The following is a 56,751-nucleotide window of genomic DNA, read 5'->3' as shown; positions in this document are numbered from 1 at the left end:
GAGCAGGCCCATAGTGTCGTCGAGCCGGGCGAGAACTTGTTCGGGCGTGAACATGCGAAACCGCAACGCGGCCAATTCCAGCGCGAGCGGAATACCGTCGAGCCTGCGGCAGATCGCGGCCAGTGCGCCGCGGTTCGCGGGCGTGGCGGCGAAGCGCGGATCGGCGGCACCCGCTCGCTCGGCGAGCAGCCGCATCGCATCGCTGTCTGCGGTCTCGTCCTCCGGTAGCGGCAGGGGCGCGAGGGGCATGACCTGTTCCCCCTGCACGCCCAACACCTCCCGGCTGGTCGCCAGCACCCGCACGTCGGCGGTGGTGGCCACTAGCCTGCCTGCCAGTTCCGCGCAGGCCTCGATCAGGTGCTCGCAGTTGTCCAGGATCAACAGCAATCGTTTGTCGGCGAGGAACCCGGTCAGCCGCGGCAGCGGCGCCGCCGTGTCGTCCCGCAGCGCCAGCGCCTCCGCGACCGTCACCGTCACCAGATCGGGGTCGTGCACGTCGGCCAGTTCGACCAGCCAGACCCCGTCGGGGAACGCGCGCGCGACCGCGGCGCCGACTTGGCGGGACAGCCGTGTCTTGCCGACGCCCCCCGGCCCGAGCAGCGTCAGCAGCCGTGTCGTGGGCAGCAGTCTCTTCGCGGCGGCGAGTTCTTCCCGGCGCCCGACGAAACTGGTGACCTCGGCAGGGAGATTGCCGATCGGACGCCGCGCCATGGGTGTCAACCCTAGGTATCCCGTCTCGCGTGCACGAGCGTTCTGGGCAAATTCCACTGTGCCGGGCGTGCCCGGCGCTCGCGCCGATGTGCGGAGACGGGCAGAGCCGCCGGCGCGGGAGGGACCGGATCGCCGCCGTTCACCGGATGGCGACAGCGGCGTCGACCTCGGTCAACTGATGGCGCATACGGTCACGTTTGGCGCGAAGATAACGCACATTGTGCTCGGTCGCCCTGATCTGCAGTGGAATGCGCCGTTCGACGACGATGCCGTACGTGGTCAAGTCGGCCTGTTTGGCGGGATTGTTGCTGAGCAATCGGACCGACCGCACGCCCAGGTCGGCCAGCATCCGCGCCGCGGCGCCGTAGCGGCGGGCGTCGACGGGCAGCCCGAGCCGCAGGTTCGCCTCGACCGTGTCGGCGCCCTCGTCCTGCAGCTCGTAGGCGCGCAGCTTGTTCAGCAGTCCGACGCCGCGTCCCTCCTGTCCGCGCAGGTACACCACGACGCCGCGGCCCTCCTCGGCGACGGCTCGCAGCGCGTCGTCCAACTGCTCACCGCAGTCGCAGCGCAGCGATCCGAACGCGTCACCGGTGAGACATTCGGAGTGCACGCGCGTGAGCACGTCGTGTTCGCCGGGCTCGCCGAACACCAGCGCGAGATGTTCGGCGCCGTCGGCTGTGTCCCGGTAACCGATCACCCGGAACTCGCCGAAACGGGTGGGCAGCCGGGTTTCGACGACCCGGACAACGCCCGACTCGAGCCGGTGGCGGCAGGCGATCAGGTCGGCGATCGAGATGATCGGGATTCCGTGCACCCGGGCCATGGTCGACAGTTCGGGAAGCCGCGCCATCGACCCGTCGTCGCCTACCACCTCCGCGATGACGGCGGCGGGGCGCAGACCCGCCATTCGTACCAGGTCGACGGCGGCCTCGGTATGCCCCTGTCGGCCCAGCACGCCGAGCGGGTGGGCCCGCAACGGGAACACGTGCCCGGGGCGGGTGAGATCCCGGGGTGTGGTGGCGGGATCGGCGAGCAGGCGCATCGTGTGCGCGCGGTCGGCGGCCGAAATGCCGGTGCCGACACCCGCCGCGGCGTCCACCGAGACCGTGTACGCGGTGCCCTTCGGGTCCTGGTTGACCGCCGTCATCGGCGGCAGTTCGAGCCGGTCCAGGTCGTCTCCTGTCATGGGCACGCACAACACGCCGCTGGTGTGCCGTACCAGGAATCCGATGTTCGCCGCGGTCGCCTTCGCCGCGGCGAGCACCAGGTCCCCTTCGTTCTCGCGGTCCTCGTCGTCCACGACGAGCGCCATGCCTCCGCTCGCGATCGCCGCTACTGCGGCAGGCACCGAGTCCAGTTCACCGGTCATCGTCCGCCACCTCCATATGCCTGATCGAAATATGCCGGGGCGACAACAACCAGTCGGCGTCTCACTCAGTGAGGCGATCGATGTCCGCGAGCAGCTCCTCGGCGAAATCGCGCTCGGCCTCGTAGTGCCGCACGCACCAGCGCAGCACCAGTTGCGGGTAGACCCAGTCTGGGTTCGCCTCCGCGCCGTGGGCGTCGGCCTCGGCGCGCTGCCGCATCTTCTCGGCGTAGGCCGCATGCTCGGTCAGGATCTCGCGCATGCGGTGGGGCTCGGCGAGGTTGCCCAGCCACGCCCGCAGCATCACGCTGTGCTTGAGCACCGGCGCCTCGACGGGCGCGTGATTGACCCAGTTCGTCGCGGCCCCACGGCCTTCCGGCGTGATAGAGTACATCCGCTTGCCGCGCACACCGTCCTCCTGCACGACCGTGCGGGAGGTGGCGTAGCCGTGTTTCTCCAGGCGTTTGAGTTCGGCGTAGATCTGGCTGAACGACGGGCTCCAGTAGAAGAACTGCAAGCTCCAGTCGGCCCACTTCTTCAGGTCGTAGCCGGAGAGTTCGTCGGCGTGCGAGAGCATTCCGAGCACGGCCCACGCGGTGGTCGGCAGGTCGGGCACCGCGGGTGTGACGCCATCGGTCATCGTCGGAATGTACCGCCCAGGCATATCCGGATTCGGACTATCGCCAGCGCGCCCGGCGCGGGAACAGCGTCCGGCCGGCCTCGTGGGAGATTTCGAGCAGGACCCGCGCCAGTTTGTCGAAACTCATCGCCTCGGCCCGCCCGGACAGCGACAGCGCCGCGGGGGCGGTGCCTCGACCGCGCAACGGCGCTGCGACGCAGGCGATTCCGTCCATGGATTCCTCGCGGTCCAGCGCGATGCCTTGGCGCGACCGGATCTGGGCCAGGGTGCGATGCAGGGCGTCCGGCTCGGTGATGGTCTTGGGCGTCAACCGCGGCAGCCGGGAGTGGAACGCGGCTTCGGCGATACTCGGCTCCAGGGCCGCCAGCATCGCCTTTCCGAGCGCGGTGCAGTGCGCGGGCATGCGGCCGCCGAGGCGGGTCGGCAGCATCGCGGCCAAGCGGCCACCGGCCTTGTCCAGGTACACGACCTCGCGTCCATCGAGTACCGCGAGATGTCCGACCATGCCGGTGCGCTGACACAACTCGTGCAGCAGTGGACTGACGACGTCGCGGATCTCGTTGTGGTCGGCGGTGAGCCCGCCCAGTTCCAAGGTGCGCATGCCGAGCCGGTACCCGCCGGAGGTGTGGGCCAGCCAGCGCAGCCGGATCATCTGGTCGAGGATCCGATGCACTGTCGAGCGCGGCAGGCCGGTGCGTTCCACCAGGCCGAGCAGTGTCAGCGAAGGGGTGGCGGCGTCGAACGCGTCGAGGATCAGGGTCATCCGTTCGATCATCGACACGGGCACCTCGGCGGAGCCTGCTTCGGTCGCCTTGGGGCGAGCGCGGTGGGCGCGCGGCTGCGCCTCGGGTAGCAGCGTGACGGTCATCGGAACCTCCGTCGGTCACATTCGTCTGCGTCGACCGAGCAACAGCTGCTCGATCGCTTGTGTCTCCCATCACACTGACGGGTGCGCGACCGGGCCGAATCGGGAGAACTACGTAGCTTCTACGGATCTGGATCTCGGTGACCGGACTCCGATCTTGACGCTCCTCGGGCGGCGCCTGCTGTCATAGCTGTCAGGTATATGCCTGATCGAAATAGGAGGCCAGATGGAACCGGTGCTGGAGACGGACGGATCCCCGCTGAACGTGCGCGACTTCAAAACCGTGCTGGGGCGTTTCTGCACGGGCGTCACCGTGATCACCGCGCGAGCGCAGGACGGGCCGGTCGGCTTCACCTGCCAGTCGTTCTCGGCGCTCTCGCTGGAGCCGCCCGCCGTCTGCTTCTGCCCGGCGCGCACGTCCACGTCCTGGCCGCGCCTGCGCGAGGTGGGCCGGTTCTGCGTCAACATCCTCGCCCACGACCAGCAGGAGATCTGCGGGCAACTGGCGCGCAGCGGCACCGACAAGTTCGCGGGAGTCGACTGGGAGCCCTCGCCGAACGGCTCGCCGCGGCTGGCCGGGACGATGGCGTGGCTCGATTGCGAACTCGAGCGGGAAGTCGACGGGGGGGACCACACCATCGTGATCGCGCGCGTCACCGCACTGTCGGAGCATCGCGAGGCCCCGCCGCTGCTGTTCTACCGCTCCGCGTTCGGTCGGCTCGATGTGGCCTGAACGCCTCCCGGCCAGTGGGACTCCACATTTCCGCACTCGCATGCCGAACCGAAATATCGAGGTGACAAACGTGCGCGAATTGTGGAGGAACCGATGACTACCGACACCGAGGTGCGAGTGATCGACGCGGGCGCTCCGCCCGCCCGTTACGCGCGCGGCTGGCACTGCCTGGGGCTCGCGGCGGACTTCCGGGACGGGAAACCGCACACCGTCGAGATCTTCGGCACCGAACTGGTGGTATTCGCGGGTACGGGCGGAGAGCTCGTCATTCTGGACGCCTACTGCAGGCACATGGGCGGGAACCTGGGTGACGGCCGCATCGAGGGCGACTCGATCGCCTGCCCGTTCCACGACTGGCGATGGGGTGGCGACGGCCGCTGCACCGGCATCCCCTACGGCCGCCGGGTCCCGCCCCGGGCGCGGACTCGCGCATGGCCGACGCTGGAGCAGAACAAGCAGCTGTTCGTGTGGAACGACCCGGAGGGTAATCCGCCGCCGGAGCAGGTCACCATCCCGCGCATCGAAGGCGCGTTCAGCGACGAGTGGACCGACTGGACCTGGAACACCATGGCGATCGACGGGGCCAACTGCCGCGAGGTCATCGACAACGTGGTGGACATGGCCCACTTCTTCTACGTGCACTTCGGATTCCCCACCTACTTCAAGAACGTTTTCGAAGGTCACATCGCCAGTCAATACATGACCTCGGTGTCGCGCGAGGACATGATGGGGGAGACCGCGAAGGCGTTGGGCGGCAGAAATGTCCTGTACTCGGACGCCTCATACCACGGCCCTTCCTACATGATCGACCACCTGCGCAGCGAGAGCGCGGGCCTGACGGTCGAGGGCATCCTCATCAACTGCCACTATCCGGTGTCACCCACGAGATTCGTGCTGCAGTACGGCGCGATCGTGAAGAAGCCCCACGGTGTGCCCGCGGAGCAGGCCGAGGAGATCGCGGCGAAGTTCGCCGGGGGTCTCGGCCGGGGCTTCGAACAGGATGCCGCGATCTGGAAGCGCAAGACCCGCATCGACAATCCGCTGCTGTGCGAGGAAGACGGGCCCGTCTACCAGCTGCGCCGCTGGTACGAGCAGTTCTACACCGACGTGGACGAGATCGACCCGAAGATGACCGACCGCTTCGAGTTCGAAGTCGACACCACCCGGGCAGTCACGGCGTGGGAGGCGGAAGTCGCCGGGAACCTCGCCGCGCAGCGCGCCACCGCCGGAGCCTGAGCGGACCGCTATGGAAGAGATCACCTGCCGCAGCTGCGGGACGTGCGTGCGAGTCGAGAAGTTCAGCCCGCAGCACACCAGCGTGCAGTGGAGCGCGGTCGCGGTGGCGGAGTGCGCCGAGTTCGCCGCAACAAGCACGCGGGTGCGGACCTGCGTCGCCCTGCGCGACAGCATTGATGCGGCCGTGACAGGCGGTCTCATCGACGTCACCACCCGTGACCGGGACGTGCCGTGAGCGCGGAGCGCGCGGCAGCCGTGGACGATCGCAGAGGAGACACGACAGTGATTCGGGCCGACGCTGCCACGCGGCCGCCGACGCGAGCCGATATCCCCGACGACGCCGAGAACCCCGGCGGAATCCTCACCCTGCGGGTGACGCGGGTGATCCAGGAAACCCACGATGCGGTATCGCTGGAGTTGAGTCCCGCCACAGCGCGGTCGAAGCCGATCGACTATCGCCCGGGCCAATTCCTGACCCTGCGGATACCCAGCGAGCTGACCGGCTCGGTGAGCCGGTGTTACTCGCTGTCGAGTGCGCCGCACGAGGACGGTCCGTTGAAGATCACGGTCAAACGGACGCCGGAAGGCTACGGGTCGAACTGGTTGTGCGACAACGCCGTCGAGGGCATGGATGTCGACGCGCTGCCGCCCGCGGGTGTCTTCACCCCCGCGTCGCTCGACGTTGACATGCTGTTGTTCGCGGCGGGCAGCGGAATCACCCCCGTGCTGTCGATCCTGAAATCGGCACTGGCGGTCGGGTCCGGTCACTGCACGCTGATCTATGCCAATCGTGACGAACACTCGGTGATCTTCGCCGCCGAGCTCGCCGACCTCGCCGCCCGGCATCCCGGCCGCCTGCTCGTGGTGCACTGGCTGGAGACGGTGCAAGGGCTGCCCACCGGCGCGCAACTCGCCGCGCTGGCGGGGCCGTGGTCGCACCGCGAGGCATTCGTCTGCGGTCCCGGCCCCTTCATGGACGCCGTCTCCGCCGCGCTGATCGGGCCGGGCGCCGATCGCCGACGTGTGCACGTGGAGCGATTCGCGTCGCTGAACGGCGATCCGTTCCGAGCCGATACCGCCGCCCCCGCCGACTCCGTCGACTGCGCCGTGGTCGAAGTCGAACTCGACGGCCGGACACGCCGGATGCCGTGGCCGCGCCACCAGGTTCTGCTCGACGTCCTGCTGGCGGGCGGCCTGGCGGCCCCCTACTCCTGCCGCGAGGGCGCATGCAGCGCCTGCACCTGCCGGCTCGTCGCGGGCCAGGTGCGTATGCGGCGCAACGAAGTTCTCGACGACGCCGATCTGGCCGAGGGTTACGTGCTGGCATGCCAGGCGGTCCCGGTCACCGACACGGTGCACGTCACCTATTCCTGAGGAGTACGACGAACAATGGCTGACATCGCCTCGCTCGGCTACGTCCGAGTCGCCATTACCGATGTGGCGGCTTGGCGCGCCTTCGCCTTCGACGTGATGGGCTTCGCCGAGGCCACCGGACCGAATCCCGACAGCGTGTACTTGCGCATGGACGAGCACGCTTATCGCTTCGAACTCGTTCCGGCGGATCAGGACCGGGTGCTGGCTGTCGGCTGGGAGGTGCGCGACTATCGCGCGCTGGCCCGGGTGCGGGACACAGTGGAGCGAGCGGGCGTCACTGTCGCACCGCTCGACCGAGAGAAGATCGACGCACTGCGCGTGGAGGAAGCGTTCACTTTCACCGATCCCGCGGGGTTCACCATCGAGGTCTTCCACGGCCCGGTGCTCGACCACAGCCCGGTCGTCACCGTGCACGGCAATCGCTTCGTCACCGAAGGGCTGGGACTCGGTCACGTAGTGCTGCCGGTGCCCGATCTCGCGGAGGCGAACCGCTTCTACTGCGAGGTGCTCGGATTCCTGCCGCGTGGCTCGTTCCGAGTGCCGACCCCACCCGGCGTATGGCCGATTCGCGTTCGATTCCTGGGTGTGAATCGGCGTCACCACAGCCTCGCGCTGATCCCGGGCACTCGTCCCGACGGTCCGGGGCTGGTGCACATCATGGTCGAGGTCGACGAGCTCGACGCCGTCGGCCGGGCTCTCGACCGCGTCATGGGCGCGGGCTACCCGTTGTCGTCGACTCTCGGCAGGCACACCAACGACAAGATGATCTCCTTCTACGTCCGCACTCCCGGCGGCTGGGATCTCGAATACGGCACCGAGGGTGCCCTGGTCGACGAATCCGTCTACAGCGCCGAGGAGATCACCGCCGACAGTTACTGGGGCCACGAATGGTCTCGTGGCTGACCCGGCCGTCCGGATCGCCTCGATCGTCCTAGACTGTCGATTCGAGAAGGAAGGACGCTGATGAAGCGAAATCTGAACTGCCCGTGCGGAGAATCGATCGTCGGAACCGACGAGGACGATCTCGTGGAGAAGACGCAAACCCACCTCGCCCAGAACCATCCCGGGCACGAGTATTCGCGCGACGAAATCCTGTTCATCGCGTACTGATCGAGGGTATTCGCGCCGTTACGGTCTGGGGCGCAGGCCTTCGATCATGTGCGTGGTGGTCTCGTCGAGCAGTTCGTCGGCGGTGTCCGCGGCGATCACGCCCGAGCCGACGAAGGTGGCCAGGCCCTGGAGCGCGGCGACCGCGGACAGTGCGATGCGCCGCGGGTCGCCGGCGATCACTTCGCCCAGCTTCTGCGCTTCGGCGATGCGCGTGACCGGAATCGCGAACGCGGCGTCCACCGCCTGGGACATCGCATCGCCTGCCGCAGGGCTGTGCCTGCGCGCGAACATCAGAGCGATGAGCGCCGGGTTCTCGGTCGCGAAGTGGAAATAGGTCCGGGCCAGCGCGCGGATGTGCCCGTCGATCGAACTCGCGGCCGCGGTCTGCTCCAGGGCCGCGGCGAGTCGTTCGAAACCGGACACCGCGATAGCGTCCAGCAGTGCCTGTTTGTCCTTGAAATGCCGGGTCGGGGCGGCGTGACTGACACCGACGTCACGAGCCAGCCCGCGCAGCGACAGGCCGTCGACACCGGACTCGCGCAGCGTCGCCTCGGCGCGCTGCAGCAGTTCGGCTCGTAGGTCGCCGTGGTGGTAGGACCGGCTTCGGGAGATCGCCATGGTGTCAGCAGGATAACAAAATGTAGGCATTGCCTACTTTGTAGGCGGTGACTACATTTGCTTTTCATGACGGTTCGGACCTTCACCGCCCCGATCGCGGTGCTGATGGTCTTCGCGGCGCTGCTCGCCACCATGTACCTCGGCTACGCGGGCAATACCGAGAAGAACCTGCACGATTTCCCGGTAGCGCTGGTCAACCAGGACGTGGGCGACACGCTGGACGGCAAGCCCGCCGATATCGGGGCCCAGGTCACCGACGCGCTGGTCGCGGGCATCCCGGCGGAGAAGGTCGATCTGCGCGTCGTCGGCATCGCCGAGGCGCGCAAGCAGTTGCAGTACGGCGAGGTCTACGGCGCCATCGTCATCCCGTCCGACTTCACCAAGCGGCTGGCGATTCTCGGCGCGGCCGCAGTGGTCCCCGGTGAGATCGAGCGCCCGGTGATCACGATCCACACCAACCCCCGGGTCGGGCCCTACACAACCGGCATCATGCAACGCATCGCCGACCGTGCGCTGGCCCAGGTGGACGAGACCGTCGGCAAGAACTTGACCGACCAGGTGAATTCCGCCCTAGCCGAGGGGCCCGGTGCGCCGGTCGAGCTCAGTGGCGCCGCCCGCCTGATGCTCACCGATCCCGTGCAGATCGTCACCGCGCCGTATCGCCCGATGGACGATGCCGCCGGGCAGGGCCTGGTCGCGTTCTTCTATACGTTGATCGTGTTGCTGGCGGGCTTCACCGGCGCCATGATCATCCACACACTCGTCGATTCGGTCCTCGGTTTCACTCCGACCGAATACGGCCCGTGGTTCGTCCAACCGCCGGCCACCGGGATCTCCCGCTTCCATACGCTGCTCGTGAAGTGGGCGGTTCTCGTGACCGCGGCGCCGATTCTGTCCGGGATATTCCTCGCCGTGGCCGCGGCGCTGGGTGTTCCGCTGGGCAGCGCGCTGCTGCTGTGGCTCTACGGAACACTGGCCATCGTCGCCGTCGGTGTGACCGCGCTGGCCGTCCTGGCCACTTTCGGCACCGCCGGATTGCTGGTCAACTTGATCCTGTTCGTCGTCCTCGGCCTGCCGTCGTCGGCCGCCACGGTTCCGCTGGAAGCGACGCCCACCTATATCGCGAACCTGGCCGCCTTCGAACCGATGCACCAGATCTATCTGGCCGTGCGCGCCATCTTGTTCTTCGACGCCCGCGCCGAAGCCGGTTTCGGCCTCGGATTGTGGATGACGTTGCTCGGCCTCGGAATCGGCTTGCTCCTCGGTGCCATCGCCACCTATGTCTACGACCACCGGGGACTGCACCGCGCGGCAGCGCCCGCCGACAGCGCACCGGTCGTGCGGGTGCCCGCCGCCCGATGAAGGGTCCGGTGATCAGTCGTCCACGGCGTCCAGGAGTGTGTCGAGCTTTTCCGGGTCGACGCCGAAGCCGGTCAGGCGGTTCAGCGGGATGGAGGCGATCATGCGCATCATGTCCATGCCGAGCGCGGTCCCTTCACCCATACTCTCGGACATACCGCCGAACACTTCGGCCAGCGCTGCCGCCGCCGTCGGATCGGCCAGCGCCTCTCCCAGGGTCGACTCCGCCGTGATGGGGATCCGCAGTTCGTCTCCGGTGAGGTCCACCCGCCCGGTGACGCGCAAGTCCCGGCTGGAAGCGCCTGCCCACACCTGGTAGGTACCGGTCTCCACGATCCAGCGGTCGACGCGAGTCTCCCAATAGGCGAGTTCGTCTCGCGGGAGCAGGATGGCAACCTCCTCGCCCGCCCCGGGTTCCAGGTCGGCGGTGACGGCGAACCCCTTCAACTCGCGGGCCGGACGCGTGACGGAGGATCCGGGCGCCGCCGTGTACACCTGCACCACGTCGCGGCCTGCGCGGGAACCGGTATTCGTGACCAGGACGCGCACCGTGATTCCCGCTTCGTCCGCCGCGAGTGCCGGCTCGGAGTAATCGAAGGTGGTGTAGGACAGGCCGTGCCCGAACGGGAAGGACACCTCCATATCCCGGCTGTCGTACCAGCGGTAGCCCACATACAGTCCCTCGCCGTAGCGCACGTGCGAGTTCTCGCCCGGGAAGTTCAGGTAGGCCGGTGTGTCCTGCAACCGAACCGGCACCGTTTCCGCGAGCCGCCCCGATGGATTCACCACACCGAACAGCACGTCGGCGAGTGCGCCGCCGCCGGCCTGGCCGAGTAACCCGCCGTCCAGGATCGCGGGCGCCAGTGCGGCCACCGGGGCCAGCCGCACCACTCCGCCGTGCGCGAGCACCACCACCGTGTCCGGTTGCGCTCGCACCACCGCCTCCAGCAGATCCAGCTGATCGGAGGGCAGCTCGAGGTGTTCACGGTCGAATCCCTCGGATTCCTGCGTGTCGGCCAAGCCGAGGAACAACACAGCCACGTCCGCGTTCGCGGCGGCGCCGACGGCTTCCGCCCGCAGCGCGACGTTGTCCGCGTCCGGGTCGGCCGTGGTGAAACCCCGGCTGTAGGAGACCTGTGCAGAGCCCGCGAGCGCGCGGATCTCCTCGAGCGGCACATCGAGCCGGGTCGGGTTCACATGCGAGCTGCCGCCACCCTGGTACCGGGGTTCCACCGCGAACTCGCCGATCACCGCGAGTGAGCGCCCTGGCGTGAGTGGCAGGAGGTCACGCTCGTTCCGCAACAGGACGACGCAGCGCGCGGCGACCTCGCGGGCCAGCCGATGGTGCTCGTCGGCGGTATCGGCGGCATCGGCGAGTTCGCGTCCGGCCACTACCCTCGCCGCCAGCGTCGCCACGTTCCGCGCAGCCCTGTCGACGGCCGCCGCGTCCAGCGTGCCCGCGGCCACCGCCGCCACCACCTGCTCGTCGGAGACGCCGCTGCCGCCGGGCATCTCCAGATCGAGCCCGGCCGCCACCGAGGCGGGCCGGTCGGCCACCGCGCCCCAGTCGGAGACCACCGCACCGTCGAATCCCCACTCGTCACGCAGCACGTCGGTGAGCAGCCAGCGGTTCTGCGCCGCGTGCACGCCGTTGACGCGGTTGTAGGAGCACATCACCGTCCACGGCCGAGCGGTGCGCACGATGTGGGCGAACGCGCGCAGGTAGATCTCGCGCAGCGGGCGCGGGTCGATGTCGGAACTCGCGCGCATCCGATCGTGCTCGGCGTTGTTGGCGGCGAAATGCTCGAGGGAAGCGCCCACCCCGGTGCTCTGCAGGCCCGTCACCCATGCCGCGCCGAGCAGGCCGGTGAGTAGCGGATCCTCGGAGTAGTACTCGAAATTGCGCCCGCCGCGCGGATCCCGCTTGATATTGACTCCCGGCCCGAGCAGCACGTCCACGCCCAATGCGCGGGCCTCCCGGCCGAGCGCCGCGCCCACCCGCCGCACCAGCTCGGTGTCCCAGCTCTGCGCGAGCCCGACCGCGGGCGGGAAGCAGGTGGCGGGCAGGCTCTCGGCCAGCCCGAGGTGGTCGGTCGCCCCCGGCTGTCTGCGCACACCGTGCGGGCCGTCGGTCAAGGTCACCGAGGCGACCGGACCGACTACTTCCGCGACCGCTACCGCACTGTCCGCGAGGCGCTCACCCGCACCGTCGCCGAACTCCGCGAATCGGGTCGCCTTCCCCGTGACATCGATCCGGACCGATTCGCCGTCATCACGTCGGCCCTGCTCGACGGCCTGCAGACGCAGTGGCTCTACGACCCGGGCGTGGACATGGCCGACCACGTGGCGTACTTGTGGGAGCTGATCGAACGCTCCGGGGACTCCGAGCGCTGACACCCGTGCGTAGCGGCAGGTAGGTGGGACTCCAGGGTCCGGAGATCACGTAGTCGGCCACCCGTGCCCACGCCGCCGGTGCACGCTGTTCGTTCGAGCACGACGCCTCGATCCACGCCGGTAGACTCGAACTCGGTGGTTCGCGTCGGCCATACCTCGTTCGGCCGGACGCAGCCACAGGAGTGGGAGATGAGCGCACGCGACGGCCCCAGCCCGCGGCGGTTGCATCGCAGCACTCGATTGCTGGTGATCGCCGCCACGGTGTTCGTTGTGTCGCTGTTGATCATTCCCCGCCTGATCAGAGGCTATGTCAGCTGGTTGTGGTTCGGTGAAGTCGGATTCCGAGGCGTCTGGCTCACCGCGCTGTTCACGCGCTTGTCGCTGTTCGTCGTGGTCGGCCTGATCATCGGTGGCGTCCTCTTCGCTTCGATGTGGCTCGCCTTCCGGTTCCGTCCGCTCTTCGTCCCCGATGCGGGGCAGGACGACAGCCTCCGGCCGTATCGGGCGATGGTGCTGCGGCGGCCGTCGCGGTTCGGGCTCGGCATCGCCGCGACGCTCGGTCTGCTCTGCGGCCTCATAGCGCAATCGAGCTGGATGACAGTTCAACTGTTCCTCCACGGCGGCTCCTTCGGTGTGTCGGATCCCCAGTTCGGCCACGACGTCGGGTTCTTCGTGTTCGACCTGCCGTTCTACCGTCTCGTCGTCAACTGGCTGTTCGTCGCCGTCGTACTCGCCTTCTTCGCCGGACTCGCGACGCACTACCTGCTCGGAGGACTGCGGCTGTCCGGAAAATCCCGCGGCCTGACGCATGCGGCGCGCGTCCAGCTCGCGGTGCTCGCTGGTGCGTTCATCGTCTTGAAGGCCGCCGCCTACTGGCTCGACCGGTACTCGCTGCTCTCGAGCAGCAGCAAGGAGCCCACCTTCGCGGGGCCGGGCTACACGGATATCAATGCCGTGCTGCCCGCCCGCCTGATTCTCTTCGCGATCGCCGTCATCTGCGCCGTGGCGATCTTCGCCGCCGTCGTGGTGCGCGACCTGCGCATTCCGGCGATGGCCGCCGCGCTGCTGTTGTTGTCCTCGATTCTCGTCGGAGCGGTCTGGCCGCTGGCCGTCGAGCAGTTCTCCGTCCGCCCGAACGCCGCCGACATGGAGCGCGTCTATATCGAACGCAACATCGCGGCTACTCGGCAGGCGTACGGAATAGGCAGCGATCGGGTCGATTACCAGGCCTATTCCGGTGTCGGCAGCAAGCCGCCGTCCGAGGTGCCCGCGGACGTGACCACGATCGCCGATGTACGCCTGCTGGATCCGAACGTGCTGTCGCGAACCTTCACCCAGCAACAGCAGCTGAAGAACTTCTACAGCTTCCCACCACATCTGGACCTTGATCGGTACCGCGTCGGTGGGGAACTACGCGACTACGTGGTCGCAGCGCGCGAGCTGACGCCGAGCGCGCTGAGCGGCAATCAGCGCCATTGGGTCAATCGGCACACCGTCTACACCCACGGGAACGGGTTCGTCGCCGCACCTGCCAACCGGGTCAACGCGGCGGTCCGCGAGGCCGCGGGCGACGCTGCCAGCAGCAACAGCGGATACCCGATCTACGCGGTCGGCGATATCGCTTCCCAGGCATCCGGGCAGCAGGTGATCCGGGTGGATCAGCCCCGCGTGTACTACGGCGAAGTGATCGCCCATGCCAGCCCGGACTATGCCATCGTCGGCGGCGGCAGCGAGCCCCGCGAGTACGACACCGACACCACCAAGTACACCTACACCGGATCAGGCGGTGTCCCCATCGGGAACTGGCTCGATCGCCTCGCGTTCGCGGCCACCTACGCCGAACGCAACATCATTTTCTCCAAGGCCATCGGTCCTGAGTCGAAGATCATCTTCAATCGCGATCCTCGCCATCGCGTCGAGCTCGTCGCGCCGTGGTTGACCACCGACAACAATCCCTACCCGGCGGTCGTGGACGGCCGCATCGTCTGGATCGTCGACGCCTACACCGCGGTCGACGGTTACCCCTACGCCAAGGGCAGCTCCCTGGAAGCTCTCGAGCCGGGCGAGGACGCCCGCCGAGGATCACCGCGACAGGTGTCCTACGTGCGCAACTCCATCAAGGCCACCGTCGACGCATACGACGGCACGGTCACTCTCTACCAGGTCGACCGGCAGGATCCGGTGCTCGCGGCGTGGATGAAGGTATTCCCCGGCACCGTCGAACCCGAGGAGTCGATCACGCCGGAACTGCGCGCGCACTTCCGGTACCCCGAGGACTTGTTCACGATCCAACGCGAGATGCTGGCCAAATACCACGTCGACGAACCGCGCGAATTCTTCACCACCAACGCGTTCTGGTCGGTGCCGAGCGATCCCACCGTGGAGACCAACCCGCACCAGGCTCCGTTCTATGTCCTGATCGGCGACACCGACACCGCCGAGCCGTCGTTCCGGCTGGCGAGCGCGATGGTGGGGTACAACAGGGAATTCCTCTCCGCCTACGTCTCCGCGCACTCCGATCCCGAGAGCTACGGCAAGATCAGCGTCTTGCAGCTGCCGACCGACACGCTCACCCAAGGGCCGCAACAGATCCAGAACTCGATGATCTCCGACACCAGAGTGGCATCCGAGCGAACGCTGCTCGAGCGCTCGAACCGGATCCAGTACGGCAACCTGCTCACCCTGCCGATCGCCGACGGCGGCGTGCTCTACGTCGAACCGTTGTTCACCGAACGGATTTCGACGGCACCGAACGCGTCGACATTCCCGCAGCTGGCGCGGGTGCTCGTCAGCTACCGTGAACCGGGCACCGGCGGCGTGCTGGTGGGATACGCGCCGACCCTGGCCGAGGCGCTCGACCAAGTATTCGGTTCAGGGACCGGCCGGCTCGCCACCCCACCCGGTGGCGGTCCCGGGGCTCCGCTGCCACCGGGCCAGCAACCGGCGCCGCAGCCGTCGCCACAACCGTCAGCGCAACCGCCACCGCCTGCGGATCAAGCGAAGATCGCCGAACTCAACGCGCAGATCGACGAAATCCGCGCGGCGCTCGAACGTCTCCAGAAGCAGTTGAACGACCTCGATCGCAACGGTCGCTGACGTTCGCGTCGGGCATCCCGCCTCCGCTGGTCTCACTCCCGGGCGGATTCGGCTACTTCGACTGTTCCGCGTGAATCAGGCTGCGCCGAGCTCGTTCCAGGTACGGCGGAATACTGCGAGGCCGGAGACTCCGGCAAGTGAACGAGAATCAGGCCCACGGCGGCGATCAGGAAGTTCTGCAGCGCAGCCGAGGAGGCGTTGACGTCGTCGTTGGCCCACATACGGAACCATTCGCCCGCGACGGTCAAGAAACCGCCTGCGAACAGCAGCATCGCCATGGTCCAACCCAGGCTCGACAGTTTCACCGCCACGTCGAGTCCGGCTCGGAGCCGGCGCGGCCGCCCGGTCAGCACCCGGACCCACACAGCCGCGCCGGAAAGCAGCACGAAGGCGATCAGGAATTCCCAGATCACGATCAGAATGTAGGCGACGAGCGCGACATTGCTGTCGGTGATCGCCCGCCAATCCGTTCCCGGAGTGTGGATCGTCGATTTCATCGACAGTACAGCGGCCACACCGTTGCGGTTGGTGTCGGTGTCCACGCAATTGGTGAAGGCGACGAACAGATAGTAGAAGCCGGTGATGGTGGCCAGCGTCGCCACCGCCATCCGACGGCTACCGAGCACGTCGAGAACCTTTGCGCCACTGTGCTTCATATACGTCCACCTCGGGTCGACTGGCATGAATGTCAGGCCATCCAGGCGTCGACGATCATATAAGCACCCCGATCGTGCTCCGTCCCCACGGCGGGGAGGCCCGGGAATCGAGAAGGCTTCCATCGCAAAGCCTTCCGTCACCCCGGCCGGTCACGACCTCTATCCGGCCCGTTCCAAAGGCCGTCGCAGTGATCGGTGTGCGGTAGGACCGGAGTCCATGAGGTCACAGCTTTCCGTCGAGCACCTCGGCGGGAGCTCACGTGAGCTCCCGCCGAGGCGTCCTGTCCTACTGCGCGGTGGTCTGCCGTTTCGGCAGCTTCCACCCCGGCCGGGGGAAGTGGCAGGTGTAGCCGTCGGGGTAGCGCAGCAGGTAGTCCTGATGCTCGGGCTCGGCCTCCCAGAACGCGCTCGCCGGGGTCACCTCGGTGACCACCTTTCCGGGCCACAGCCCCGAGGCCTCCACATCGGCGATGGTGTCCAGGGCGGTGCGCTTCTGGTCGTCATCGAGATAGAAGATCGCCGACCGGTAGCTGCTGCCGATGTCGTTGCCCTGGCGGTCCTTGGTCGTCGGGTCGTGGATCTGGAAGAAGAATTCCAGCAAATTCCGGTAGTCCGTCCGGGCCGGGTCGTAGACGATCTCCACGGCCTCCGCATGGCCCGGGTGATTGCGATACGTGGGGTGCTCGTTGCGTCCACCGGTGTAGCCGACGCGCGTCGACACCACTCCCGGCTGCTTGCGGATCAAGTCCTGCATACCCCAGAAGCATCCACCGGCCAGAATCGCCTTGCGCGTGTCGGTCACGCCTTCTCCTTCGCGAAGAGAGTCCTGTACTGTCCGTAGCCTTCCGCCTCGAGATCGTCGAGGTGGATGAAACGCAGCGCTTTCGAATTGATGCAGTACCGCAAGCCGCCCGCCTCGCGGGGGCCGTCGGTGAACACATGCCCGAGATGGCTGTCGCCGTGCGTCGAACGCACCTCCGTGCGGACCATCAGATGACTGAAGTCCCGCTTCTCGACCACGTTCCCGGCGTCGATCGGCTTGGTGAAACTCGGCCATCCCGATCCGCTGTCGAACTTGTCGACCGAGGCGAACAACGGCTCACCGGACACCACATCCACATAGATACCCGGCTCGTGGTTGTCCCAGTACTCGCCCGTGAACGCCCGCTCGGTCCCGTTCTCCTGAGTGACGTGGTACTGCTCAGGGGACAGGGCGGCGATCGCCGCGGGATTCCGGTTGTACTCCCGTGTCACATGACCTCCTCATATCGGCCCCTGGTACAACCCGCGCGCAGGCTCGGAAAATCCCGGCGAGCCCGGCGTCACACCCCCGGCCGGGCGGGCGGCAGACGCCCTGCGACGCCCGCCGCCCGCAGCCTCGGCTGTCCGCCGCTATGCCGTGCGAGTAACGGCATCTTCGGCAACAGAGGGAGCGCTGATTTCCTGCGCTTTCCGGTGGGGCACGGTGAACACGGCGATCACGCAGAGAATGGCGACGACGAAGCACGCCAGGGTGTACCAGAGATTCCCGATGGGGTCGCCTTCACTCGTCACGCCGTCGACGGCGCCGAAGAAGTCGGGCAACGCGGTCACCCAGAGGAATGCCATGACGCCCAGGTACACCACGCTGTAGATCCGGACGAAGGCGTTGGTGTAGGGCGCGCTCTCCGCAGAGGCTCGCCGCAGCCGCAGCCACTGGCGGGTGAGGATCACGACGGCGACAATGGTGACGATCACCAGTTCGGTCGCGTAGAGGAATCCGCGCACCGTGGTACTTCCCATCCCCAACACCGTCGCGGGGATCGGCAACACCGCCGTGCCCAACGAGGCGAGTATGCCGATGACGACCGTGCGCCAGACCAATTGCGGCCCGGAGAAGGATTGCCCTCGATCGACGTGGCGGCCGACGAACAACTGGACACAGAACGCCAGAGACATCGGCCATAAAGCCGCGAATACCACGACGCTCGGAAGTGGCACCGAATCGAACATCGGCTGATTGATCGGGTTGTCGATCGACCATTCCCACCACCGCAGCTGCGGTCCGAGATGGTCGAAGATCTCATAGAAGGCATGGTGGACGAAGCCCACGCCCACCGATCCCGCGAGTACCCCGTACCGCCGGAAGACTCCGAGCATCCTGACTATTTCGAAGGCCAGTGTGGCCATGAACGGATAGATCGCGATGATGTAGAGCGGTAATCGGCCCCACAGAAATTCCACGGTGAACAAGTTGTGCGCGAACATCGTGTCGACATGCGCATCGATACCGAAGGCCGCCGGGAAGTACAAGGGTGGTTCGATGATGAACAGGTATGCGGTCGCGCCGAACCAGAGCACCAAGTTGGTGGGATCGCCGTGGCGGCGCAAACGCACGATCGCGTAGATCAGCGCGAGTATCGCCCCCAGGACGATCGTGAACTCGAGTACGGGCAGCGTCCAGTTCTCCAGCGCGAAAGGATTTCGCACCTCGACCAGTCCGCCTACCTCCGCGCAGGCGAAGCCGAGTTCCGTCGCGAGTTGGTCGAAGGTGGGCGCGCAAAGGTCAGCCATCGGTCCACTCCTATCCTGCGACCGTGTCAGCGGTGTACCAGTGCGACACGTCGTAGCCGGCGTCGTAGCGCTCGAACCACACACCGGCCAGTGCGGGCAGCTTCTCGTGGTCCGGGTTGTGCTTCGGCAGCTGACTGCGAATGACGCCCGCCAACGCGACGAGTTGCTCGCGGAGCGGAAGATGGTCGAACGCGCGGGGCATCGGTCCGTTGTCCTCGGCATGAAGGAACGGCAACCACTTACGCAGCTTCTGCATACGCCGATAGGACGCGAACATCGACAATGCGTCGATCTTCCGATCCTCCAGCGGGACATGCTCATTGAAGCCGGCGCAGGCCAACCGGATCACCTTCATCACGTGACGGAAGATCGACGGAGCCATGCGCATCCGGTATACGTCGCTTCCGACGACCGAATCGAAGATGATCAATGCGGAACTTCGATGCTCGACTTCTTCGACGAAGTGCCAGATGAAAAGGGAGGCTACCCGGTCGTCTCCCGGCCGGAACAGCGTGTCGTCGTTGTCGAGCATCAGTTTGAACACCGGGGTGAAGGTCGCCTCCAGGTCGGCGGTGTAGGCGAGCCGGTATTCGACCGAAGTGTTCACGGTGAGGCGATCGAATTCCGCGATCACTTCGTTGAGTGTCTCCTGTAGCCCCGGGTAGCGCCTGATGAGGCCGTTGGCATGTTGGCGGTGGGCGGTGGAATGCTGCCCTTCCTGGCGTACGAACGCGTCGGCTTCCTCAGCGACCGCTGGATCGGTGATCAGCGGCATGGCCTCGCGAATCATGTTGACGATCATCTTCTCGAAGCCGATCGCCAGGAAAGACACCGCGTTGGCCATGGACGAGAAGGCCGGATTCTCCTCGTTCCACAAGAAGGGCACGTCGTAGTCGGCGAATGCGAAGCGCATCTTCCGGACTTGAAGATCGGTCACTGGCTGTACCTCGTCTTTCGAAATGCACCGGCCCGGGGGCATCGCTCCGATGCCGCGAGCCATGTTGTTTCGGTGATCATACACAAAATGGCTATTGTGTATGATGACAATCGGACGCTCGAACACCGGGCCGGGGGAGGGGGCCACCCTGTGATACGGTCGATCTCTGATCCGGATGGTCGGCAGGCTTTCCATTCAGGGGGTTCGCAAGCGACAGGCTTCGAGTCGAGGAAGCGGGCAGTGGCACGAAGGCGCGGGTGGGGCGGGAGTCCGCCGAAAGACGACGAGGAAGCTTCTCGCCGAATCGTCGCCGCCGCAGTCGATCTGATCGGGCGCACGGGTGCGGAGATCAGCATCGCCGACGTCGCGGAGTCGCTCGGTGTCATCCGTCAGACGGTCTACCGATACTTCCCGAGTGCGGACGCGCTGATGACGGCCGCGGCGATCGCGTCGGTCGACGGTTTCCTCGATCGGCTGACGCAGCAGGTCAGCGGTATCGAAGACGCCGTGGAAGCGATGACCGAGGCAGTCGTCTACACGCTGGCCGAGGTACGGCGAACGCCCCACCTCGGCATCTTGCTGTCGAGCACGTACTCGAACGTTCACCCCGAAAGCCTCACCTCCGAAGAAGCGCGAGCGTTCGGGATGACGATGATCAAGCGCTTCGACGTCGATTGGGAGCGTTACGGATACGACGACGAGTCGCTGCACGAACTCGTCGAATACGTGCTCCGGACGATGCAGTCCTTCTTCATCTCTCCGGGCAACCCGCCACGCGGCGAGGACGACCTGCGACGATACCTACGCCGGTGGATGGGAGCCGCGATCGTCGCCCAGATGAAGCCGTCGGCGAGCGTCTAGCGCCTCGTTCGGACAGTTCGTCGCGGTACCGATACGGCAGCTCTGTCTCCGGCTGCTACTCGTGGGAGCGTCGGCGCCGTCAGGGCGCGTCCAGCACGCTCGCCGGAACCCCATAGGGCAGGAACCGCACCCGACGGCGCGCATCGGTGTTGTCGCGATGCGCGCGCAAGGCTTCGAGTTCGCTGGGGAAGACCTGGTCGACCCGGGCCTCGCCGAGGTCATCGATGCTGTAGATCGCCCACACCCCGCTGCCGGTCTCCCCGGTGGTCTCGCCCTCGGCTTCCGGTGGACGTGGCCGTTCCGGTTGAACGAACTGACCGAACAGCGACGCCAGTGAACCGAGGCTCGCTTGATCTACGCGATCCAGATATACGCCGGCTTTTCCGAGCAGGTCGCGGAGCTCGGTGCCCGCCCCACGCAGGGCGCGTTCGAAATCTTCCGGATCGATGCCGAAAGGCCCGTTGGTTGCCATCGCATGTGCTCCTGGGGACGAGGTGGGCGTTACGTCCTCAGTGTCCTCGCGAAACGCCGACTTCGCCACGCCGACCTCGCCCGCCCCCCGACGCCCCACCTTCGACCCGGCCCCGGCAAGTGCCTTCCCGGCGACTCGGATCACGAACTCGTCCTCCTTCGCCAACAGTCGACCGGCGTGCTGATTGTCCGCCCGGACCGCCGGAACGCCGCCACCCGACCGCTGCCGCGGGCGGTCCGGCAGTGCCCGAAATTTCGTTTTGCGACGTTCGGCTTCCGGTTGGAGGCAGGATCCGTCCGTTGACCGGTTCGTCGGGCGGACTCGCCGTGATACTCGTGCACGACCGTCGCTACGACGGCTGAAGGGCTCACGCGCAGAAGGGAAACCGATGACAACCAGCCTGCCCGCATTCCCCGCGGCGAACGAGGATCTGCTGGACACCTGTATCCGGCTCCGGGAGATCGCGCCGGTGGTCGAGGTGGAGTTCCCCGGTGGCGTGCCCGCCTACCTGGCGCTCACCCACGACGCGGTGCGCGAGATCCTCGCCGGGGACAACAAGACCTTCGCCCGCGATCCGAAGCACTGGCCTGCCCTGTACGACGGTTCGATTCCCGAGGACTGGCCCTTGCGTGCCATCGTGCAGGGCGATCACCTGTCCACCAAGGACGGCGACGACCATCGTCGGCTTCGCGGCCTGATCAGCAAGGCGTTCACCCCGGGCCGGGTGCAGGCTCTGGAGCCGCGCGTCCAACAGATCATCGACCGATTGCTGGACGAGGTGGTGGCGGCAGGCGACGGTGTCGACCTGGTGCCCACCTTCACCGAAGCCCTGCCGATGGCGGTGATCTGTGAACTGTTCGGAGTGCCGGAACCGGAGCGGGATCGGCTGCGGCGCTGGACCGCGACCCTTCTGGCGCACACCACTCCGCCCGAGGAGGCGTTCGCGACGCAGAACGCCCTCATGCTGTACCTGTACGAACTGGCGGACCGCAAGCAGCGGGAGCCCGGGGACGACCTGACCACGGGCCTGGTGCAAGCCCGCGACGAGGGGGACAAGCTCACGGCCGAAGAGCTGGTCGCCGTCCTGTGGATCATGTTGGTGGCCGGCCACGAGACCACGGTGCACATGCTCGGATACGCCATTCTGGCGCTGTCGCGGCATCCCGATCAGCTCGCGCTGGCGAAGGCCGAGGACCGCTGGGCCGATGTGGTGGAAGAGACTGTGCGCTACCGCCATTCGGTGATGATGACGAGTTGGCGGTTCACGCTGACGGAAGTCACCGTGGCGGGCGTGACCATTCCCGAGGGCAAGGCGGTCGGCGTGGCCTACCAGGCATGCGGGATCGACCCGGCCCAGTACGGCGAGACGGCGAACGAGTTCGACATCACCCGCAAGCAGCACGGCGGACATCTCGGGTTCGGCCATGGACCGCGGTACTGCATCGGGGCGGGGCTGGCCCGCTTGGAGGGACGGCTCGCGCTCGCCTCGCTCTATCGACGGCTGCCGAACCTCGCACTCGCCATCGATCCGGAGAACATCCCGTATTCGCCGTCCTTCTTCACCATCGGCCCGCTGTCCCTGCCGGTCAAGCTCGGTGACGAACGGGGGTGAGTGCGGCCCGACGCGGCAACCCGTGCCGGGGGCCGAGGTCTTGTTCCGGACCGCGATCGGAGGCCGGATCGACGCCGAGTCTCCGTAGGGTGCCGGTTGCCGCGTCGGGAGACCGGCACGAGTCGGCGTTCGAGCTTCCTCGAACGCCGCTCGCGATGACGTTACGGCCGCGAACGCCGCCAATGTGGGCCTCCGCCCCCGCGTTTCCGCTGGTCAGGGCCTGTTGCGAACGGAGAACACATCATCGAAATCTAGGACAGCCTATCGCCTGTCATGTCAAGCTGCTGCGGTCCGCAGTTCCGCAGAAACTGGCAGGAAGGATCGATGACGCCGATGTCACAGGGAGATCCGATCGTCGGGACCACGTCCGAACAGCTCGCCCGAATCGCGGTCGAGGGGGCTTGGGACGCGCGGGGGCAGGTCCGCCCGGAAGCAGTGCAGTTCGCGTCGAACCTGGTGGCTGCGCTGCGCGAGCGTAGCGGCGACGGGCTGGTGCCCGATGATGTGGCCGACTTGGTGAGCCGGGCGCTGAACGTCGCCGTCCCGACGTTCCCGCGCATCGAGGCGCCGGGCGGGATCGGGCTGTCGGCGCACATGCTGCGGCAGACCAGCACCCGATCTTGCCCGCTGGTGGTCTTTCCCGCCGGATGGACACCCGTGGGTTGGCCGTTGTTCGAATACGCTTACCTCACGCTCGCGGTGAAGGGCTACCACGTGCTGGCCTACACGCCACGCGGCATCGGCTGGACCGCGCTGCCGGGTACCAACCTGCCGTGGTTCGGCACATCGGAAGGGACCGTCGACGTGGCTGGTCCCAAGGATCGGGAGGACGGCTCCGCGGTGCTCGAATACGCGATAGACGAGCTCTCGCCCAGCGGCGTCGCGTTCATGGGCGAGTCCTACGGCTCGGGCATCAGTCAGCTCGTGGCCGCGCACGACGACCGGGTGGATGTCGTCGTGGCACTCAGCACGTGGGGAAACCTCGCTACCAGCCTGTACGACAACCACACTCGCCACCTGCGGGCGGTGGACGCGCTGATCGCCCTGACCGGCGGCGACCCCGCGGACAAGTTCGACGAGGAAACGCTCGAGATCCTGGCGAAGTTCGCGGAGGGCACGGATATGGATCCGGTCGTCGACTGGGGCACCGACCGCGCGCCGGAAAGCTATGTCGGCTCCCGCGAGATCCCGACCTTCTTCTCCAATACCTGGCACGAAGGGCTCTTCCCCGTCAACCAGGTGCTGGAAACCTTCGAGAAGCTGCCGCGGCCCAAGCGACTGAACATGTGGATCGGCGATCACGCGGCGCCGGAAGGCCCCGGGCTGATCGCTCCACCCATGCCGGGAGCGGGACCGAACGAGCCGCTGCGCGAGGCGTATGCCTGGCTCGATCACTACTTGAAACGCGAGGACAACGGCGTCGACACGTGGCCGGAGATCAGCAACCAGGTCATGTTCACCTACGTGACCACCCCATCCGGGAACGGCCAGAACGTGATCATCGAACCGGCGCGGCGGGAGGAGAAGGCTTCGTGGGCAGACGTCACCACCGACACCGAAACGCTGATCCTGACCGATGAGCGTGAAGGCGGCGACGGCGCACTGACGCCCGAGGGAACGGCCGGTTGGCAGCGCAGCTTCACCGTGGGCAAGGAGCCCCAGGTCCTCGCGATGGACAAGCTCATGGCCACCGGCCAGGAAGAGTGGGCGGGCAATCCCAAGATCTACCGGACCAACGAGATCGATCGCAGCCATGCCCTGGTGTGGTCGACGGGGCCGCTGCTGGCGGCGCGCGGCGGGATAGCCCGGGAGATTCGCGGGATCCCGCGGTTACAGGTGACCATCGACAGTACCGACGAGGCCGCGACGGTGGTGGCCTACCTGCTCGATGTCGACGAGGACGATTCGGCGAGAATCATCACCCACGAGCCGAAAACAGTCGAGTCGGGCATGCCCGCCACCGTCGCTTGGGACTTGCAGGCAGCCGCCTACGACGTGCCGGACGGCCACCGATTGATGCTGGTCATCGACGGCATGGACTTCCTCTATTCCAATGCCAATTCGATCGACTCCCGGATCACCATCAGTTCACCGGCCGGCGCGGCCTCCTGCCTGGAGTTGCCGCTCGGGTGACCGTTGTGCGTGGCCCGGTTCCAGCACCGGGCCACGCCACGGTCGACGGCTCGCGTCCGAGCGCCCTGCGCATCAACTGTTTCCGTCCCTGACGCTCCGGATCGAGCCGGACGCTTCAGCCCGGAGCGAACGTCACCACCAGAACATCGCGATAGGCGGGGCGGTTTCGGTCGACCGGACGTACCGGCGAGACACTGTGCAGGGTGCGGCGGTCGTCGCCGAGCAGCAGCGCTCCCGGCCTGCCGAGTGTGCTTCGCAGCAGCCGTCTTCCGTTCGAATCGAATACCGAACTCGCGCCACCGGCAGCGTTCTGCCTGCCGACCAGAAGCGAAGAGACGAGTGTGACGCCGTCGCGGTGGCGGCCTTCCGGTGTGGGCAGACCGTTCGCGTCCGCCGATGCGATCACACGGAAGGGATGTACCTTCGCGCTCCATCGCGCCGGGGCGTCCAATGCCGTCGCCATCCGTGCGAGCAGTCGCAGCACCGCCAGGAACACGGGGTCGGCCACGAAGGATTCGGTCAGGGGCTCGAAAGTGCGATCCACGCCGATGTAGAGCGGATTGCTGTTCTCCGGCTGCACGAACGTATTCTGCGGCAACCGCCCGATCCGCTCGCTCGAGCCGGTGAGCGAGAACTGCCCGTAACGGCGCAGCCTGCATGTTCCGTGGGCGCCGGCGTAGACGTCTGTGCTCAGATCTTCCCAATGTCGACGGAAGCGATCCCAGTCCGCTGTCTCCAGACCGAGAGCTGATGTCGTGAGTGCGGCGGGCATCAGGTGAACGCCATCGGTGACCAGGGCGTGCCGAGCGGCTTCCACCGCCGGTCGGTCCCGCCCCAGTGCCTGCGGTGATTGCTGCGCCTCCGTCCCCGCCGCGGTAGGGATTCGCTTCACGGGATGATCTGCCTTTCTCTGACCTCTGCGCGACGTCGTCGACGCTCGCGACCAGGGGCTAATGAGAGCCGGTTCGGGCAGGTGTGGAGAGGATCCGGTGGGCTCTGGCCTTGACGGCGTCGGGCAGGACGTGATTGGCCAGGCCGAAAGCCTTGGACAGCAGCGAGGCGGCGAAGACTTGTTGCCGGCCGCTCAGCAGGGACTCGACGCCCTGGCGGGCCACCTCGGCGGGATCGTCCTTCGTCATGCGGCCGACGCGGGTGCCCAGCATCCCGGCGCGGCGGAAGAAGTCGGTGTCGGTGGGGCCGGGCAGCAGGGCGGTCACGGTGACATCGGTGTCCCGCAGTTCTTCGCGCAGGGCTTCGGCGAACGACTGGATGAAGGATTTCGACGCGTTGTACACCGCTTGGCCGGCGCCGGGCATCGTGGCGGCGATGGAGGAGGTGAAGAGCAGTTTGCCGTCGTTGCGCTCGACCATGCCGGGCAGGACGAGTTTGGCCAGGTGCACGGTCGAGCGGATGTTGAGACCGATGATGGACAGTTCGTCGTCGAAATCGGTTTCCAGGAACGTGCCGCCGCGGCCGACGCCCGCGTTCAAGGCGACAGCGCTGGGGTGCCGCCCGTATTCGGTGGCGGCCCGGTAGAGCTGTTCGACGCCGCCCGCCGTCCGCAGGTCGACCTGCACCGGGCGCACCTCGAAGCTCGGGTCGAGCAATGACGCGGCGGCGGTCTCGATGGCGTCGTCTTCGGCGGCGATCACCACATCGTAGCCGTGCTCGACGAATTGCCGAGCCAGCTCGAAGCCGATACCGCTGGAAGCTCCGGTGACGAGTGCGAGGGGTCTGTCTGTCATGTGATGCGGCTACCCACTGACGTCGCACTCATACGCGAACTCGGATTACCGCCGACCGCGACCGCGCGCACGAGGCCGTGCGCGCTTGTGCGATGGCCGAGCCGGTCGTTCGGGCGACTCGTGGTGGTGGCTCGCCCGCTCGGTAGTCTGCAAGGGTGTCCGCCGCTCCCGCCGACGCACCGATCACGCCGGTGCGAAACGGAGTGTTCTTCACACTTCCGGAGGCGTTGCCGCGTGGTCGGCACAAGCTGGCGCGGGAGCAGGTGCTGGCCGCGCAGCGAGAACGGCTGCTGGCCGCGGCGACCGAACTGCTGGCCGCCCGCGGTTACTCCGGATTCGGCCCCACCGACATCGCGAAGCGGGCCGGAGTCTCGTTGGCGGCTTTCTACGACGCCTTCGCCAACAAGGACGAATGCGTCTTCGCAGGCTACGACCGCTTCATCCAAGTGCTGCTGACCCAGCTCATCACGGCGGAGATCAAAGGCAGAGACCGCAGGTCCGTCGTCGGTGCGGCCCTCAGCCGGTACCTGGGCACCTTGCAGGACGACGTGGTCGTCGCTCGCGCTTACCAGGTCGAGATCGATGCGCTCGGGCCCGCCGTCCGCCGCCGGAGAAGGCAGTCGCTACGCCGGTTCGCCGAACATATCCGGGGTTTGGTGCAAGGCGCGAGCAGCGATCGGCAACCACCCCTGTCCGTCACGGCTTACATGGGCGTCGTCTACGCCGTACGTCAACTCACCGCCGACGCGCTCGACGAATCGGAAGAGCCGGACCTGACCGCGCTCAGCGCAGACTTGGAACCCTGGCTCATCGATCTGTTCCGCGAACGCTGACCGAGGGCGCTGCGCGTGTTTCCGACTTGACATGGCAGCCGCGGTCCCGCAGCATTGGCGTAAACATCATTACTCCGATATCGCCCGCCTCGGCGTGGCCACCGCAAACCGAATGCCCGATTCCGCCGTCGTCGATCCGCTCGACGGGTGCCTGTCGTCGAAAATGACCACCGGATGGCCATAACAATCGCACTTTTCACCCGTGACCTGCGTGTCCACGACAATCCCGTCCTGTTGGCCGCCGTGCGCGAGGGGGCGGCGGTGGTTCCTCTCTTCGTCGTCGACGACCGTATCGTCGGCAGCGCCCGCCCCGCCGGCAATCAGCTTCGGTTCCTCTCCGCCGCGCTGGCCGAGCTCGATGCCGAACTGCGCTGCGCCGGTGGACAGTTGGTGATCCGACACGGCGATTACGTGGATGCCGTGGATCAGGTGGCGGCGCAGGTACACGCCGACAGCGTCCACGTCGCTGAGGACGCCACCTGGTACAGCCGCTGCCGGACACGGGCGCTGCGGGAACGGCTGGCGCGTCGCAGTTGCCTGCTGCATACCCATCCCGCCACCATCACCGCCGTCGATCCGTCCGACTGCGCCCCGCACGGAGCGAGCGACCAGGTTCCCGACTTCCCGGCTTACTTCCGCCGATGGCTGGAAGCTCCCAAGCGGCGTCCCCTGGTCAAGCCGTCGGAGTTGATCGTCCCTCGCCTCGACAGTGATCCCGTTCCCAGATTCGACGAACTCGGCGATGCCGCTGTTTCACCGGAGCTGTCCGTCGGCGGGGAGATCACAGGGCGTGCGCTGTGGCGGGGCTGCACCGACGACCGGAACCCGTCACGCGGCAGGCCAAGAGGCGATCTCACCAGGGAGGGGTATTCCCGGCTGTCGCCGTACCTGCATTTCGGCTGTCTTTCCGCGGCCGAGATGGCGCATCGCACCGACATGGCGACGACGGACGGACGCGCCTTCCTCCGCCTGCTCGCTCGGCGCGACTTCCATCTCCAGTTCCTCGCCGCCCGCGCCGACATCGCCCGGTACGGTGATCGCCTCCGCCAGCGGCACCCCCATGATCCGGTCGTGGTCCATGCCTGGCGTGACGGCCGTACCGGATACCCGATCGTCGACGCCGGGATGCGGCAACTGGCCGCGCAGGGATGGATGCCGGAACGAGCGCGGGTGATCGCCGCCGATTTCCTCACTACGACGTTGCGGGTGGACTGGCGGGTCGGCGCCGAACACTTCCGGCGGTGGCTGCTCGACGCCGACGCCGCGAGCAGCCGCTTCACCTGGCAGCAGGTGGCGGGAAGCCTGCGCATTCCGTTCTCCGTCGGACGTCTCGACCCGGGCGCCGCCGGCGCTGCGGAACGCTACGACCCCGAGGGGAACTACGTGCGGCGCTGGATACCGGAATTGGCTTCCCTGCCGGGTTCAGAGATCCATCGCCCGTGGCGGCATCGCGTGCCGACTTCGGTATATCCAGCCCCTATCGCCGGTAGCGGCCGCAACTAGCGGGTCATCCGCGCGGTTTCGCGTGACCGCTGCCGGGTACCGCCGCGACGGACGTAGTTTGTCAGCCCGTCCCGACAGCCCGAGGGAGATCAACTATGGCAACCACGATCGATTCGACCACCGACGCGATCGATTTCCTCGTCCACCAGCACGGCCGGATCCGGCAACTGTTCGTCGAGACCGCCGACACCACCGATCCGGTGGAGCGCGAGAGCAAGTTCTTCGAACTGCGGCGTCTGCTCGCCGTGCACGAAACAGCCGAAGAGGAGATCATCCACCCGCGTGCCCGTCGTGAAATCGGTGATGGAGCTTCCGTCGTCGATGCGCGGCTGGCGGAAGAGAACAAGGCCAAAAAGCAGCTCGCGGCGATGGAGGAACTCGACATCAGCTCGATGGAATTCCAGGTGAAACTGGCCGCGTTGCGCGAAGCCGTGCTGGCGCATGCCGACCACGAAGAACGAGAGGAATTCACGCAGCTGCGCGAGGAACTCGACGCCGATACCTTGCAACGGATGCGCAGGACGGTGGAACTCGCCGAGACGATGGCCCCGACCCGGCCGCATCCGGGAGTGGAGTCCGCGACCGCGAACGTTTTGGTGGGACCGTTCGCCGCGATGATGGATCGCGCCAAAGACGCGATCAGCAAGCCGCGGCACTGATTCCGGATCATGCGCGCGGCGCGCGGCTTCGATGCGCCGCGCGCCGCGAGAGCGCCTGAGCCGCCACATCCGAACTGCGGCGAAGGCGCAAGGTCAGTCCGGCATATGCAGTTCGTGAGTGAACGGTTTGGTGCCGTGGACCGCGGGCTCGCCGTCGGGGTTGGTCTCGGCGCCGTGATTCACCCGGTCGTCGGTGTCGAGCCATTCGGTGACCGGATTGTCGATATAGCGCCATTCCGTGCCCGCAGGCCACGGTCCCTGCCCTTCGTTCCAGGGACCACGGGCGCTCGCCGCGCCGTTGGACATGTTGAACGCGACGTTCTGGAACCGGTCGTCGCCGGGCAGCGCTCCGGGTGGGAAATTGATCGGCAATTCGTTCAGCGCCGCGGTGAACTGCTGGAAGTGCGCGATTTCGCGGGTCATCAAGAACGAAAGCGTGTCCTGCACGCCGGGATCGTCGGTGAACTGCTTGAGGTACTCGTAGACGATCTTGGCGCGGGACTCTGCGGCGAGATTGCTGCGCAGGTCGACCGACGGCTCACCGTTGGAGTCGACGAACGAGCCCGACCACGGCACGCCCGCCGCGTCTTTCACCGCGGGTCCGCCGCCGCTCAACACGAAGTACAGCGGATTCACCGCGACCTGGTGGATGACCTGGTCCCGTCCGCCGGACGTCGACACGACCGGCATCCAGTCGCACCGCTCGTTGGCTTGTTTCAGATCGTCGTTGAGCCCGTCGAGCAACATCGTGATCATGGCGCCGACGATCTCGAGGTGACTGAATTCCTCGGTGGCGATGTCCATGAACAGGTCGTAGGTTTTCGGATGCTTCTTACGCAACAGAAACGCCTGGCTGAAATATTGCATGGCGGCTTTCAATTCACCGTTGGCGCCACCGAACTGTTCTTGCAACAGGGTCGCGAAGCGGGGGTCGGGACGGTCCACGCGAACCTCGAACTGGAGATCCTTGTTGTGGGTGAACATCGCTCTCCTTACCAGTATGGTCGGCTGTTCTAGCCTCCAGCGCGGCTTCAGTGCTCACGCAGCGCAGGACGAGCAGAGATGCGTTACTTGTTCGATGGCGACGATACGGGTTTCACCAACCCCTCTTTCGCAACGACACGAAGTGCGGCGACGGGTACAACTCCGGCCTTTCGATCACCAGCGGTCACGCTCGTGCTCGCCGCGTGGACGCTGACTCTGATGAGACGGACGTCCGACCCTGATCTGCCGGGCAGGCGCCAGCGGCGAGCTGTGACCGATCCGCCCGGCACGCATGGCCGATACCAGTTCCGCGCAGACCTCATGCGCGCCGAAGCGGGGAGACCACCCGAGTTCACCTCGCGCCTTGGAGGAGTCGAGCAGGCACGCGCGGTCGGCGAGGGCGAGCCATCCCGGGTGCAACGGCTGGAGTCCGGTCCACCATCCCGGCCAGGCGGCGGCATGGAGCGCTGCCCGTGGCGTCGGCAGGCGGAAACCTCCGAACGTGGTCGCGAGCGCGTCGGCGTGCAGAGTCGGTTCGGCGGCGAGGTTGAACGCTCCCGCCGCACGATGGCGCACAATGCGCCCGATCGCCGCGGCCACGTCCGAGCTGTGCACGAGCTGTAGCCGGAAGTCACGCCACAGTGGAACGGGCAACAGGCGCCTGCCGAGCAGCCACCTCGGCAGCCACGGCGGCAGGATCCAATCCGCCAGTTCGGCGGCGGACTCGGCCTGCGCGATTCCACATGGACGAATACGCGCTGTCCGGATCTCCGGGTTGCTCGCCTCGAAGCGGTCCAGACGCCTCTCCAACCGCGCCTTGGACGCGCTGTAGGCACTACCGGGCACCCCGGACCGTTGCCATTCTTCGGAAACGCGGCGCCATCGGTCGGCCGGGGTGTAGGCGGCGCACGAGGAAGCGGCGACGAAGTGGGGCACCGCGGTCTCGGCTGCTGCTCGCAGTACGTTCTCCGTGCCGGTCTCGTTGGTTCTGCGCATCGGAGGGTCGCCGCGACGCGGATGAATCGCCCATGCCAGGTGGACCAGTGCGTCGGCGCCCGCACAGGCCGCGCGCAAGGTCTCGACGGAGCCGGCGGCCCCGATATCGCAGGACACCCACCGGGCCGCCGAATAGGGTTCGCACGCCGGATCCGGTGCGCGACGAGCGATCCCCACGATCTCGCAGCCGTCCGCACGCAACACCCGCAACAACGCCGTGCCCACGTTGCCGCTCGCGCCGGTGACGACCACCCTCATGCGCCGCGACGCTCGGGGGTGGGGCGGGCGATCCGCGCAAGCGGGGGAGGGGCGGAGTTCCGAGCTCGATCGAGCAAGTCGGCCACCTCGATTCGCCGCGTGTCGAACACGTCGCGGCCCGTGAGCGGCCCACGCAGGCAGGCCAGGATATCCGGCATGCGCCACCTCCATTCCCACCGCGCGATTACCCCATCGGTGGGAAACAATGACAACCGGTCCGGGAATGCGCTGAAGCGAAACCGCACGGAATGGTGGCCGGGAGCGGCGAGTGTTGTCCGCGCCTGGCCGGGTAGTCGCGAAACATGGCTACTACAGCTCCACTACCAGAAGAACGGAAAGGCGCTCCGCGGCGAGCCGTGGTGACCGGGGGAGACTCCGGGATCGGTGCGGCGATCGCGGTCGCACTCGCGGCGGGCGGGACCGATGTCGGGCTGACGTTCCGCAGCGACCGGCCGGGTGCGGAGGACACCGCCGCGCAAGTGCGCGAACAGGGGCGGACCGCTGCCGTGCGCCATCTCGACTTGACGGATCCACCGGCCGCCGCGTCGGTGATCGACGACCTCGCCGGTGAACTCGGTGGCCTGGATGTGCTGGTGAACTGCGCCGGTACCGGGTCGGCGCAGAAGGTCATGGAAATGGACTTCGACACCTGGCGGCAGGTGCTGTCGGTCGACCTCGACGGCGCGTTCGTGTGCGCGCGGCGCGCCGCCGAGCACATGATCGCCGCGGCCGACGGCGGCCGGATCATCAACATCACCAGCGTGCACGAACACGCGCCCCGCGTCGGCGCCGCACCGTACTGTGCGGCCAAAGCGGGCCTGGGAGCACTGACGAAGGTGCTGGCACTGGAACTCGCCGAACACGACATCACCGTCAACTCGGTGGCGCCCGGCGAGATTTCGACACCGATGACGGGCCAGGAGGACGTCGATCCACGTGAGCAACACCGACCGGGCGTACCGCTGGGCCGAACCGGCCATGCCAAGGAGGTCGCCGCCGTAGTGGCGTTCCTCGCCGCACCGGAGGCGAGCTATGTCACCGGCGCGTCGTACGTCGTGGACGGTGGCATGCTCTTGATGGGTCCGCAGGCCAGCACCCTGCTCACCGACGAGAAATGGCGCACGCCTTAGCCACGTCCGGCCGGTCTACCGCTCCGCTACCGGGGTAAGGCAGCTGTCCGGTGGATCGACGAAGAAGCAGAGGGCCGGACCCCGGGTGGGCCGGTAATGATCGGGAACTCCGCCCGCGGCGACGAGCTGCGTGTAGGTGCCGACGGCATCGGTGGGGCGGCGGGTGAGGGTGGGGTCGGTGCGCACGTCCACGGTGTAGAGGCCGAATCGTGGGGTGTAGCTGCCCCATTCGTAGTTGTCGGTCAGGCTCCAATAGTTGTAGCCCATGACGTTCATGCCGTCGGCCTTGGCGCGCTGAATCCAGTAGACGGTGTCGCGCAGGTGATCACTGCGGGTGTAACCGTCGGCGCGAGGACGACCGTTCTCGGTGGGCATGCCGTTCTCGACGACGTAGAGCGGCTTGCCTGGGAACCGGCGCGAATAGAATTGCAGCGCATAGTAGATGCCCTCGGTGCGCAACGGCAGCTCCCAGATCTGCGGTCCCGGCAGGTTCGGCATCGCCGAGCCGCTGGCCCTCGCGATGGACTCGATCAGCGACTGCGCCGGATCGTAGGCGAAGTAGTAATCGACGCCGACGTAGTCGAGCCGGTCGGCGATGCGGTCCACCAAACCACCGTTGACCTGCTCCTCCGAGCCGGCGACATAACCGACATTGCTGGTCACCTGCGCACCCGGCTGCTGCTGGTGGATGTAGTCGTAGATGGCGTTGTGCGCCTGCGCGACCCGGTCCAGCATCTCTCCTGCGTCCGCGGCGCCCCTGCGGACCTCGTGCATGATGTAGGCGACGGGCTCGTTCACGGTGACCCACAACGGGTTACGAGACGAGTAGCGGTCGACGACGGTGCGCATGTTGGTCAGCCAGTCCGCGACCATCCGCGGACTGCGCCAGCCCCCGCGGTCGACGGCCCAGCCGGGGTACACCCAGTGATCCAGGGTGATCATCGGACGCATCCCGGCCCGCTCGACGGCGGCGATGACCGCGTCGTAGAAACGAAACGCGGACTCGTCCCACACGCCCGGCGCGGGTTGCACTCGCGCCCATTCGATTCCGATCCGGAACACCCGCACGCCGAGGTCGGCCGCGAGCTGGATGTCCGAGGCATACCGGTCGTAGAAGTCGACCGAATCGCGAAGTTCGTCGTAACCGGGATTCGCGGCGACGTACCGCGTCCAATTGCTGTCGGGCGCATGGCCTTCGGACTGGAATCCGGAAGTGGAGACGCCCCAGAGGAATTCGCCGCCCAGCGACGGTAGGCCGGCGACCGGCCGTACCGGCGGGGTGGCGGGAGAGTGCGTGGAAAGCAACAGCGTGGATGCCGCGGCGGCGAGCGCGGCGAGGACGTACCTACGGAACCGGGATCGCATCCGCCCAGGGTAACCGCGTCCTGTCCCGCGGTGTTGAAATCCGCGTATCAGGGCGATTCGAGGACGTCGATGGTTCCCCTCGCTACTGCCGACTGCCTACTGCATGGCGAAGCGCAACAGCGCCTGCATGTCGCCTTGCTTGACCTTGCCTTGGCGGTTGAGGACCTCGAGCTGCCACTGATCGCCGTTACGGAAGGCGCGGGCTACCGCATTGGCGTTGTCGGTGCCGAGCAGGGAGGGCCAGATGTCGGCGACCTGCTGGCTGTTTCCGCCGGTGGCATCGTAGATCTTGAAGGAGATGTTGTTCGCCTTCTCGAACGAGCTGCCCTTCTTGAACGCGGCGGCCACGAAGACGATGGCGTCGATCGCGGAGGGGACGTCGGCGAAGGTGACGTGGATGGTCTCGTCGTCCCCGGAGGCGGCGCCGGTCTGCTCGTCACCGGTGTGCGCGACCGATCCGTTGCCGAACGGGTCGAGCGAATCCAGGCCCGCGAAACGCACCGGCTCGCTGCCCTGCATGAGCACGGCGATCAGATCGAGATCCACACCGCGTTTGCGGCGCGCCCAGCCGAGTGCGCCACCGCTCGTGCCGGAGGACGGATCCCAGCTCACGCCCACACTCAACTTCATGATCCCCGCCAGGTCCGCGGCACCGTCTTCTTTTCTGAGCGTTATCACGCCATCAGGATACTGATTACGACCTGTCGCGCCCGCCATAACCGATTCGCCCGTCAGGGGAGCCGGATGACGTCGGCGGCCCCTGGAAATCACCGGCGCGTAATGGAACCTCGGCGTGCCCACCATGCCTTGACGACTCCGGTCGCGCCCACCTGCACTCGACGCCGGTTCGGCACGGTGGCGCGATAGTCGAACACGGCGAAATCGCTGTCCTCGATGCGGTCGAGGATTTCCGCGTACAGTGTCGCCGCCGTCGCGACGCAGGGTCGCGATCGGCGGTGCAGCAGGGCGATTCCGTCGTGGGCGAAGCGGTAGACGTCGCGGGTGAGCGCGTGCTGGGCCGCGAGGGCCTTGCGGACCCGGGGCTCGGTCCGCCGACGCGCCAGGCACCAGCGCAGCAGATCCCGGTCGACTCCGAACGCGGCCAGTTCGTCGGCGGGTAGGTATACCCGATCGCGCAGCAGGTCTTCGCCGACGTCGCGCAGGAAGTTGGTCAGCTGGAACGCCTTACCGAGTGCGGCGGCGTAAGGTGCGGCATCGGCGGCGCAGACGGTCCCCAGTACCGGGAGCAACTGCAATCCGATCACTTCGGCCGAACCGTAGACGTAGGTGTCGAGCGCGGCGCGGTCCGGGTAGTCGGTCACGGTCAGGTCCATCCGCATCGATGCGAGGAAAGCATCGAACAGGGCTGCCGGTATGCCATAGCGGTCGGCGGTGTCGAGAATCGCGGGTAGAACGACGTCGGCGGTGGCGTCGCGATCACGGAAACGCGTGGCGAGAGCATCCAGTTGCCGGGCTCTTTCCGCGGGTTCGCGGTGCGGGTCGAACTCGTCGAGGATGTCGTCGGCTCGGCGCGCGAATCCGTACAAGGCGTGTACCGCTGGACGCTGATCACGTGCGAGCAGCCGGGTCGCCAAGAAGAACGTTTTCCCGTGGCGTGCGTTGAGCTGTCGGCAACAGCGGTAGGACCGCTGGAGCGGCGAATCGCCGATCCGGGTGCTTTCGAGTCTTGTGCGGGTCATCTCGGTTCCGATCACGTCAACGATCAGTTCGGCTGTTGGTGAGCCCTGTTCCCACCGGTTCGACGCGGCGAGGCCGGGCGGGCGGTAGGCCGGTGATGCGATCCGCGGCAAGCCGACCGGAGATGAGCACCGGGGGTATTCCCACCCCTGGCACTGTCGAGCCACCGGCCAGCACGACGTTGTCGACGCCGCGGATCATGTTGGCGGGCCGGAACGGACCGGTTTGAGTGAATGTGTGGGCAAGTGCGAAAGGGCTTCCGGCGCGCATGCCGCGGCGCGACCAGTCGGCCGGCGTGTCCACGCGCAGGATCTCGACATCGCCGAGTCGCGTACCGAGGCGTTCCTGCGCGATCTGCACGATCCGCTCGATGTAATCCGGCCCGTCCTGCTCCCAATCGATGTGGCCCCGTTCGAGATTCGGCACCGGCGCGAGGACATAGAGCAGATCCCGCTCCGGTGGCGCCAGCGAGGGATCGGTAGCGGTGGGACGTGTGACCAACAGCGAGGGATCGCGCATCACCTGCCCGCGGACGGTGATGTCGTGGAATGACTCCTCCCAGGCGGTCCCGAACAACAGGCTGTGGTGCGGGATCCCGGCCGCGGGCGCACACGCGAGATGGGCGATCACCGCCGATGGGGCGGAACTCAGCGGAACCGGACGTCGCGGTGTGCGCGCGATCAGCTGGTACGCCTCGTGCAGTTCCGTCGTCAGCACGACAGCGTCGCAGGCGATTCGGTCACCGTCGCCGGTGAACACGCCGGTGATCCGCGAGCCGGTGCTCTCCAGCGCGGTCACGGCGGTGTCGTAGCGGAATCGGACACCGGCAGCGGTCGCCGCGTCGGCGAGCGCGATCGCAACGGAGCGCATGCCGCCGCGCGGAAAGAACACACCGCCGATGGTGTCCATGTAGGCGATCACCGCGTAGGCGGCCAGCGCCCGGCTGGGCGCGACGCCCGCGTAGAGCGATTGGAACGTGAAGATACGCCGCAGGTCCGGGTCGCGGATGTGTCGTGCTACGGCGCGATCCCATCGCCTGAAACCGCCCAACGCGACCAACCGAGCCAGGGCGGGGGAGACCATCGACAGCGGTGAGTCGAAATTGGAAGCGATGAAGCGGTCCATCTCCGCTCGATACAGGCGCGTCAGCCACCGCCGCAGACCGCGATAGCCGTCCGCTTCGCCGGCTCCGGCGAACCGGCGGATTTCCTCGTACATCCGTTCGGCGTCGGTGTGCACCTCCAACGTCCGGCCATCGGCGAAATGCGACCGGTACGCCGGCTCGACGGGCGCCAGCGTCAAGTGATCCGCAGCGCGAGCTCCGGCGGCGGCGAAGACGCTGTCGACGAGCTCCGGCATGGTCAGGACCGTGGGGCCGATGTCGAGCCGATACCCTCCGAGGTCCGCGTATCCGGCTCGCCCGCCAGGCACCGATTCGCGTTCCAGAACGATGACTTCTCGGGATCGGCCTGCCAGGTGCAGGGCCGCCGACAACCCCGCAAGGCCTGCTCCCACGATCACGATCCGGTCGGTAGCGCCGTTGACGGTGCGCATCGGTGGGCCTCCTGTCAGGCGACGCGTTCGGTGCAGGCGGTGGCCATCTGGCCGAGGGCGGCGCGCATCGGCGCGGTGAACGTGGCGGTATCCAGTGCGCTCAGCGCTCCAGCCACCAGTTCGGCGATCATCGTCTCGGCACGTGCGGGCGCGCCGGATTCGGCGATCAGCTCTCGGGCGCGGTCGATGTCCGCCGCGTCGAGCCGAGGACGATTCAGCAGTTCCGCCAGTTCGGTCCGGGCCGACGAGGTCGCCATCTCCCGGGCGAGGACCACGACGGTGGTCGCGGTGCGCTCCCCGAGGTCGCTGTCGGCGGGCTTGCCGGTCACGGCCTGCGCTCCGAAGATGCCGAGAAGGTCGTCACGCAACTGGAATGCCTCACCGAGCGCGGTGCCGTACCGGCCCAGCGCGTTGAGCACGGACGCATCACAGCCTGCCATCGCGGCCCCCATCTCCAAGGGCCGTCGCACCGTGTAATTGCCGGACTTGGCTCGGGCGATCGCCAGTACCGAGGTCAGTTGTGGCTCGGCGCGGGCGTCATTGAGCAGATCCTCGAACTGCCCTGTCGCCAGTTCCAGCCGCATGGTGTCGTAGTACGGCCACACCGGTCCGAGCGCGGCCGCGGGGAGCCCACTTTCCCGGAGCATCTGCTCGGCCCACACCAGGCACATGTCCCCGAGCAGTGTCGCGGCCGACTCGCCGTACCTGGTGGCGGAACCGGGCGCACCGGCGCCGCGGTGCAGTGCGGCGAACCGGACATGCGCGGACGGAGCGCCTCGGCGCGTCTCGGACTGGTCCATGACATCGTCCTGGAGAAGGGCGAACGCGTGAAGCAGCTCCAGACCGGCCGCTGCCCGCAAGGCCGCCCGGTCATCCGCTGCGCCGCACAGCCAGCCCAGATACATGAAGGTCGACCGCAGGCACTTCCCGCCCATCGCGTACTGGAGCAGGATGTCTTGCGCACCGAGGCGACGCAGCGCGGACGGGCATGCCCGCAGGAGGAAATCACCGATCTCGTCGAGCACCGCCCGCCGCACCGCCTCCCGCCATACCGGAAACGAGTCCGCGCCATCGAGCGCCGGAATCTCACCGACCGAGTCGGCCAGTGGTGATTCGGACGACGCGATGCTCATCATCGATCCCTTTCCTGCGCCTGAGGCGCGCAGCTCACTACCAGAGATGGTGTCCATAACGATGCATTAACGATTCGTAACACAGCCCTGCAACGTTTGGAAGTCGCCCGCGAAGGCCCACCCGCCGCTACACGTGGGCGTCGAGACGCCGGTGACCGCGACCGTGGCTCCCGGGCCTGCGATGCCGATCGACAACCCGGGTCGCACGCCGGATGTGGTGACGCTCGCGCCGGGGCCGAGGGCGACCGCGGCCGGGCCGGACAAATAGGTCGAGTTCGAGGTCGCGGTGCCACCGTTCTGCGCGATCGCGAGGGACAAACTGGCCGGTGCGGCGTCGGCGGCAGCGGTTCCGTCGATGCCGTAAGCGGCGGCGGCGCCACCGGCGTCACTGGTTGCCGAGCATGAGGCGCCGCCGCCGGAAGACCGCGCCGTCGCCGGGCCCGGCGACGGGCATTCCGCAGGCGGAGCGGAAGTCGCGGTGGGCGCGGCGAGCAGTATGCCCAGCGACGCCGCCCCGACGCCGGCCACCAGCCCGAGTGATCGCGTGCGAGTGAGTCGATCCATGACGTCCTCCCATTGGGGTCTTTGGGCTTCTAGCGCTTCACACTACTCCTCTAATGATGCAAAATCGACGCATCACTTGGGTAGCATTCGACGCTCCGCACGACACCGCATCCACTCGCCGAGGCGGTTCGCCGACTTCGCCCGCTGACGACGGTCGGTGAAGAAACATCCGGCTCGCGACGAGGAGCAGACGACATGCCGATACCGAACCCGCGCAGGATGCTCCGCCATGGACGTCCCCTTCCTCGGCCACCATCGGTCGCGCAGTCCCGCGGCCGCGATCGCGACCATCTCGAGCAGATGCGGTCCCGCGATGGTTGAGCGCCGATCCGCGGAATTCACGGTGGGCGCCGTGGCGGCCAGGCTCGGGGTTCCGGTCGCGACGCTGCGCAGTTGGAACCGGCGTTACGGGATCGGCCCGCCGACATGGCAGCCCGGCGTCCATCGCCGCTATTCGGAATCCGAGATCGCGACGGTGCGGCGCATGATCGAACTCGTTCGAACGGGCGTCACCCCCGCCTCGGCCGCACGACGAGCACTGGCCGAAGCCGATCCGGCAACGGAGGATCGCAGCGCCCTACTCGGCGCCGCCGAAGAGTTCGAACCCGATGTCGCCCTCAGCGTGCTCATCACCTGTCTCGCGCGTGACGGCGTCGTCGCGACGTGGAACCGGCTGTGCCGTCCGGCGTTCGAGGCGATCGTCACCGGGCAAAGCGCCGGGCGGGGCCTGATCGAAGTGGAACATCTGCTGTCGTGGGCGACGATCGCGGGACTGCACCGCATGTTCCCGCCGGTCCGGCGCCCACGCTCCCAACCACCGATCGTCCTGGCGTGCCCCGCGGGGGAGGACCACGTGCTGCCGCTCGAAGTGCTGCGAGCCGCGCTGGCGGAGCGGGGCATCGTCGCGTTGCTGCTGGGCGCGGCGGTGCCCGATCCCGCTCTGCGGGCCGCCTTGTCGCACCACGACCGGTCGTGCGTGCTCGTGCTGTGGTCCCAGATGCCTGCGACCGCCACGCCGGAAACGATCCGTGCCGGGCAGCGGGCCGGCGCGCGGGTACTGGTTGCCGGACCCGGCTGGTCCGCGATCGCGTTGCCACCCGAGGTGGCGCACGTCAGCTCGCTCGAGGAGGCCATCGAAGCGGTGCGGGATCTCGGCGAGCGACATGACCTCACGTGACCACGGTTTCGCGACTCGCTCCGCGTCGAAGCGATGCCCGCCGGCAAGTCCCGGCCGAATCGCTCCGTGGCCGCCGGTTCGGCCGGAACACCGGAGCGACACGGGACCTCGAGCGTGCGCAGACGCCGTCGTCGTCGACAGTGCATTCGGCCAGACCGAGTTTTCACAGGTGGTAGCGGTGTATTCGGTCGGCAGCACGCCGCGGTACCGCCACAGCGGCACCGCCTCATCGACGAATTCGTCCAGGCACAGGGCACCGAGTGCGCCCCGAGAATGAAGCCGGTCGGAGCCGTTGTCCTGGACGAACGCGTCGATCTGCGCTCGAGTCAGGAGAAATACCCGCCCGGGAGGTCCTGCCTGGGCTTGCGGCCATGGCTCTAAGTTCGCCAGACCGCGGCGAACTCATACCAAGGCCCGCCTAGGGGCTTCGCCGAGAAGTCGTCGAACCCGGCAGGTTCGCCGTTCGGCGAATAGACCCAGCCGGAGCTGGTGGTGAGACCGAACCCGGTGGCCTCGATGAAGCAGACAGCACCGTTGGCGTCCGCAATGGCGTAGGAGATATCGAATCGACCGATCTCCAGCTCGCGGCGGTGCCTTTCGGGGCCGGCCAGCAGCTCTTGCGCCAGTGCTTCGAACGCCGGCCGCGCCTCGTCGAACGAGGTCGGTGGCACGAGCAGCCCGATCGCCGACGCGACCAGCACGGCAGCCGGAGCCGGAAGAATCCACCACGAGCGACGACGGTCTCGTGCCACGAGGTAGAGCGTGCGGATCGCCCAAGCTGTGCCCGCCCCCGCGAGTCCCACGAGCGCTGCCGCGCCGAACAGGAGCGGGTCGGCCCACCGCATACTCCCGAATCGAGAAGGCCACCAGCCGTGCTGGAGGCAGATCAGTACGACCAGCGCGACAACGACAACGGTCGCGATGATCGGACCGGGAGGTTTGCTCGCCTTGCCCGCACCACTCGCCTTCGCGGCAGTTCCCTTTTGCTCACGCATCAGCATGATCCGATCTCTACGTCGGGTCGACCAGCGTGCTGTGGCGTTCACCGCGGCGGCCGCAAAAGGTGTTCACCGGCAAGCTGAATGGCTTCGCGTTTGGTGTACCCAGGGTGGTCGGCGACGATGAAATGGCGGCCGATCGCAAGGGCGAATGTCAGCGTACTGCGTGCCTCGATCTCGTCCGGGTCGGTGATGAAGGTCTGGAACATCTTGCGCAGGAACTCCATCCGCTCGTTGTCGATCCGGCGCAGCCGCGTCGCGACGGACTCGTCGTGGCGGGCCCAGGCTCGCACCGCGAGATCGATCCGGTGCAGGTCCTCTGCGAAGGTCAGCTGTCCTGCCCGGCGGATCCGGTCGGCGGGATCACTGCCTTCGGCGTCGGCTCGCGCGATGACCTCTGTCGTGCAGCGGCGTTCCCACTCGTCGAGCATTTCCGAGAGCAACGCGGGACGGCCGTCGAAGTGCCCGTAGAACCCGCCCTTCGTCACGCCGATTTCGGCGGCGAGCGTCTCGACGCGGACGGCGTCGGGCCCTCCTCGGGCAAGCGCTTCGAGGCCCGCCTCGATCCAGCGGGCGCGTGTGGTGCGGGGCACGGCGGGAATGTCGGGACCTCCATTGATCGTGCTGCTTTTATACGTTACCGTACAGATCAAATGTACGGCACCGTATAAATCAGTTCTCCGGCAATGGGAACCAGCCTGGCGGGTTCGCGAGGATTCCGGGTGAAGGACGAACATGGAAGGTCACGATGAACTTCGGAAAGCGATCACTTCGCTGGGCGAGCGGGATCATGCTGACGCTGGGGACGGGGCACCTGATCCTGGCGGCGCTCGCCTCCTGGCAGGAAATCACCGGCTGGGTCGATCGAGGCATATGGGCAGCCGTCCCGCTCACGCTCGCCGACGAAGACGCCGGGCAGCCGGCGGATTCCCTGCCGGACAAGGTCACCTTCTGGGCCGGTCCGGGCAGCTTCGCCGTGCCGTTGATTCTCTTGGGACTGCTGACCTGGCACCTCGCCGGGCGCGGGGTCACGGTGCCCGCCGGGATCGGCTGGGGTCTCGCGGCATGGTGTTCGCTGTGTGGCGTCCTTCTCGTGCCCTCCCCGTTCTTCGTCGGAATCATCCCGGGGGTGCTCATCGTGCTGGCGGCGCGCAAGGGTGATCGGTCGCCGGGCGCGGGTGTCTCGCGCGCCGAGCTTTCGGGCAGGTGAACCGCCCTCGTTTCCGAGGCTCACTCGAATGCTCGCCGCGCTACCGCGTAGGAATTCCGTGACCACGGCGCCCGGCGACGCCGTTCGACACCCTTTCGATCCAGCTCGACTCGACGGCTAGCGGGCGGGCACGATCGGTCGGCCGCTGCCGGGCCCCGGGGCCGGCGGTACCAGTGCACCGGCGGGCGGGTTGCTACTCGGCGCCGAGCGTGCGGGCGGGGGCGCCAGCATCTGCAATGGCAGCGTTGCCGGCGGTGGGGGAGGACCGCCTCGCGTGCCTGGTGCGGGCTTGTCGGAACCGCATCCTGGAGCGGTCGCTGTGCTGGGTGTTTCACCGCAGTTCTGCGCCGGGCCGGTCGGAACGATGGGTTCGGCGGAGGCGGTGGCGGCGGCGATCATGAGCCACACCGATACGCCGGTCGGTGCGATCCAACGGCGCCGACCTCGCGTCTGGATCACAGCCATATCGGATCACCGTAGACAGCGACCGAATTGTCGGCTGTAGCCGTCGAAATCGACACGATCGCGAACGAGCGAAGACTGACCGCGCCCGCACACGCATCGATCTTGATCTGTATCTGATCGACGGAGATCGAACCGTGCGCTCCGGCGAGCGCTTTCGTGCCCAGCGTGATGCTGTTGATGGTGCCGGGCTTGATGGTCGTCGACATGTTCGGCAGTGCCAGCGCGCTGCCGCCGACCGAGAGGCCGGGCGTCGGGGCGACGGTCACCATGGCGTTCGGGCCGATCGCCGCGGAAATTCCCACCGTCAAGCCGTTGGACACGTCGACCTGGCAGCCGATCTGGTATCCCAGCTGCAGTGTCCCGGAGTTCACCGGCTCCCGGCCCTCGCCGCTGATGTCCGCCGCCGCCGAGAGCGTGACGAATCCTTCCCGGGTGAACGGTGTCGCGGCCAGATTGGGTACGCGTTGCACGTCTTCCGTGGTTTTGCTGACGCGTAACTCCCAGCCGTCCTCCGTGCCGACAACGCGAGATTTGTCCGCCATTTGGTCAGCGGTCGCGGGGGCCGGGGTCATGCCGAATGTCGCGGTCGCAGCGATGCCGAGCATCGCTATCGTCGAGCCCTTCAATGGAATCCTTAGTACAGGTAACAGTCGGTCGCCATAGTACTGACCGGCTCCCTGTTGCGGCACCCGAAGCGCGTCCAATTCCAGACCGCATCGGCCGTCGACCGCTCCAGCCCGCTGCGGGAGCGTGCGCCGCGGCCGGGTGTCGGGGGAAGTCGGGTCAGCGGTGGATATACCCCCGGGTGAGTGGTGCGTCGTCCAGGCGGGGGGCGATCGATTCACCGCCGAGTGCCTGACGCAGTATCGCCTGCTCGTCCTGGATGACGTGCATGACGGCGTTGATCAGGGCGAGGTGGGTGAACGCCTGCGGATAGTTGCCCCAGTGGCGGCCGGTTCGTGGGTCTATCTCCTCGGCGTAGAGGCCCAGAGGGCTGGCGTAGCCGAGCAGTTTCTCGCACAACTGTTTGGCTCGCGTCTTCTCGCCGATCTCCGACAGCGCCGAGACCAACCAGAACGAGCAGATCGTGAAAGCGCCTTCCTCTCCGGCGCACCCGTCATCGGTCTCACCGACGCGGTAACGCAAGACGAGGCCGTCTTCGGTCAGCTCGTCGGCGATCGCCAGCACGGTGTTGCGTACCCGGTCGTCGTCGGGCGGCAGGAAACGAACCAGCGGGATGAGCAGGGTCGAAGCGTCCAAGGCAGTGCTGCCGTAGTACTGGGTGAACACCCGCCGAGAGTCGAGCGCGTGCGCGCAGATGTCGGCGTGGATCTCGTCGGCGGCTTGTTGCCAACGATGCGCGCGTTCGAAGTCCTGGTGGATGCGGGCCAGCCGGGCGCCGCGATCGGCGGCGACCCAGCACATGACTTTGCTGGAGGTGAAGTGCTGGGGCTGCCCGCGAACCTCCCAGATGCCATGGTCGGGCTCGCGCCAGTAGGTGAGGGCGCTTTTGACCGCCCGGCCCAGCAGCGGCCAGGCACGCGCATCGATCTGATCTTGGTGGCGGGCATAGAGGTAGACCGCGTCCAGTGCGGCGCCCCACACATCGTGCTGCCGTTGCCGGTAGGCGTCGTTGCCGATGCGTACCGGTCCCGCGTTGTCGTAGCCGCGTAGGTGGGTGAGGGTCTGTTCGGTGAGATCGGGTTCCCCGCCGATGCCGTAGACGATCTGCATGTCGCTGGCTTCTTCGGTCAAGTCGAGGATGTAGGAGAAGAAGTCGTTCGCCTCCCAGCTGAAGCCGAGTGTGTACAGGCCCCACAACGCGAAGGCGGAATCGCGGATCCACGAGTAGCGATAGTCCCAATTGCGTTTTCCGCCGGGGGTTTCCGGCAGCGACGTGGTGGCGGCGGCAGCGACGGCCCCGGTGGGGGCGAAGGTCAATGCCTTGAGTGTCAGTGCGCTGCGGGTGAGTTCCGCGGTCCACGGATGGTCCGGGAATCGGCCGCCGGCCAGCCAATGCCGCCAGTGATGGACCGTCCGCAGCAGCCGTTCATCAGCCTCCTCGACGTCGCGAGGGGCGTCGCGACTGCCCCAGGAGAGCGCACAGAAGCGGGTGTCGCCAGTCTTCAGAAGGGTGCGGGCTACCGCGTGCGTTCCTTCCAGTCCCAAGCGCATGTCGGTGCTCAACGTCAGTTGCAGATCGGTCCCGTCGGCACTGGCTTGGGCGAGGTGGTAACTGCCCAGATAATCCCACCGAGCGCGATACCGGCCGTAGTCGAAGGCCGGTTGGCAATCGAGCCCGAACTGGATCTGCCCCGTCTCGCAGTGCACCGTCCGCAGCAGGATGTGCTCGGCGTCGTAGTCCGTGGGGGTTCGCCGGTGGGCGCTGCGGCCGGGGGTCTGGTGCCGCCAAGGGCCCACCAGCAACACGTCACGCACCGTCGCCCACCCGTCACCGCTGCGCCAACTCGTCTCCATGACCATCGTGCCGGGGATGTAGCGACGATCGGTGGGCACCATGAAATCGGCGGGGCCGAACCGGAACGAGCCGGCGGAACGATCGAGGATGGCCGCGAAGATACTGGGGGAGTCCATGCGGGGCAGGCACATCCACTCGATGGCACCGCTGGGGGCGATGAGGGCGGTGACCTCACAGTCGGAGATGAACCCGTAGTCATCGATGCGCGGAAACGCAGTGAGCCGCGGCGTGCGTTCGATTTCGACCATGCGCTGCTCCATCGTCATCTCGGCGGCTACCGGCCGGCCGGCCATCCATGCGATTACGCGCTGGACCGCCTTCCTTCTCGACCACACTGCGAGCATTGCCGGGGCGTGCGTGATGTGACGCTTCCACCAGCCCACCATCTGGTGGGCCGGATCGGCAAGCACTGCGGACTAACGATCGTCTTCGGCCCGGGGAAAGTCTGGGCTGACCAGCCGCCGAGCGGCGAGCACGATGGCGGCGCGGCGTTCGGCGACGCGGTGGGGGTCGGCGCGGATGGCGTGCATGGCCGCGGTGCGGGCGAGGTCGGTCAGCATGACGATCAGTGTGATCGGCGCGAACGCCTCGGTGATCAAGCCCTGTTCTTGTCCGCGGTGGATCTCGGCGAGCTTTCCGGCGATGATGCGGCGGATGGCGTCTTCGGCGGCGGGGATGTGGGTCTGTTCGATCTCGGCCCAGGCTTGCAGGCGGGCGTTGTCGGGGTGCGCGACGTAATGGTCGAAGAGCCTGCCCACATAACCGGGGAGGTCCGCGGCGTCGAGGGCGGTCTCGTCGGTGGTCTGGGTGACCCACGCCTCGGTCACGGCGGCGTAGAGCTCCTCCTTGCCGGCGAAATACGCGTAGAGCCGGTCTTTGCTCGCTTTGGCCGCGTCGGCGATCCGATTGATGCGCGCGCCCGCGATGCCGTACCGGGCGAACTCCGCTTTGGCCGCGACGAGTATTCGTTCGCGGGTGGCCTGACCTGCTGCGCGCATGGCGGCATCCTATATTGCCGAACCCTTTGGTTCGGATATACAGTTTCCGAACCAAAAGGTTCTGGAAACCGCACCGGGAACGAGGATGGACATGAGCTCTATGGGGACTGGTTGGCGAGATCTCGCCACCCGAGAGGCCGGGGTATCGGCCGCGGAGCTCGATGCGCTGTGGGCCGATCTACCGGTGACGCGCGCCGAAGACATACTCGGGGAGTGGAAGGGCGCGGCGTTCCCGACGGCGCACCCGCTGCGTAAAGCGCTGTCGGCGAGTCGCTGGTACGGGAAGACGTTTCACAGCCTGCTCGATGCCAAGCCGTTGATCTGCCGCGCCGAGGACGGATCGCTGTTCTCCGATGTCGAACTCGGCGGCGGGGAGGCGACGTTGTGGAACATCGAATTCCGCGGCGAGGTGACCGCCACCATGGTCTACGACGGCCGCCCGGTCTTCGATCATTTCAAATGGCTCGAGGAGAACACCTTGATGGGCATCATGAACGGCAGGCCCGAACTGGTGCTTGCCGGCGGCGAGTACTTCTACTTCCTGCTCGAGCGGGTCTGAGCGATGGTGACCTGCACCGCGGTGCTCTCCCGCGATCCCGCCGCGCCGTTCACCGTGGAAGCCGTCGAGATCGACGACCCCCGCGATGACGAGATCTTGGTGCGGGTCCAGGCCACCGGTATCTGCCACACCGACCTCGTCACCCGCGCGGCGGGCCGCGCCGACCGTCCCGTCCTGCTCGGGCACGAGGGCGCCGGAGTGGTGGAGACGGTCGGCGCGGCAGTGACCGGTGTGCGCCCCGGAGACCGTGTCGTATTGACCTTCCGGCACTGCCGGACGTGCCGGAACTGCCGGGCGGGGCGCCCGGCATACTGCGTGCGAGCGGCGGAACTCAACCAGTTCGGCGGCCGGGCCGACCGCTCCCGCCGGATCACCGTGGCGGGAACGCCGGTGCGGGACGGCTTCTTCGGCCAGTCCAGCTTCGCCGCTTACGCGTTGACCAGCGCAGACAACACGGTGGTCATCGATGCCGCGGTCGAACCGGCGGTGGCGGCTCCGCTGGGCTGCGGGTTCCTCACCGGCGCTGGCGCGGTGCTCAACGTGCTGCGCCCGGACCGGGATTCCCGCATAGCGGTCTACGGCGCCGGGGCGGTCGGAATGGTCGGCGTGCTGGCGGCACTGGCGTGCGAAGTCGCCGAGCTGGTCGTGGTCGAGCCCTCACCGACGCGGCGAGCGCTGGCGCGGGAACTCGGCGCCACCGCGGCCCTGGATCCGGCGGCCGACGACATCGTGCCCACGATCCGGAAGCTGACCGACGGCGGGTCGACCCACGCGCTGGACACCACGGGCTCGGCGAGTGTTCTTGCCACTGCGGCCGCCGCAACGGCGATCGGCGGCACCGTGGTCGCGGTCGGCCTGGGCACCGGGGTGCCCGAGATCGACCTGCGCGATATCGTTCTGGGCGGCAAGGTGATACGAGGTTGTCTAGAAGGCGACGCGGTGCCCGCCACCTTCATCCCGCACCTGCTGGACCTGTATGCCTCCGGCCGGTTTCCCATCGATCGGCTCGTCACCCCGTATCCGCACACCGACATCAATCTCGCGCTCGCTCAACAGCGCGAGGGAAAGGTCATCAAACCCGTCCTGACCTGGGGAGCGTGACGGCCGGCCCCGTAGGCCGCCGGCGACGGCGCGACCGGGGTGGGTGCGCTGTTTCGCGCGGCGCCGAAAACCTATTGAACGCCGCGTGCTTCGGTTCCTACGCTCAGCGAGTGAACGGCTTCTCCGGACTGCTGAATGTGGTCGATGTCGAGGCGACGTGCTGGGAGGGTGGGATCCCCGCGGGCGCGGTCAGCGAGATCATCGAGATCGGGTTGACCGTTGTCGACCTGGACGCGCGAGACCGGATCGCCAAGCACCGGATCTTGGTCCGGCCCGCGCGGTCCACGGTCGGCGCGTTCTGCACCGAACTCACCGGCCTCACGCAGGCCGAAGTCGACACCGGCATGGCATTCGCGGACGCGTGCCGCCTGCTGGCGACCGAGCATCGAGCTGGAATCCGGCCGTGGGCCAGCTGGGGTGACTACGATCGCAAACAATTCGTAAGGCAGTGCGCGGCCACCGGTGTCGCATACCCCTTCGGGCGGCGGCATACGAACGCCAAGCAGGTCTTTTCCGAGGCATACGGCCTGAAGCGCCGTCAGGGGATGGCGGGCGCGCTACACATCGCCGGGATGCCGCTGGAGGGCCGTCACCATTGCGGCGCGGACGACGCCTGGAACATCGCCGCTCTGGTCCTGGACATCGTCGGACGCCACGCCTGGCGCACTACTACGGAATCCTGACGGGCCAAGAGCCGGATCAGCGTCTCGCGACGTCGGCCCCCGCGCCGGGGGACGACTAGTTGCCGCGTCCTGCGCGTTGCTGGCACACGTGCCGCTGGCACAGCCACACCCGGGCTTCGATCTACCCCGCGCCGGTTCGTCCATGGCAGCGACTCTTGTGTCCGATTCTTGGTGATCGCCAGGTTGGTGCCGTGCAAAAGGGGGATACCCGCGGAAGGGCCGGGTGCGTGCACAGGCATGCGGCTCTCGGGACCGTGGGAGGGGCTGGCATGGTGTCGAGCACGCTCGCCGCGCTCTACCAAGCGTCGGCGCAAGGACCGCCCGGTCTGCTGCCCGCACGCCAGCAGATGGCGTTCTCGCTGGGCTGGCACATCGTGCTGGCCTGCTTCGGGGTGGCGTTTCCCGCGATGATCTACGTCGTACACCGCCGCGGCATCGTCCACGACGACCCCGTGGCACTGGGCTTGGCCAAACGGTGGGCCACGGTGTCGGCGATCCTGTTCGCCATAGGGGCGGTCTCCGGAACGGTCCTCAGTTTCGAAATGGGGCTGCTGTGGCCAGGGCTGATGGGCCGCTACGGCGACGTGCTCGGCTTGCCGTTCGCCTTCGAAGGACTTTCGTTCTTCATCGAGGCGATCTTCCTGGGCATCTACCTCTACGGGTGGGGCCGCATGCCGCCACGGAGGCACCTCGCCATGCTCGTCCCGATGGGTGTCGCGGGGGTGGTCGGCACGTTCTGTGTGGTCAGCGTCAACGCGTGGATGAACAACCCGACCGGCTTCCGGCTCGTCGACGGCTCGGTGACCGATGTCGATCCGTGGCGAGCGATGTTCAACGACGGCGTCTACCTCCAATTCGCGCACATGTGGGTCGGGGCGTTCATGGTCGTCGGATTCCTCGTGGCAGGCGTCTACGCGGCCGGGCTGCTGCGGGGACGCCGCGACACCCACCACCGGCTGGGGTTCACCGTCCCCTTCGTCTTCGCTACCGTCGCCGCACTCGCACAACCGCTCATCGGGCACGTTCTCGGGATGCGGGTGCACGATACGCAACCGGCGAAGCTGGCCGCGTTCGAACTGGCCCCCACCACCGAAGGTCCGGCTCCGCTGCGACTGGGCGGTGTGCTCGTCGACGGCGAGGTACGCGGGGCGCTCGAGATCCCACGCCTGGGTTCGATCATCGCCCGCAACTCGCTGACGGCCCCGGTCCCGGGGCTGGACACGGTCCCCGTCGACGACCGGCCGCCGGTCAACATCACTCATCTCGCTTTCCAGACCATGGTCGGCATTGGCACCCTGCTCGCGCTGCTGGTGATCGTCTTCTGGCTGCTGCGCTGGCGGCGCCGCGACCTGCTGGACGATCGCTGGTTCCTGCGGGCGGCGACAGCCACCGGACCCCTGGCCGTTCTCGCTCTGGAATGCGGCTGGATCGCCACCGAAGTGGGCCGTCAGCCGTGGACGGTGTGGCGGGTACTGCGCACGGCCGACGCCGCGAGCGCGAGTACCGGTCTGTGGTGGAGCTACATCAGCGTGGTGCTGGTCTATCTCGGGATGACGGTGGGTGCGATCGTCGTCTTGCGTTCCATGGCGCGTCGCTGGCGCAGCGGCACCACGACCATCACCGCTCCCTACGGACCCGGAGCGTCCCCGGTCGACCAGGCGCAGCGTGCCCGCAGCGTCGGAAAGCCGTGACCGATGGATCTCTCCGACGTGGTCGCGACGGCGATGTTCACCGGCGTGGTGCTGTACGCGCTGTTCGGTGGAGCGGACTTCGGCTCGGGATTCTGGGACCTGACCGCGGGCGGACCGCGCCACGGCAGCCGCATGCGGGTGCTCATCGACCACAGCATCGGTCCGGTATGGGAAGCCAATCACGTCTGGTTGATCTACATCCTGGTGTTTCTCTGGACCGCCTACCCCACGGTCTTCGCCGCCGTCATGACCACCCTGTTCATCCCGATGAGCCTGGCACTGCTCGGGATCGTGCTGCGCGGGGCCAACTTCGCGTTCCGCAAGTACTCCGCGACGCTGAGTCAAGCGCGCCTGTTCGGCGCCTTGTTCGCCGGCGCGTCGCTCATCACGCCGTTCTTCTTCGGCACCGCCGTCGGTGCGATCGCCTCCGGCCGGGTGCCCGCCGAGGGGTACGGCGACGTGGTGGGCTCGTGGCTGAACCCGACCTCGATCCTTGGTGGCACTCTGGCCGTCGGGACGTCCGCCTTCTTGGCCGGTGTCTTCCTCACCGCCGATGCCGCTCGCTCCGGCGACCACGCACTCGCCGAGTACCTGCGTTCCCGCACGTTGCTGGTCGGCGTCGTGACCGGCGCGATCGCGATCGCGGCGATCGCGCCGATCCGTCGTGACGCGCCGACCCTCGGCGCCGAACTGCTCGGCCGCGCCCTGCCGCTGATCGTGCTCTCCGCCGCCGCCGGGGTACTCACCCTGGCCTTGATCCACCGTCGCCGATTCGGCTGGGCGCGGGTGCCCGCGGCGGTCGCGGTCGCGGCGATCGTCATCGGGTGGGCGGTCGCGCAGACGCCGTGGATCCTGGTCGATCAGATGCTCATCGCCGACGCCGCGGGAGCACGAGCGACGCTCCTCGGACTGCTCGCCGTCGTCGCCCTCGCCGCTGTGACGGTTCTTCCCGCCTTGACCTACCTGTTCTGGCTCACCCAGACCGATGCCTGGGTCCGCGACGAGCCCGTCGCTGTCGGGTCCGCCGAACATGCGGAGGACACCGACGTGGCCTGACGGCCGGTCGCCGCCTCTGTCAACAAAAAGATCGGTTTGTTTGCGAGCGCCGGTGGTATCCGCTGCACGTATCGGTTCGACAGCGCGGTCGTGCCGGTACGCCTCGGGGCACCCTCATTGCTCGACGACCAGCAGCTTCGAAGTTATCGCGAATCGCTTGCGCCGCACGAACACGAGGTGCCTCTTCCAAAAGGATGGACGGCGCAAAGGATTTGCATCGTGATCGACGACGTGAACGGGCCCATCACCGATGACGAAGACCGAGACCGGATCGTCTGGCCCGAGTCCAGCTCCCTGAACGCATGGTGGGCGGATGTCATGAGCCACCGGTTCCCCCGAACGCAGACCACGTCATCGAGTTGACCAGGACCGGCGTGGAGGCCGTTGTCGAAAGGGCGGCCAGCGACGAGAGCCGAGTTCGGTGGTGGACTGGGTAAGCCGTTGTCACCCGCGCGTGGCGTCGAGGACGGTCACATGAACCGCCCGCCGGTCACCTCGAGCACCGTCCCGGTCATGTACGACGACAGATCCGAGGCCAGAAACAGTGCGACGGTGGCGATCTCGCTCACCTCTCCCGCGCGCCCGAGCGGGATTTCGGCCAGCTTCCGATCCCACACCTGCTGTGGCAGTGCCTCGGTCATCGCGGTGCGGATCAGGCCGGGCTGGATCGCGTTGACCCGCACGCCCACATGCGCGAGTTCCTTGGCCGCGGCCTTGGACAGGCCGACGATGCCCGCCTTGGCGGCGGAGTAGTTGGTCTGTCCGGCCAAGCCGATCTTGCCCGAGAGCGACGACATGTTGACGATCGCGCCGCCGCCACGCTCCCGCATGATCGCACCGGCCAGCCGGGTGCCGTTCCAGGTGCCTTTGAGGTGTACCGAGATCACTTGATCGAACTGGTCCTCGGTCATCTTGCGCATGGTGGCGTCGCGGGTGATTCCGGCGTTGTTGACCATCACGTCGACGGGGGAGAAGGACTCGGCAGCGGCGTCGAGCAGCGCCCGCACCTCGTCGGCGACGGTGACATCGCAGCGCACGCCGCGCGCGACGGCCGCGCCGCCGAGTCGCTGCGCCGCGTCCGCCGCCGCGGCACCGTCGATGTCACCGACGACGACGCGGGCGCCCTCGGCGACGAATCGCTCGGCGATCGCATACCCGATCCCCTGAGCGGCCCCGGTGATCACAGCGGTCTTGGCTTGGAGTAGTGGGCCGGTCATGCGTTTTCCTCACGGTTGTCGGTGTTCGGGGTAGCGCACGGCCGCATCACGAGCGCTTCTTCGCTGCGCGGACCAGGCCGCCGCCGATGATGAGCCGCTGGATCTCGCTGGTGCCTTCGTACAGGCGCAGGAGGCGAACGTCGCGGTAGATGTGCTCGACGGGCACCTCGCGCATGTAGCCGGTGCCGCCGTGGATCTGGACCGCGTTGTCGGCGACCCGGCCGACCATCTCGGTGCAGAACAGCTTCGCCACCGACGGCGCGATTCGGCGGTCCTCGCCGGAGACGTACTTGGCCGCCGCGTCGCGGACCAGGGCCCGGCCGGCCATCACACCGGTCTGCTGGTCGGCGATCATGGCCTGTACCAGTTGGAAGTCGCCGATGGCCGTCCCACCCTGGGTGGCGGTGGCGGCGTAGGCGACGGATTCGTCGAGCGCTCGCTGCGCGGTGCCGACCGACAGGGCGGCGATGTGCACGCGCCCGCGGGACAGTGAGCTCATCGCGGCACGGTAACCGACATCCTCGGAGCCACCGACGAGCGAATCCGCGGGGACGCGGACTTCGGAGAAAGTGACATCGGCGGTCCAGGAGCCCTCGTGGCCCATCTTCGCGTCCTTGGGGCCGACCGTGACGCCCGCGGTGCCGGCGGGCACCAGGAACACCGCGATGCCGGGCCCGTCCGGCCCCGGCTCGCGGGTACGGGCGAAGGTCACGAACAGGTCGGCCAGCGGGGCGTTGGTGATGAACCGCTTCTGGCCCTCGATCACCCAGTCGTCACCGTCACGGGTCGCCTTGGTGCGCAGACCCGCCGGATCGGAGCCCGCGCCGGGTTCGGTGAGGGCGAAGGAGGCGACCACTTCCCCCGAAGCGATGCGTTCCAGCCACTGCTCCTTCTGTTCCTCGGTGCCATAGGTCACCAGCACCTGACCCGCGATGCCGTTGTTGGTGCCGAACATCGAACGCAGCGCCAGGCTGGTGTAGCCGAGTTCCATGGCCAACTCGACGTCTTGGGTGAGGTCGAGGCCGAGACCGCCCCACTGTTGCGGGATCGCGTAGCCGAACAGGCCCATGTCGGTGGCCTGGCGCCGGAGGTCGTCAGGGATCGCATCGGTCGCCAGGATCTCCGACTCGCGGGGCACCACCTTCGTCCGGACGAACTGACGAACCTGCGCCAGGATCGGCGCGAAGTCCTCGGCACTGACTTCGGACACTGTCGGCTCCTTCGGTCGGCCTTCACGAGCAGCTCGGCCGGTGCGCTCAATATATCGTTAGATAGCGTAACGACCACATCGACGGCATCGCCGCCGAAGGAGATGGCATGCCGGGGATGTCGAGATCTATCCGGGGGATCGGCCGATCCGCTATGGGCGAATTCGAAGCAGGTGGTGTCTCGATACCTGGCGTGAATCATCGACCACGATGAAGTCCGGGCCTGAGTTACGCTGCGGCTAACGCATACGCATGGTGCCCACCGAGGACCTGTCCGAACTCAGTGCTGAGCCTTCGGCGCGGACAGCCGGTCACAGACGCAGGAGGGTAGCGAAAGTCTCGGGATAGATAGAGCGGTTCACGCACGCTCCCTCGCCGTAACCTCAGCTCTCGGACGGCCGGGGCAGCGCGAGAAGTTCGTCGATGATCTCGATCGGCGTCAGCGAGAACGGTGCGGCATCCAACGAGGTCGCGTTGCGGATCTGAGCGGCGAGACCCGCGGGGCAGTCTGCACCCGGGCGGGCAGTGGTGGCGCACGCCGTGCAGCCCTCGACAGCGTCGGTGAGATGGGCTTCGACATTGCGCATGTCGAGCGCGGCGATCAGGTCGAACACGCTGAAGCGGTCGATCGGCATGTCGGTATTTTCCTCTGGCTCGATGTCCAACCGGGTCAGCGGCCCGCCCACCATGGTCGCGCGACGTGAGCGGTCGCCGGCGGCTGATCCGTTCCGCGGCCGACGGCGCTGTCGACCTGCCGACATCATTGTCGGGACGGATGTCCGGGGCGACGACGTTGTCGTTCGGACGAGGAGCACGCACGTGCTTTTGTATAGGCTCCGCATCGGTAATGTAACAGATGGATATAGGCTCGGGGAACCCGTCAGCAAACTCCACATCTACTTGAATTCATGTGATACGGGCCACTGTTACCATGCCGGGGTGCGGCACGAGCCGGGCCTCTACTCTCTGGGTCGGCGACGGCGACGAAGGGCTCGATCGGCGCAGAGAACCTCCTCTTCGACTTGCTTGCCTACTACGACAGCGCAACTGCCTGGCACAGGACTGGGGCCTCGGCCCTCGTCTTCGCCGACCCACGGAGCGCAGCCCAGTCGAACCGGCGCGTAGCGCGGTCGCGAAGGCCTACGCTGTCCTGGCCGAGGATCAGTCGTGTTTGTCAGTTGGGGGAACCGATGTCCGACACCGCGCTCTTGCTGATCGACCTGCAGAACAGCTACCTCGTTCAAGACGTTCGCGACGCGCTGGGCTGGCCGCCGATCTGGCGGCTCGACCAGGTGGTGGGCGAGTGCCGTGACCTCGCTGAATCCGCCCGCGAGTCGCGCATCCCGGTCATCTACTCACGTCAGATCCCCAGTCCCGCAGGGCCGTTGGCACTCAATCCGCGCTCCGCTCGGCATCGCCGCTCCCGCGCCCAACTGTTACCGAAGCTGTCCGCCGAAGACCGGCATCGGCGATCGCAGATCATCGACGCCGTGGCACCGCAGCCGAGTGATCTGGTGCTCGACAAGACCCGGCACAGTTTCTTCGCCTACACCGAACTCGACCCGATCCTGCGCAGCATGAACATCCGTCGGCTCGTCGTCGCGGGCCTGCAGACGAACGTGTGCGTCGAGGCCACCGTTCGTGCCGGGTTGGAACGGAACTTCGAAATGGCCGTCGCTGAGGACGCGGTCGGTACCGACGGCCCCGCCCTCCACTTCGCGGCGTTGAACGCCATGCGGGTGCTCTACGTCGAAGTCGCCCCCTGGCGCGAACTCATCGCTCCCGGTGCTCCGTGGGATCTGGCCTACCGGACACCCAACTACGGCCGGGACCCCGCGTACTGGTCGGACCCGCACATGCCCGTGCCGAACCACTAGCGCCGCTGCACAGCCAGCTCGTCAGCTCCTCCCCACGACCATCATGCGAACCCTTCCGCTTTCTCGGTCGAGTGTCACCACTCGCCGGCCGGCACTTCACCGTCGGAGCCCAGGACGACCGACGCGCCGACGGTTCCACCGGCGACCAGTTCGATCAGGGTGTCGGAGGATCCGGGGTCGCGGTACAGGACTTCGGATTCGTAGGTGAGTTCGTCTCGCGTGCGCAGTTGCGCGGCGGCAGTGGCGAGGTCGTCGTAGCTGAGCACCCGTTCTCCGATGAACGCCGGATCGCTGCCGCGTAGCAGGTGGGTGCGGTGCGCGTAGGTGACCGGTCGCGGTGATTCGGCCGCGATCTCGGCGACGACGGCGGGATCGTCGAGGGAGAGCCAGTCGACCCCGGCGCCGGATCGGGTGCCGCTGAGCGTCAAGCCGATCTTGATTTCGAGGTGGTCCGGCAGTGGCGTGTCGAGTGCGTCGACCGGGACCAGGGCTGCGCCGGTTTTGAGTACGGCCCAGGTGGCGATGACGGCTTCGAGGCCGCGGTCCAGCCGGACCGCGACGCCCGCGCCGGGTCCGCAACCCCGCGCGATGAGCACCCGCGCCAAACGCGACGAGCGAGTCTCGAGGTCGTGGTAGGACAGCTCTTCGTCGCCGGAGACGAGGGCGGGGGCATCGGGGTCGTCCTCGACCGCGGCCACCAGCGCCTGGGTCAGCGCGGTACCCGCGGTCGGCGTCGACGGAGGTAGCGAGGAGGGTGTGCCGACAGCCGTGATTCGTTCTCGTTCGGTGTGGTCGAGGATGTCGATGTCGCCGATGGGGGTGTGGGGGTTGGTGGCGATGGTGGTGAGGATGCGGTGGAGTCGGTGGCCGAGGGTGTGGATGGT

Annotated in this window: 57 protein-coding genes (1 of these 57 only partly in view); 25 read left to right on the top strand and 32 right to left on the bottom strand. The window is 67.3% G+C overall.

Translation table 11 applies throughout. The features are described from left to right. From M8859_RS36775 to M8859_RS05130, 4 genes are all read right to left on the bottom strand, one after another. Positions 1–711, bottom strand: the 5' end (the start) of a protein-coding gene (locus M8859_RS36775; RefSeq protein ID WP_283779376.1) for a LuxR C-terminal-related transcriptional regulator. The gene continues 1,572 nt to the left of window position 1, outside the view; only the first 711 of its 2,283 coding nucleotides appear in the window; it begins with the start codon at positions 709–711; its stop codon lies beyond the left edge, outside the window. A gap of 139 nt (positions 712–850) precedes the next feature. Further along, complete coding sequence (locus M8859_RS05140; RefSeq protein WP_195071933.1) at positions 851–2,080, bottom strand: bifunctional 3,4-dihydroxy-2-butanone-4-phosphate synthase/GTP cyclohydrolase II; 1,230 nt, start codon at positions 2,078–2,080, stop codon at positions 851–853. Between the two features lie 61 nt (positions 2,081–2,141). After that, positions 2,142–2,717, bottom strand: coding sequence for a PadR family transcriptional regulator (locus tag M8859_RS05135; RefSeq protein ID WP_195071932.1), 576 nt, complete (start codon positions 2,715–2,717; stop codon positions 2,142–2,144). A gap of 37 nt (positions 2,718–2,754) precedes the next feature. Continuing rightward, a complete protein-coding gene (locus M8859_RS05130; RefSeq protein WP_195071931.1) occupies positions 2,755–3,585 on the bottom strand; it encodes an IclR family transcriptional regulator in 831 nt (276 codons plus the stop codon). 223 nt (positions 3,586–3,808) lie between these two features. Between M8859_RS05130 and M8859_RS05125 the strand changes: the two genes are divergently transcribed. The 6 genes from M8859_RS05125 to M8859_RS05100 all read left to right on the top strand — a co-directional run bounded on the left by M8859_RS05125 (position 3,809) and on the right by M8859_RS05100 (position 8,035). Beyond that, the gene (locus tag M8859_RS05125; RefSeq protein WP_195071930.1) at positions 3,809–4,315 is read left to right on the top strand and encodes a flavin reductase family protein; all 507 of its coding nucleotides are present in this window, start codon (positions 3,809–3,811) and stop codon (positions 4,313–4,315) included. A 93-nt stretch (positions 4,316–4,408) separates the two neighbouring features. Beyond that, entirely contained in the window at positions 4,409–5,551 is a 1,143-nt protein-coding gene (locus M8859_RS05120; protein ID WP_159925680.1) for a 3-ketosteroid-9-alpha-monooxygenase, oxygenase component, read from the top strand. A 46-nt stretch (positions 5,552–5,597) separates the two neighbouring features. Further along, complete coding sequence (locus tag M8859_RS05115; RefSeq protein WP_223514429.1) at positions 5,598–5,786, top strand: hypothetical protein; 189 nt, start codon at positions 5,598–5,600, stop codon at positions 5,784–5,786. Positions 5,787–5,878: 92 nt separating this feature from the next. After that, positions 5,879–6,925, top strand: coding sequence for a 2Fe-2S iron-sulfur cluster-binding protein (locus M8859_RS05110; RefSeq protein ID WP_159925894.1), 1,047 nt, complete (start codon positions 5,879–5,881; stop codon positions 6,923–6,925). 15 nt (positions 6,926–6,940) lie between these two features. After that, on the top strand, positions 6,941–7,828 hold the full coding sequence (locus M8859_RS05105) for a VOC family protein (RefSeq protein ID WP_159925676.1): 888 nt from the start codon (positions 6,941–6,943) through the stop codon (positions 7,826–7,828). A 60-nt stretch (positions 7,829–7,888) separates the two neighbouring features. After that, the gene (locus M8859_RS05100) at positions 7,889–8,035 is read left to right on the top strand and encodes a DUF1059 domain-containing protein (protein ID WP_195071929.1); all 147 of its coding nucleotides are present in this window, start codon (positions 7,889–7,891) and stop codon (positions 8,033–8,035) included. Positions 8,036–8,053: 18 nt separating this feature from the next. On the opposite strand, the gene M8859_RS05095 is transcribed toward M8859_RS05100, so the two are convergent. Then, positions 8,054–8,653: a TetR/AcrR family transcriptional regulator gene (locus tag M8859_RS05095; protein ID WP_159925672.1), complete on the bottom strand. Its 600-nt coding sequence runs from the start codon at positions 8,651–8,653 to the stop codon at positions 8,054–8,056. A gap of 66 nt (positions 8,654–8,719) precedes the next feature. On the opposite strand from M8859_RS05095, the gene M8859_RS05090 reads away from it, so the two are divergent. Further along, the gene (locus M8859_RS05090; protein WP_195071928.1) at positions 8,720–10,015 is read left to right on the top strand and encodes a YhgE/Pip domain-containing protein; all 1,296 of its coding nucleotides are present in this window, start codon (positions 8,720–8,722) and stop codon (positions 10,013–10,015) included. A gap of 12 nt (positions 10,016–10,027) precedes the next feature. Here M8859_RS05090 and M8859_RS05085 read toward each other — a convergent pair whose 3' ends face one another. Beyond that, complete coding sequence (locus M8859_RS05085) at positions 10,028–12,154, bottom strand: glycoside hydrolase family 3 C-terminal domain-containing protein (RefSeq protein ID WP_249643929.1); 2,127 nt, start codon at positions 12,152–12,154, stop codon at positions 10,028–10,030. Between M8859_RS05085 and M8859_RS05080 the strand changes: the two genes are divergently transcribed. Continuing rightward, complete coding sequence (locus M8859_RS05080; protein ID WP_236565501.1) at positions 12,131–12,406, top strand: TetR family transcriptional regulator C-terminal domain-containing protein; 276 nt, start codon at positions 12,131–12,133, stop codon at positions 12,404–12,406. The genes M8859_RS05085 and M8859_RS05080 overlap by 24 nt on opposite strands. Positions 12,407–12,595: 189 nt before the next feature. After that, complete coding sequence (locus M8859_RS05075; RefSeq protein WP_159925668.1) at positions 12,596–15,502, top strand: UPF0182 family protein; 2,907 nt, start codon at positions 12,596–12,598, stop codon at positions 15,500–15,502. A 32-nt stretch (positions 15,503–15,534) separates the two neighbouring features. Here M8859_RS05075 and M8859_RS05070 read toward each other — a convergent pair whose 3' ends face one another. From M8859_RS05070 to M8859_RS05050, 5 genes are all read right to left on the bottom strand, one after another. Beyond that, on the bottom strand, positions 15,535–16,158 hold the full coding sequence (locus M8859_RS05070) for a DUF2165 domain-containing protein (RefSeq protein ID WP_159925666.1): 624 nt from the start codon (positions 16,156–16,158) through the stop codon (positions 15,535–15,537). A 286-nt stretch (positions 16,159–16,444) separates the two neighbouring features. Further along, entirely contained in the window at positions 16,445–16,960 is a 516-nt protein-coding gene (msrA, locus tag M8859_RS05065) for a peptide-methionine (S)-S-oxide reductase MsrA (RefSeq protein ID WP_195071927.1), read from the bottom strand. Next, a complete protein-coding gene (gene msrB / locus M8859_RS05060) occupies positions 16,957–17,412 on the bottom strand; it encodes a peptide-methionine (R)-S-oxide reductase MsrB (protein WP_223514439.1) in 456 nt (151 codons plus the stop codon). The genes msrA and msrB overlap by 4 nt, the downstream gene beginning before the upstream one ends. Positions 17,413–17,550: 138 nt before the next feature. Beyond that, entirely contained in the window at positions 17,551–18,711 is a 1,161-nt protein-coding gene (locus tag M8859_RS05055; protein ID WP_159925662.1) for a hypothetical protein, read from the bottom strand. A gap of 10 nt (positions 18,712–18,721) precedes the next feature. Then, complete coding sequence (locus tag M8859_RS05050) at positions 18,722–19,648, bottom strand: metal-dependent hydrolase (protein ID WP_159925888.1); 927 nt, start codon at positions 19,646–19,648, stop codon at positions 18,722–18,724. 240 nt (positions 19,649–19,888) lie between these two features. Between M8859_RS05050 and M8859_RS05045 the strand changes: the two genes are divergently transcribed. Then, positions 19,889–20,509: a TetR/AcrR family transcriptional regulator gene (locus tag M8859_RS05045; protein WP_159925660.1), complete on the top strand. Its 621-nt coding sequence runs from the start codon at positions 19,889–19,891 to the stop codon at positions 20,507–20,509. Between the two features lie 79 nt (positions 20,510–20,588). On the opposite strand, the gene M8859_RS05040 is transcribed toward M8859_RS05045, so the two are convergent. Further along, complete coding sequence (locus tag M8859_RS05040; protein ID WP_159925658.1) at positions 20,589–20,981, bottom strand: Rv0313 family protein; 393 nt, start codon at positions 20,979–20,981, stop codon at positions 20,589–20,591. 388 nt (positions 20,982–21,369) lie between these two features. Here M8859_RS05040 and M8859_RS05035 point away from each other — a divergent pair, with 388 nt between their 5' ends. Together M8859_RS05035 and M8859_RS05030 are read left to right on the top strand one after the other, a co-directional pair. Next, on the top strand, positions 21,370–22,593 hold the full coding sequence (locus tag M8859_RS05035) for a cytochrome P450 family protein (RefSeq protein WP_195071924.1): 1,224 nt from the start codon (positions 21,370–21,372) through the stop codon (positions 22,591–22,593). Positions 22,594–22,917: 324 nt separating this feature from the next. Then, positions 22,918–24,726, top strand: coding sequence for a CocE/NonD family hydrolase C-terminal non-catalytic domain-containing protein (locus M8859_RS05030; RefSeq protein ID WP_159925647.1), 1,809 nt, complete (start codon positions 22,918–22,920; stop codon positions 24,724–24,726). Between the two features lie 115 nt (positions 24,727–24,841). On the opposite strand, the gene M8859_RS05025 is transcribed toward M8859_RS05030, so the two are convergent. Beyond that, positions 24,842–25,609, bottom strand: coding sequence for a 2OG-Fe dioxygenase family protein (locus M8859_RS05025; RefSeq protein WP_370523802.1), 768 nt, complete (start codon positions 25,607–25,609; stop codon positions 24,842–24,844). 67 nt (positions 25,610–25,676) lie between these two features. Then, a complete protein-coding gene (locus tag M8859_RS05020) occupies positions 25,677–26,471 on the bottom strand; it encodes an SDR family NAD(P)-dependent oxidoreductase (RefSeq protein ID WP_159925645.1) in 795 nt (264 codons plus the stop codon). 155 nt (positions 26,472–26,626) lie between these two features. On the opposite strand from M8859_RS05020, the gene M8859_RS05015 reads away from it, so the two are divergent. From M8859_RS05015 to M8859_RS05005, 3 genes are all read left to right on the top strand, one after another. Beyond that, positions 26,627–27,304: a TetR/AcrR family transcriptional regulator gene (locus M8859_RS05015; protein WP_201295250.1), complete on the top strand. Its 678-nt coding sequence runs from the start codon at positions 26,627–26,629 to the stop codon at positions 27,302–27,304. Positions 27,305–27,478: 174 nt separating this feature from the next. Next, entirely contained in the window at positions 27,479–28,807 is a 1,329-nt protein-coding gene (locus tag M8859_RS05010; RefSeq protein ID WP_159925643.1) for an FAD-binding domain-containing protein, read from the top strand. Positions 28,808–28,902: 95 nt separating this feature from the next. Next, positions 28,903–29,466, top strand: a complete 564-nt coding sequence (locus tag M8859_RS05005; RefSeq protein ID WP_195071923.1) for a hemerythrin domain-containing protein — start codon at positions 28,903–28,905, stop codon at positions 29,464–29,466. Positions 29,467–29,559: 93 nt separating this feature from the next. On the opposite strand, the gene M8859_RS05000 is transcribed toward M8859_RS05005, so the two are convergent. The 3 genes from M8859_RS05000 to M8859_RS04990 all read right to left on the bottom strand — a co-directional run bounded on the left by M8859_RS05000 (position 29,560) and on the right by M8859_RS04990 (position 31,862). Next, the gene (locus M8859_RS05000; protein WP_159925639.1) at positions 29,560–30,450 is read right to left on the bottom strand and encodes a manganese catalase family protein; all 891 of its coding nucleotides are present in this window, start codon (positions 30,448–30,450) and stop codon (positions 29,560–29,562) included. Between the two features lie 174 nt (positions 30,451–30,624). Next, complete coding sequence (locus M8859_RS04995; protein ID WP_159925637.1) at positions 30,625–31,704, bottom strand: NAD-dependent epimerase/dehydratase family protein; 1,080 nt, start codon at positions 31,702–31,704, stop codon at positions 30,625–30,627. Next, positions 31,701–31,862 (bottom strand): hypothetical protein, encoded by a 162-nt coding sequence (locus M8859_RS04990; RefSeq protein WP_195139303.1) that lies wholly within the window; start codon positions 31,860–31,862, stop codon positions 31,701–31,703. The genes M8859_RS04995 and M8859_RS04990 overlap by 4 nt, the downstream gene beginning before the upstream one ends. Before the next feature lie 144 nt (positions 31,863–32,006). Between M8859_RS04990 and M8859_RS04985 the strand changes: the two genes are divergently transcribed. Then, a complete protein-coding gene (locus M8859_RS04985) occupies positions 32,007–32,834 on the top strand; it encodes an SDR family oxidoreductase (RefSeq protein ID WP_195139302.1) in 828 nt (275 codons plus the stop codon). Between the two features lie 15 nt (positions 32,835–32,849). Here M8859_RS04985 and M8859_RS04980 read toward each other — a convergent pair whose 3' ends face one another. The 6 genes from M8859_RS04980 to M8859_RS04955 all read right to left on the bottom strand — a co-directional run bounded on the left by M8859_RS04980 (position 32,850) and on the right by M8859_RS04955 (position 39,148). Beyond that, complete coding sequence (locus M8859_RS04980) at positions 32,850–34,199, bottom strand: family 1 glycosylhydrolase (protein ID WP_249643928.1); 1,350 nt, start codon at positions 34,197–34,199, stop codon at positions 32,850–32,852. A gap of 96 nt (positions 34,200–34,295) precedes the next feature. Next, on the bottom strand, positions 34,296–34,877 hold the full coding sequence (locus M8859_RS04975; protein WP_159925629.1) for a TerD family protein: 582 nt from the start codon (positions 34,875–34,877) through the stop codon (positions 34,296–34,298). Positions 34,878–34,966: 89 nt separating this feature from the next. After that, positions 34,967–35,899: a phytoene/squalene synthase family protein gene (locus M8859_RS04970; RefSeq protein ID WP_249643927.1), complete on the bottom strand. Its 933-nt coding sequence runs from the start codon at positions 35,897–35,899 to the stop codon at positions 34,967–34,969. Positions 35,900–35,915: 16 nt separating this feature from the next. After that, the gene (gene crtI, locus M8859_RS04965) at positions 35,916–37,451 is read right to left on the bottom strand and encodes a phytoene desaturase family protein (protein ID WP_249643926.1); all 1,536 of its coding nucleotides are present in this window, start codon (positions 37,449–37,451) and stop codon (positions 35,916–35,918) included. Positions 37,452–37,465: 14 nt separating this feature from the next. Further along, positions 37,466–38,584 carry a polyprenyl synthetase family protein gene (locus tag M8859_RS04960; protein WP_249643925.1) on the bottom strand — a complete coding sequence of 373 codons (1,119 nt, stop codon included), beginning with the start codon at positions 38,582–38,584 and terminating at the stop codon, positions 37,466–37,468. 66 nt (positions 38,585–38,650) lie between these two features. Further along, positions 38,651–39,148: a DUF6764 family protein gene (locus tag M8859_RS04955; protein WP_195139297.1), complete on the bottom strand. Its 498-nt coding sequence runs from the start codon at positions 39,146–39,148 to the stop codon at positions 38,651–38,653. A gap of 313 nt (positions 39,149–39,461) precedes the next feature. Here M8859_RS04955 and M8859_RS04950 point away from each other — a divergent pair, with 313 nt between their 5' ends. Next, the gene (locus M8859_RS04950; protein ID WP_159925619.1) at positions 39,462–40,325 is read left to right on the top strand and encodes a MerR family transcriptional regulator; all 864 of its coding nucleotides are present in this window, start codon (positions 39,462–39,464) and stop codon (positions 40,323–40,325) included. Positions 40,326–40,702: 377 nt separating this feature from the next. Here M8859_RS04950 and M8859_RS04945 read toward each other — a convergent pair whose 3' ends face one another. Beyond that, the gene (locus M8859_RS04945; RefSeq protein ID WP_249643924.1) at positions 40,703–41,320 is read right to left on the bottom strand and encodes a DUF1109 domain-containing protein; all 618 of its coding nucleotides are present in this window, start codon (positions 41,318–41,320) and stop codon (positions 40,703–40,705) included. Between the two features lie 47 nt (positions 41,321–41,367). Beyond that, positions 41,368–41,976: a TetR/AcrR family transcriptional regulator gene (locus tag M8859_RS04940; protein ID WP_249643923.1), complete on the bottom strand. Its 609-nt coding sequence runs from the start codon at positions 41,974–41,976 to the stop codon at positions 41,368–41,370. 95 nt (positions 41,977–42,071) lie between these two features. Between M8859_RS04940 and M8859_RS04935 the strand changes: the two genes are divergently transcribed. Then, positions 42,072–42,533: a DUF6463 family protein gene (locus M8859_RS04935; protein ID WP_159925615.1), complete on the top strand. Its 462-nt coding sequence runs from the start codon at positions 42,072–42,074 to the stop codon at positions 42,531–42,533. Between the two features lie 455 nt (positions 42,534–42,988). Here M8859_RS04935 and M8859_RS04930 read toward each other — a convergent pair whose 3' ends face one another. The 3 genes from M8859_RS04930 to M8859_RS04920 form a co-directional block, all read right to left on the bottom strand. Beyond that, positions 42,989–43,702 (bottom strand): MspA family porin, encoded by a 714-nt coding sequence (locus M8859_RS04930; protein ID WP_249643922.1) that lies wholly within the window; start codon positions 43,700–43,702, stop codon positions 42,989–42,991. Positions 43,703–43,781: 79 nt separating this feature from the next. Continuing rightward, a complete protein-coding gene (locus tag M8859_RS04925) occupies positions 43,782–45,725 on the bottom strand; it encodes a glycoside hydrolase family 15 protein (protein WP_308221162.1) in 1,944 nt (647 codons plus the stop codon). A gap of 168 nt (positions 45,726–45,893) precedes the next feature. After that, the gene (locus tag M8859_RS04920; RefSeq protein WP_159925613.1) at positions 45,894–46,475 is read right to left on the bottom strand and encodes a TetR family transcriptional regulator; all 582 of its coding nucleotides are present in this window, start codon (positions 46,473–46,475) and stop codon (positions 45,894–45,896) included. A gap of 85 nt (positions 46,476–46,560) precedes the next feature. Between M8859_RS04920 and M8859_RS04915 the strand changes: the two genes are divergently transcribed. The 6 genes from M8859_RS04915 to M8859_RS04890 all read left to right on the top strand — a co-directional run bounded on the left by M8859_RS04915 (position 46,561) and on the right by M8859_RS04890 (position 51,928). After that, positions 46,561–47,034, top strand: a complete 474-nt coding sequence (locus M8859_RS04915) for a DUF4334 domain-containing protein (RefSeq protein ID WP_159925611.1) — start codon at positions 46,561–46,563, stop codon at positions 47,032–47,034. A 6-nt stretch (positions 47,035–47,040) separates the two neighbouring features. After that, complete coding sequence (locus M8859_RS04910) at positions 47,041–48,135, top strand: NAD(P)-dependent alcohol dehydrogenase (protein ID WP_195071955.1); 1,095 nt, start codon at positions 47,041–47,043, stop codon at positions 48,133–48,135. Between the two features lie 110 nt (positions 48,136–48,245). Beyond that, complete coding sequence (locus M8859_RS04905) at positions 48,246–48,818, top strand: 3'-5' exonuclease (protein WP_159925607.1); 573 nt, start codon at positions 48,246–48,248, stop codon at positions 48,816–48,818. A gap of 269 nt (positions 48,819–49,087) precedes the next feature. Then, positions 49,088–50,509 (top strand): cytochrome ubiquinol oxidase subunit I, encoded by a 1,422-nt coding sequence (locus M8859_RS04900; RefSeq protein ID WP_159925605.1) that lies wholly within the window; start codon positions 49,088–49,090, stop codon positions 50,507–50,509. A gap of 3 nt (positions 50,510–50,512) precedes the next feature. Further along, on the top strand, positions 50,513–51,565 hold the full coding sequence (locus M8859_RS04895; protein WP_249643921.1) for a cytochrome d ubiquinol oxidase subunit II: 1,053 nt from the start codon (positions 50,513–50,515) through the stop codon (positions 51,563–51,565). A 219-nt stretch (positions 51,566–51,784) separates the two neighbouring features. Then, positions 51,785–51,928 carry a hypothetical protein gene (locus tag M8859_RS04890; protein WP_159925601.1) on the top strand — a complete coding sequence of 48 codons (144 nt, stop codon included), beginning with the start codon at positions 51,785–51,787 and terminating at the stop codon, positions 51,926–51,928. Positions 51,929–52,035: 107 nt separating this feature from the next. Here M8859_RS04890 and fabG read toward each other — a convergent pair whose 3' ends face one another. The 3 genes from fabG to M8859_RS04875 form a co-directional block, all read right to left on the bottom strand. Further along, on the bottom strand, positions 52,036–52,782 hold the full coding sequence (gene fabG, locus M8859_RS04885) for a 3-oxoacyl-ACP reductase FabG (protein WP_159925599.1): 747 nt from the start codon (positions 52,780–52,782) through the stop codon (positions 52,036–52,038). Between the two features lie 46 nt (positions 52,783–52,828). Beyond that, positions 52,829–53,992, bottom strand: coding sequence for an acyl-CoA dehydrogenase family protein (locus M8859_RS04880; protein WP_249643920.1), 1,164 nt, complete (start codon positions 53,990–53,992; stop codon positions 52,829–52,831). Between the two features lie 381 nt (positions 53,993–54,373). Further along, on the bottom strand, positions 54,374–54,625 hold the full coding sequence (locus tag M8859_RS04875; RefSeq protein WP_159925597.1) for a hypothetical protein: 252 nt from the start codon (positions 54,623–54,625) through the stop codon (positions 54,374–54,376). Between the two features lie 555 nt (positions 54,626–55,180). Between M8859_RS04875 and M8859_RS04870 the strand changes: the two genes are divergently transcribed. Next, positions 55,181–55,867 carry a cysteine hydrolase family protein gene (locus tag M8859_RS04870; RefSeq protein ID WP_159925595.1) on the top strand — a complete coding sequence of 229 codons (687 nt, stop codon included), beginning with the start codon at positions 55,181–55,183 and terminating at the stop codon, positions 55,865–55,867. 74 nt (positions 55,868–55,941) lie between these two features. Here M8859_RS04870 and M8859_RS04865 read toward each other — a convergent pair. After that, the coding region (locus tag M8859_RS04865; protein ID WP_249643919.1) for an AMP-binding protein at positions 55,942–56,751 on the bottom strand (810 nt) is incomplete at its 5' end.

The sequence above is a fragment of the Nocardia sputi genome, from assembly GCF_023501985.1.
The sequence above is the reverse complement of the archived record's forward strand: the minus strand, read 5'-3'. Positions and strand labels throughout refer to the sequence as shown.

Bases quoted from the DNA above. Each gene is read 5' to 3' on its own strand.
- M8859_RS05140 (WP_195071933.1), bottom strand. From the start codon at position 2,080: ATGACCGGTGAACTGGACTCGGTGCCTGCCGCAGTAGCGGCGATCGCG.
- M8859_RS05135 (WP_195071932.1), bottom strand. From the start codon at position 2,717: ATGACCGATGGCGTCACACCCGCGGTGCCCGACCTGCCGACCACCGCG.
- M8859_RS05130 (WP_195071931.1), bottom strand. From the start codon at position 3,585: ATGACCGTCACGCTGCTACCCGAGGCGCAGCCGCGCGCCCACCGCGCT.
- M8859_RS05125 (WP_195071930.1), top strand. From the start codon at position 3,809: ATGGAACCGGTGCTGGAGACGGACGGATCCCCGCTGAACGTGCGCGAC.
- M8859_RS05120 (WP_159925680.1), top strand. From the start codon at position 4,409: ATGACTACCGACACCGAGGTGCGAGTGATCGACGCGGGCGCTCCGCCC.
- M8859_RS05105 (WP_159925676.1), top strand. From the start codon at position 6,941: ATGGCTGACATCGCCTCGCTCGGCTACGTCCGAGTCGCCATTACCGAT.
- M8859_RS05100 (WP_195071929.1), top strand. From the start codon at position 7,889: ATGAAGCGAAATCTGAACTGCCCGTGCGGAGAATCGATCGTCGGAACC.
- M8859_RS05095 (WP_159925672.1), bottom strand. From the start codon at position 8,653: ATGGCGATCTCCCGAAGCCGGTCCTACCACCACGGCGACCTACGAGCC.
- M8859_RS05090 (WP_195071928.1), top strand. From the start codon at position 8,720: ATGACGGTTCGGACCTTCACCGCCCCGATCGCGGTGCTGATGGTCTTC.
- M8859_RS05075 (WP_159925668.1), top strand. From the start codon at position 12,596: ATGAGCGCACGCGACGGCCCCAGCCCGCGGCGGTTGCATCGCAGCACT.
- M8859_RS05070 (WP_159925666.1), bottom strand. From the start codon at position 16,158: ATGAAGCACAGTGGCGCAAAGGTTCTCGACGTGCTCGGTAGCCGTCGG.
- M8859_RS05055 (WP_159925662.1), bottom strand. From the start codon at position 18,711: ATGGCTGACCTTTGCGCGCCCACCTTCGACCAACTCGCGACGGAACTC.
- M8859_RS05040 (WP_159925658.1), bottom strand. From the start codon at position 20,981: ATGGCAACCAACGGGCCTTTCGGCATCGATCCGGAAGATTTCGAACGC.
- M8859_RS05035 (WP_195071924.1), top strand. From the start codon at position 21,370: ATGACAACCAGCCTGCCCGCATTCCCCGCGGCGAACGAGGATCTGCTG.
- M8859_RS05030 (WP_159925647.1), top strand. From the start codon at position 22,918: ATGACGCCGATGTCACAGGGAGATCCGATCGTCGGGACCACGTCCGAA.
- M8859_RS05020 (WP_159925645.1), bottom strand. From the start codon at position 26,471: ATGACAGACAGACCCCTCGCACTCGTCACCGGAGCTTCCAGCGGTATC.
- M8859_RS05010 (WP_159925643.1), top strand. From the start codon at position 27,479: ATGGCCATAACAATCGCACTTTTCACCCGTGACCTGCGTGTCCACGAC.
- M8859_RS05005 (WP_195071923.1), top strand. From the start codon at position 28,903: ATGGCAACCACGATCGATTCGACCACCGACGCGATCGATTTCCTCGTC.
- M8859_RS05000 (WP_159925639.1), bottom strand. From the start codon at position 30,450: ATGTTCACCCACAACAAGGATCTCCAGTTCGAGGTTCGCGTGGACCGT.
- M8859_RS04995 (WP_159925637.1), bottom strand. From the start codon at position 31,704: ATGAGGGTGGTCGTCACCGGCGCGAGCGGCAACGTGGGCACGGCGTTG.
- M8859_RS04990 (WP_195139303.1), bottom strand. From the start codon at position 31,862: ATGCCGGATATCCTGGCCTGCCTGCGTGGGCCGCTCACGGGCCGCGAC.
- M8859_RS04985 (WP_195139302.1), top strand. From the start codon at position 32,007: ATGGCTACTACAGCTCCACTACCAGAAGAACGGAAAGGCGCTCCGCGG.
- M8859_RS04980 (WP_249643928.1), bottom strand. From the start codon at position 34,199: ATGCGATCCCGGTTCCGTAGGTACGTCCTCGCCGCGCTCGCCGCCGCG.
- M8859_RS04970 (WP_249643927.1), bottom strand. From the start codon at position 35,899: ATGACCCGCACAAGACTCGAAAGCACCCGGATCGGCGATTCGCCGCTC.
- crtI (WP_249643926.1), bottom strand. From the start codon at position 37,451: ATGCGCACCGTCAACGGCGCTACCGACCGGATCGTGATCGTGGGAGCA.
- M8859_RS04960 (WP_249643925.1), bottom strand. From the start codon at position 38,584: ATGAGCATCGCGTCGTCCGAATCACCACTGGCCGACTCGGTCGGTGAG.
- M8859_RS04955 (WP_195139297.1), bottom strand. From the start codon at position 39,148: ATGGATCGACTCACTCGCACGCGATCACTCGGGCTGGTGGCCGGCGTC.
- M8859_RS04950 (WP_159925619.1), top strand. From the start codon at position 39,462: ATGGTTGAGCGCCGATCCGCGGAATTCACGGTGGGCGCCGTGGCGGCC.
- M8859_RS04945 (WP_249643924.1), bottom strand. From the start codon at position 41,320: ATGCGTGAGCAAAAGGGAACTGCCGCGAAGGCGAGTGGTGCGGGCAAG.
- M8859_RS04935 (WP_159925615.1), top strand. From the start codon at position 42,072: ATGAACTTCGGAAAGCGATCACTTCGCTGGGCGAGCGGGATCATGCTG.
- M8859_RS04925 (WP_308221162.1), bottom strand. From the start codon at position 45,725: ATGGTCGAAATCGAACGCACGCCGCGGCTCACTGCGTTTCCGCGCATC.
- M8859_RS04920 (WP_159925613.1), bottom strand. From the start codon at position 46,475: ATGCGCGCAGCAGGTCAGGCCACCCGCGAACGAATACTCGTCGCGGCC.
- M8859_RS04915 (WP_159925611.1), top strand. From the start codon at position 46,561: ATGGACATGAGCTCTATGGGGACTGGTTGGCGAGATCTCGCCACCCGA.
- M8859_RS04900 (WP_159925605.1), top strand. From the start codon at position 49,088: ATGGTGTCGAGCACGCTCGCCGCGCTCTACCAAGCGTCGGCGCAAGGA.
- M8859_RS04895 (WP_249643921.1), top strand. From the start codon at position 50,513: ATGGATCTCTCCGACGTGGTCGCGACGGCGATGTTCACCGGCGTGGTG.
- fabG (WP_159925599.1), bottom strand. From the start codon at position 52,782: ATGACCGGCCCACTACTCCAAGCCAAGACCGCTGTGATCACCGGGGCC.
- M8859_RS04875 (WP_159925597.1), bottom strand. From the start codon at position 54,625: ATGCCGATCGACCGCTTCAGCGTGTTCGACCTGATCGCCGCGCTCGAC.
- M8859_RS04870 (WP_159925595.1), top strand. From the start codon at position 55,181: ATGTCCGACACCGCGCTCTTGCTGATCGACCTGCAGAACAGCTACCTC.